This window comes from uncultured Methanobrevibacter sp. (assembly GCF_902788255.1).
GTDB lineage: Archaea > Methanobacteriota > Methanobacteria > Methanobacteriales > Methanobacteriaceae > Methanocatella.
Genome location: NZ_CADAJR010000015.1, coordinates 1 through 48,406 on the forward strand (window position 1 = coordinate 1; position 48,406 = coordinate 48,406).

A 48,406-nucleotide genomic window follows, 5' to 3' on the forward strand; every position below is an offset into this window, starting at 1 on the left:
TTTTTAAAACACATTTCATTTTTGTGTTTTCTAGTAATTTAAAAGATATCCTGTCAACTACATTGAATTTTTAAAATCAACAAAGTTTTTGAAAGAGTCTTAACATTAACATTTCAGGATTTGGAATCTGATTTTGAAATGGACTTGATATATATTCGAGGATTGAAATTAACTTTAACATTAACAATCCATTCCGTTAAAGTGAAAAGCTATTAATAATATTGAAGATGGAGATTTACTTTTGATTTAATTAACGTTAACATTAACATTAACGATAGCTAAGAGAGAACTGAAATTTACTTTAACATTAACGATTCCAATTCCAGAACTTATTTTCCCCTGCACATTGATATATATGTTGGAGTTAAAGTCAAATCAACTTCACAACCCCTCTGTTAAAGTAAACGAAGAACCTCACAAAACAAGACTAGACAGCACACATTCTTTAAATTAATGTAACATTAACGTTACGATACCAAAACCAAACCGAAATTTACTTTAACATCAGCATTTTGAGATTTGGAATTTGAATTAAGCTTGATATATAATTAGGTGAAAGTCAAAATAACTTCTCAACCAACAATAGTAAATCAAATATAGAGTCAAGAATATTAAAGCTACAAACTTATCGTCGATTTAATTAACTTTAACGTTAACAATAACAATTGCGAAATCAGAAAAAACTTTACTTCTGGGGGACATTACTGGTGGCGCTTTATTTCTGATTTTTTTCTGGCTATGGCTTCCTCATATTTTTTTATATTTTTTTCATAAACTTTATTTTTCCAGTTCTGATATTCAGTAGTTTGCAGAGTTATTGGATTCGGATTGTTAGGGAGTTTAATATCCACATAATAATCAAACTCATCCCCAATAATCCCTTTTATTTCATTATATAATTCATCACAATACCACTCACAAAAAGAAGTTATGGATATTAAGTCAAGTTTGTCATATTCAGACATTTTTTCCCAATCGAAATCTATTCCATTAACATCACAATAAACTTCAATATCTCCATATACAAAATCTTCAAAATTTTTTAATAAAAAAGATTGAAAATTAACTTCTTTAGAATAATCTTTAATGAATATAACCTGTGGAGAATATCCTCTATCAATTCCATCAAACTTCAAATCATGTTTATTTTCAACATTTTTAATTATATTTTTTATCCCAGGTTTCAAATTTTCAATAGACTTACATTTATCTTCATATTTATTTAATAGACTATTAAATGGAGTATTATCTGTGTGAAAATCATTTATAAAATTATCAAAAACTTGTGAATCTAAAAAATTAAATAAATTTAATATTTCGTAAAGTTGTTGTTCAGTATAATTTTCTAACAAATATCTTACTGATTTTTCATTATTCCATTGTGTGATTTTAAAGAATTTATTAAAAATATGCATATTTTCTGTTAGTAGAATATAAAATTCTTTATAATGTAATTCCTTTTGTTTTTGTTTTTTTTCTTCTTCTAATTTTTTTTCTTTTTCTATTTGAATTTTCTTTTCTAAAATATGCAGTTCATCATCCAAATCTCGAATCTTTTCATTAATTTTTATTAAATCGTATTTATATTCAATAATATCTTCTCTAGATTGAGGCAATTCCAATTTTCTTTCTAATTCGTTACGCTTATATTTTAAAGAAGATAATTCTTTAGAAACTTGTAGATACTCCTCTTCTAACATTTATATCACTCATTAATAAAATTAATTAAATCCCTTGATAAAAAAAATATACTTTAATTTTAGTATCTTTATAGAAGTTTATAATATTTTTTATATAAAACATAATTTTGAATCAAACACTAGATACATGTTATAAGTGAACCAATTCGCCAGGCCGGAACCACGCCGACCGCAAGGGAGGCGTGTGTGTAGGTCTGGTGTAAAGAATTGGTGAGCATATACTATAGGGAGGAACCGACCCTTGCCGGTCTGTTCCGTATAGATAGTGTATTCAAAATAAGCTATACATCTCTGATGGACAGGTTGCGACAAATGAAATGAGTCACAATAGATATATGAAGAATAATTAATTTTGTCAGATTTAAGAACCGACCCTTTAGCGGTCGGTTCGAGGTTAGTTTTGATAAACTTGATTTTATTTTGCATTGGCTTCTTGGGTAATTATATGGGGGCTTGTCCCCCATTAATTAGGCATTAAGGGTTACAATGCAAATAGGGGATGAGAAGTTAAACACCACAAACAATTCCCATCTAATTCAATAACGAGCGTTCATGAAAAAATCTAGCTCCGGTGAAAAAAGCAAAAGACCCTCATAGCTATATTCTAGTTCTATTGAAACCCATATCATTTAAAATTTTATTATATTCCTCACGAGTAGTAAATGAAGGAGCATTTTCATCATCACTACCTCCAGTTGATCCGTTCACCAGAGTTTGTTATAACAATGTAATCTGAATCAATACCCTCCCTTACTGACACTGTAGTACTTAATTATCATTATTATTTAACTAAAATTTTTTTAATCTAATAACCTTACTAATCATTTTAATTTTTACATATCTTATTGAGCTAATAAAAAAATAACCTTAAAATTATTCAATTGTATAAATTAATGAAGATATAATATTATAAAGTAAATTATATGGTTTATTTTCCTAAAAAGGTAATAAAATAAAGTCAAGGCATTATTTAAATCGATATCTATAAATAAATTTCAAGTATAGATATAATATTAAAATGTAATAAATCTGTGTTTAAAAAAAAACTTAATTAAACATATAAATTTAAGAAGAATAAAGGTGATTAAATGGGAGAGTTAGACGAATTAAAATCAAAAATTACATATGATAACAAAACTATTTTTGGAATAGTCGGTATTATTGTTGGCTTTTTGTTTTGGGGAATTGGCCATCCAGGTATTGGAATTGGAGACGTTTTAATATTAATTTTCCCCTGTATATTATTAATAATACCCAGCCCTACAATAAAAAACAGTAAAGTTCTATCGGTGATTTCAATAATAATTTTATTATTATTACTGCTTGTTGGCCTATCTTCATTATCCGAAATACTTATCTACTATTTACCTGATAGTTATATGTTCGCTGATGGCTATGTTGAATCAATGTTATTATCAGATATCCTTCAACTAATTTTATGCATTTACGGATTATTCTGTGCATTTTTATTATCCATTCAAAGTGAACCTAATCAAACAAAAAATGTAGTTTCATCTACCAATTATAATATGTCCAATAATGCTACAAAAAATTTTGATAAATATTGTACAGAATGTGGTCAGGGATTAATGAACGATGCAAAGTTCTGCCCAGGTTGTGGAAGAAATCTGAATGCAAATGATAATGAACCTGCTACCGAAGAAAACATGACTGTTGAGGAAGAGGATGAACTTAAGTGTAAAAAATGTGGTGCAGAATTAACTGAAGAAAGTATATTTTGCCCAGAATGTGGCGAAAAAATAAAAGATAATACTGAGTAAAATGTCACTTCATATTAACCATATGGAGAAATAAGAAAATACAAAATTGTGCAAATCTGAAAATGCATTTATAAGAGACCCCATATGTCTTATAAATTATTGAGGTGATAATTATGCCTAAAATTTGTGAAGAATGTGGAGAAGAAATAAAAAACAAAAATGCTAAATTCTGTGAAAAATGTGGAGCCAAAATAAAAGTTGCACCAAATGTAGAAAATAAAAAAAATGATTCAAATATACAATCAACAGGAAAGCAGAAATTAATGATAATTGGAGCAATAGCCATTATAGCCATTGTTGCAGTAGTAGGATTTACGCTATTAAGCCAGCCTACTCCAATAGAATGCAAAACAGTTGAAATTGTTGATGGAATTCCTATAGATGTTCCAATTAATTCAACAAAGGAAAAAAAGAATACCTTAACTTATTATAAATCCGATTTAGCAGAAGTGATATTGTTTACTCCTCCTGAAGGACCTGTTAATAAAAAAACAGTAGATGAACTATCAGGCATGAATGTTTGGACTAGAGAATATGAAGATTCATCCGTACAGGAAGATGCTGAACTCATAAGTGGAAAAATGCATGATTCAGTAGAGTATGATGATCACAAAAAAATAGATGATGCTTTGGTATTTTATGACGAGACCAGTGGAATGTATTCTATAGTTCGTGATGGAGGGGCTAGTGGATATTGTTTATATGCTGAATCTAAAGATCCACATGTTCTTGCCCAAATTTCGAACTCAATTGGCGGTAAAGATAATAAATAATTCATAAAATTAAAAAGGAGGAACTTTATGTCAAAAAAAATATTTTAATGTTTTTAACATTAACATTAGTTGTTTGTGTATGTTTATCTCCATTAATGGCTGCAGACAATACTTATTCCGTTGATATTAATGGAGTTACATTTAATATTCCAAATAACTACCATGAAGATGAAGAAATGACTATGGCTGAAGATGGTTCTGTTATTGATAATTATATGGAAGATCATCCCTGTTATTATATTGGAAAAGTTTATACTGATGGGAATAATTCTATTTCCATAAGTACAAGTTCCAGTTACGGAGACCCATTTGTTGCAGAAGATATTTTAGATTTCAGTAGTGGAGAAAAAACAATTGCCGGCAACAGAGGTGAGTTTTATGAATATTCTCCTAGTGAACTTCAAATGTCAAATGATAATTTTTATTATAAACATGATAGTCTAGTTTCTTTTCGGTATGTTGAAAATGGTGTTTGTGTAATGATTGAAGCAGAAGATGTAAAAACAATTGAAAAAGTTATTGGTACTTAAAAATATAATTAATTAGGTGTGATTCTATGGAAAAAAATCAAAAATTAATAATAGGAGCATTGATTGTGATAATTGCATTAATTGCCCTAATAGGAACAGTAATGCTCATGAATGTTGAAAAAACTGAAATTATAATCCCTGATGAATACACTCTTGAGAGTAATAAATCAGGAGTTTTAACATATAAAAATAATCTCAGTAATGGTTATAAATTAGAAATAAAAGAAGATACAAATTCTAAAGGAATCAAAAAAGAGAACATGTATGGCAGTATAATGAAATGTACAGTAAATGGCACAGATTATATTATAACATGTTATAATCCGGTTGATAAAACAAAAGAGGTAACTCCATATAATTATGGATTATATGATGTTTCAGATATTAAAGCTCATCCTGGTGTAAAACCTGTTGAATGCGTTGGCTCAGATTCAATTACATTCCCAAGCATTTTTACTCAAACTAACAATCCTTATGATTTAAAAACATTGAATAATATGAATAAAACAGGTAATCTGAATGCAACAAGCATACAGCAATATTTCCCACCGACATATATGGATGCTGCTGATTTACTTAATCAACGTGACCAAGAGTATGTAGTAAATAGATATTTAGGATAAATAAACTATGGGAGAAATAAAATGAAGTATTTTAATAAAATAGCCATCGTACTAATTTTATTAATTTTTACTATGAGTTTTGTAGCATCTGCAAATGTGCATGATTTTAAGTATCCAAACACTTTTAAAAAAATGGACGATGGAGACGGATATATCAATGATCTTGGCCAAGGCATGCTAGTTTATGAATATGATGATTCTTCAAAAGCACTTTTCTTATCAAATCACGATCAATATGCTTTTGAATATTATGAAAATAATTATTATGCCTTTGCGGATGGTGAAAACAATTTAGGTGGCCTTTTGGAAGTTGTTTCATATAAAGGAGACAAATACATTGTAATATCAACAATTTTGATGGATAATCTTGAATCTGAAAGTGGATATATCCAAGATAATCTAGAAGAATTTAATAAATTAAATAAGGTTGAACCTTTAACAATTTAAGGCGGTGAAATTATGCAAGAATCATATGTGACCAACAATCACTTAAGAACTGTATTTAATGACATTGGAGACTATTTGGAAAAAGGTCAGGAACCTCCAGAAGATTTATTCCTTGAATTTATCGGAGAATTGAGAGTATCCAATTTATTAATTCCAGGCATAATTGAAGGAGATGAATTAATATCAGAAAATTTAACAAATGATGCTGGTGAGACAGTTATTCCATTATACACTGATGATGAGGAATATGTTAAAGATAAAGGTTTAGATTCTGAATATGACCCCGTCCCTAATGACATCCGGTATTATGTTGATTTAATCAATGAAAATAATTTTAATGGAATTATAATCAATTTAGCCAGTGAGGGTTTCTTCATACCATCTGATTTATTAAATAATTTATCATTAGGCCCAACATTTTCAATCAACGATAATTTTAGAGGATACGAATCAGATCAATTAAAAAATATTGCTGAAAATACATCAAATGATTCTTTAGTCAATTTTATCAGAAATCCCAGCAATGACAATAACTTTGATGATTTAATGATGGAATTAACAAAATCCACATTACTCAATGTTATTGTTGATGAAGAAAATCTGGAAGATTATTCTAATAATGGAATAATATTCAGAGAAGATGTTGGAGGATTTGAAGTCTGTAATACCGGAAATGATGAAGAAAACTTTGGAATATTATTCACAAGCAAAAATGCTATTTTAAACACAATGGATTATAATTCAGAATTTTATTATTATTATCAAATTACCATACTTTCTGAATTCTTTGATTATGTGTTAAGAAGTGACATGGGAGGAGTTGTAATTAATCCGGGATTAGATGATTATTTCATCCCAAGAGGGTTCTTATTAACATTTTCAAATGTTATGGACAACCCTAGTTTCAAACAAGCCCTGGATTATGCATTTTTATTGAAATAACTATTATTTTTAATAGTTATTCTTTTTTTATTTATTATAATGGATTTTAACTGATAAGTGTGAACAAGACGGCACATACAAAAATTTAGATGAAAAAATTAAAGAAATCAAAAACAATACCTTGGGTTATGAGGAATAAATCGTAAACTACTTTTTATTCATACTCCTACATTGTTTTTTAATATTTTTAAAGACCATAATTGTATATTTCAGATAAGATTCTACCTCGAATTTCTCCCAACTCCATTATTTTCTTTCTGATATTGTTTTTATCGTCTTCGGATAATTCAGTATTATTTTTTAAAATCATTTCATATGCTTCAATGGTTGTTCGGATGCTGTGCAATTCAGCTTCTGCTCTTGTCATAATTTATCCTCCTTTTATTGCAATGTATTTTTCTATTATTCACACTATTTTTAACTTTTTTCATTAATCAGATTACATACCTCTGATAGATATTCCTTATTCATCATATAAACAAATTTAGGAGTGGGCTCAATAATGTTATCTTCCATTAAATCTTTATCCTTTTCATACCTGCGGATTTCCAGTATAAGTTCGTCCCGTTTTTTTATGAGTTCTTCAAGGTGTTGCATTTTCTAATGATTTTCTGAAAGTTACTGGATCAATCATCATCGTAGTTTACTCCGGAATTTCAAAAACAATCGGCATATGGTCACTTATCCCTATCCATTTATCGGCATCTCCAATTTGTAAATCTTTAACTTTATCTGGTGCTGCAAATACGTGATCCAAGTGAAAAGGACTGTTTAAATTTCTACGCCAATAAAATGTAGGTATTGATTCTTTTCCTTGTTGTTCTCCAGTAAAATAATGATATGTATCAACAAGCCCTTTTTCAGATAATTTTTCTATCATCTCATAAACATTCTTTCCATGCTGTTTGTTAACTAATCTTACATCGCAATTAAAATCTCCACAGATAATCATCTCTTCATTGAAAAACCCTGAATTTTTGTGTTCTTCATAATATCTGGTAATCTCTTTAGGATAATAAATTTCCTTGCGTCCTTCAATGTTAGGATTAGTCCAAACACCTAAAAGATTAAAATCATCATTAACCCTAACAGGAATGAAATATCTAAGTCCTTTATCATCCAAATCCACTAAATCTAATTTTATATTATCTTTGGCAAATATCCCTAGACCATAACTCTGATTATGACCCACCCAATAATAATTGGAAGCAAATTCATTATACTCTTGCGAATCTATTGTCAATGGATTTTCACATTCCTGTATTACATATATATCTGCATCCTCTTCAAGAATAGCTGGAAATCTTTCACTAAAGTAACCATTAGAATTCCAAGTAACTATTTTCATAACAATCCCATTTATTCAACTTTTGTTCCACATTCATCACAGAATTTAGAGTCTTTTGCCAATTCATTTCCACAGTTTTTGCACTGTTTTAAATCATTTACATCATCTTCAACAATTTCTTTCAATTTTAAAAATTTTTCTTCAGTAATTAATCCATTTTCACACATCTTTTCAAGACGTTGCAAATTATCTTTTTTTCTTTGAGCATCCAAATTTTTTACTTGATTAAAATCAATTTTCAATCCCCACCCCTCTTCTTCATAAAGTACACCGGAAATACGCTCATTTAAAATATCAATGCAATGATTTATAACATATTCTCCCCTATAACTTCCAAAAGTTGGGATAAAAAATATTTTTTTATTGCCCAATAATGTAAGTACTCCCATGGACCTCTTTTTATTATCTTCCATATATTCTGCAGAGACAATATCTTCATAAGGAATTCTTATATCACATCCATCAATAGCCCCATTTTTAAAAACAATACCTTTATCAACAACTTGCAAAATTGTTGTAATTATCCTGTTTTCTTCATTTTGACTTGTTCCACTTGTTGCAGCCCATCCTATTATACCAAAAGCTAGTGTAGCAACCCCTTTTTTCGCTCCACTACTCCCGGATGTTTTTAATTGTTTTTCAGGAAGAATTACTTCAACTTCAACTCCTTTAAATATATCATATTCTTCCAATATTCTTTTAATTTCCTGCCTTTCCCTTTCTTCCTTACTTAAGTCATTTTTATCAAAAAACCCCATAATTTCACCAGTTAAATAAAATCTCCTTTTGGTCTTGCTTCAATTCCCAATTTCTTATACATGCTTCTGGTTGCAGGATTTGATTCAATAGCCAAATATCTATCTCCATCATCTCCGTGTTGAGGCATTACCTCATTTTCCATCCAGTATTTCTTCAATACATGGGGTTGGCGATTTCCAAAATTCCAAAATGTTTCATCCGGCTCAAATCCGGTTTTCTCTTTAAGGTCCCTAAGAATTGCATAAGACCTTCTGTAAGGACTAGCTGTTATTAAAATAACATAATTATCTTTAATTAAACTGATTAAATCCGTTTCATATTTTTGGGATTTGATTTTTTCAACCATTGGCAACCATTTTATTTCCTTGGAGTTGGCTATTAAAGTATAATTTAAATCCAAAAGAATTATCTTGTCTTTAGGAATTTTTAATTTATCCTCACAAATTTCTTCCTCTTCATCTTCAGTTTCTATTAATTTAATTCCACAGTACCCGCAGAATTCATTTTCGCTATCGTTTACTATTCCACATACAGGACAGGAATTTAATTCCAATACGATTGGTGCATGGTCTGAACCCATTTGGTCTTTTAGGATGTATGAATCTGTCAATGTAGCCTCAAAAGTGTTGGATACAAGGAAGTAGTCAAATCTGTATCCCTTATTAGCTTCCCTGAAGCCTTTTCGGTTTGGCCACCATGTGAAATTGTCCCCATCTGTATTGAACTTTCTGAATGCATCAACATATTTTGTCAATATTTCCTTAAACCATTCCTGCTCTTCTGGAAGGAATCCTGATTTGCCTTTTATATTTTTAGGATTTTTAGCATCAATCTCAGCAGATATCCTATTGAAGTCTCCACAGATTATTGATGGCTTGTTTGATTTGTAAACGTATTCTGTGAACCCATCATAGAATCTGAATTTGCGATCCAGTCTTTCAGGTGAACTGGAACCTGATGGACAGTAAACATTATACAGATAAAAGTTTTCAAACTCCATTCTGATTACTCTTCCTTCAGCGTCAAACTCCTTATCGCCAAAACCTTTCCTGACGGAAAGTGTTTCGACCTTTGTATAAACCGCTGTTCCATATTTACCCGGTTCAGATGACGGATAACCATAAAGTGTGTAATTTTCAATTTCAGGAATATCAGAAGTCCTTACTTCCTGAATACATATTATATCAGGGTTTTGTTGTTCAATAAGTTCTTTAACATCATTTAATCGTTTATTAATGCCATTAACATTCCAGGAAATAATTTTCATTTTAATCCAAATCCTTTAAATTGATATTTATACCTATGTTAATAACATTATATAATTAATTCCATTCAAATTAAATCAGATAGTTATAGTGAAACGATAATGATGATGACAAATACCGTGGAAACCAGGAAATCCATTTCGTGATGAGGTTAACGGAAAGGATATGGGTTTTAGCCCAACATCCATGATGATTACGGGATAAATCAAGATGAACCTTCCCTGACACTGATAAGATTTAAATATCATGAATTTTAAAGAAGAGTCATGGATAAAAGAACGGTTTTTGCAATTACTTTTTTCTTGTTATCCCTTATTGTTCTTTTTATGGCTTATGAGGGAGCTCCCGAACATTATGGAGGATCCAAATATCAGACTCCGGCACCTAAAATCGTGGAAGTGGGAAAACTAAATTTCACAGTTCCCGCAGGATATTTTGAAGAGGACCATCACGAGAAAATCAATCTTTCAAAAAGCGTTTCCAAACATGTCATTAAGAGCCATCAAAAATCGTTTAAGCAAAATGATCTGCTGTTATTGGATATTGCAGTGTTTGAATTGGATGACAATATAGATTTAAATGTTTTGAATGACGGAACATTTGCAAACAAATCCATACATGGTGTTGAGGGCATTTTTAAAAGTTCCAAAGTAACCACGCAAACAGGTTTCGTTGAAAATTCCCATTCAAGATATTATTTCAATTATATTGAGGACAATAAACTGGTCATGATTCAATGTGATAATTTAAAAGTCATTGATGGCATGATTTCATGAATTTTTGTTATTGAAAAATCAATTCACATCCATTAGATGAAATACATGGTCTTGTAAAAACATACTTGACAAAAATAATCTAATAATATTAAAAAGAAAATTCATATTTTCTAAAATGCATTAAATTTACACAAAATGAAACTCCCATAGCCATATCAATGAATTAATAATCTCCACTTTCTAAAAAAAGTACTGAGTAATAGCTTGATTTTATCAAAACAAGAAAAAAATTTAAATTAAACTTTAAGTTATTACAGTGACTCCAAGTAAAGTATAACGTAGCTTATTCTAAAAGTATTTAATATGATAATAAACATATTATAAATTATGTTTAACAAAAAGGGAATAATATTACTATTATTGACAATATTTTGTATAGGACTGACTGTTAGTTCAGTTTCAGCAATGGACAATTCAGCTGACAATCTGACAATAGATGAAACAGAATCGGTCCTAAAATTAAGTCCTAACGAATTTAATGACAGAGAAGCAAAAGAATGGGAAGGTCCAGTTGAATTAGAGGAAATGGACATTCATGCAGACAAGGCATTGCCTGCAAGTGATATCCAGGAGTTAAGAGCGGCAAAAAATGCAAATATAGAATTGGTTAAAAAGTATTCATACAAAACATCTGACGGATATAAATTAGTTAAAGCCAAATCCAATACTTATAAAAACATTTATGTTGATGTATACGGATTAAAAGATCTCAAAAAATATAAATGTACAGATACAGTCTATAAAAAAATTCCTAAATCAATTCACAATATTGCATATAATACAAAATTAGGCAAATACATTTATAAAAACGAGTGGGAAATAAAGAAAATCAAAAAGATTAAAAAAACCTACAAATGGAAATCCACAAAGTGGATGGAAAAAAAGGTCGGCACCAAAAAGGTTTGGGTTACAAAAAAGATAAAAACATATGAATCCTGGATAGATTCAGACGGAAATCTGTACAAAAGCAAATACTGGAGCCCTTATAAGAAATATGGCTATAATATCAAATATGTTAAAAGCGTATGGAGATATTACAGTGACGGGGACATCTGTTATGATTACTATAAAGTTAAGGTAAACAAGCCAATATATAAATCATATTACAAAATCGTAACCCATAAGCAGAAACTAACTTTTTACAAAGTTAAACTAAAGAAAATCGTTTACAAAAAGGTCAGTGTTCCCCATAAATTAATTGTTTTTACAAGAGCCAACAAACAACCAGGTTTCATTCATGATTATTACTATGAGGGAGACCACATGATTGATCAGATGTACTGGAAGTAAATTAATCATTAAAACTTAAAAATAAGGAAAATAATCCTTATTCTTATTTTTTTATTATGTTAAAAGTTATTTATCACTCAAAACAAAAATATGTACAGAGGTTAAGAAAATGATTTCAAAAAACAAAATAATAATTTCACTGGTGATATGCCTGATTGCACTCAGCAGCATATCAGTTGTCTCAGCAATGGAAATCTATGGCGGGGCCTTTTCAACCAACGGAGGATTGGATGACTTGACCTATGCCTCCATGGATGTCGGTACCGCATACTCAGGAAAGAATGTCATTGTCCAGATCTGGTATTCACGTGACGGATCCATCCTGAATCACGGAAACATGGTTCCAATAACCGTAACATCCGACGGTTACATAAACATCAGAAGCGCAGATGCATACAGGTTCTTCCCGGATCATGCCGAAATTAACATCTACGACACATCAAGAAATCTGATATGCTCAAAAGAGGTTAGCATGTCTCCTGAAAGCGGAATTCAGACATACGGCGATGGATTCTATGACCACTCATATATCCGCTAGGAACTAAAAACCAGTTAAAATAAACCATCACCATTACAACACAATTAATCTAAAACTTAAAACAGGTTGATAATTATGGGATTTTTCAGAAACGATAATGACGATGAGGAATACAGGGGACAGACCGGCGACCCGTTTCGCGATGCTGTCAACGGATGGGACATGGGCTCCAACCCAACCTCCAATGACGATTACAGTATAGAACCGGATTAACCATTAATAGACACCAGTAAAAGGGATGAGTATTCAAAAAAGGCATGGGATTACTATATGGACTTTAGGGAGGAGGATGCTCTGCGCTATATCAATATGGCACTTGATTTGGACAGTGACAATGCAAGGAACTGGAACAAAAAGGCGATAATTCTTGAGGCCATGAAAAGATACCCTGAATCGGAGGAGTGCTATGACAAGTCACTGGAACTTGCATTCGACAATCTTGTAAGCGACAATGAGGCGAGAATGCTTTATGACTGGGCATATGTATTGATTGATGAGTCAAAAACACTGCCGAACGGATTGGACAAATTGGAAAAGGCAAAAGAGATAAACAAAAAAGCGCTTGAAACACGTCCGGGGATTAATAGTGAGGAGTCAATTGACAAGTACCTCAACCAGAGAGATGAAATCAACCGCCATATCAATGATGAAAGGGAATATCTGAAAAACCTTGAAACCCTAAAGTCAATTGACAAAGGTGAACTGTTTACAATAGCCGGAAGATTCTATTATGAAAACAGCACCGACCTTGCAGCGGGAATGCTCCTAAAGCTTTTAAGAGAACCGGAAAACGAGTTTGACCGGGATGCGATTGCAGTATATGCCGGAGATGTAAAAATTGGCTACGTTGCAAACAGTGCCTCAACAAAACATGAACTGACCTCATCATCTTCAGAGTTAAAGGATAATATTCATGACACAGCTCAGGCAATCTGTTTATTCAACCTGCAAAGACATTCAGACACACGGTTTCTAATTGGAAAAATAATTGAATAATGAAATTAATCCGTCAAATAATATAAAAAAAATCCCATTTAAAAAAAAATAGAAAGCAGATGAATTGAATTCATCTACATTTTCACTTTCGCAGCTACTTTAACTGTATCCTTCAGGTATGTTGCCTGATAGATGATCTTTTTACCGACCTTGAGCTTATTGAGAACCGGTTTTTTAACGGTTATCTTTGCAACACCCTTCTTGTCGGTTTTTGCACTGTATTTTTTACCGTTGAACTTGAATGTGACCTTTTTGCCTTTGAGGTATTTTCCGTTAAGCTTTGAGAGGGTTGCCTTGAGAACCAGTTTTTTCAGGGATTTCTTGACGGTCACCTTTTTCAGGCTCAAGAGATGCTTTACGGTCAATTTTTTTGTTGCGGTTTCGCCGAGGGCAGTGATTTTAACCTTGTATGTGCCCGGAGCCTGGGACACCTTGAACTTGACAATGCCCCTGGAATCTGTCCTTAATGTTTTGAACGCCCTGTTGTTTATCTTAACAACGACCTTGACACCGTTTTTAAGATTCTTGTCACTGTCATATATCCTGATTGAATAATAGGAACCTTTCCTGTAGACGGTTTTCAGGTTGGATGCTGAAATATAGCGGTCAGAAAACACACAGCCTGTTATCCTGGAGGTGGCTGTTCCGAAGCTTTCATCAGTATACACCGCACCGTTGCTTCTGGCGTTAGGGGAGTTCTTGATGAATTTTGAGTTGGTGACCTTCAGCTCACCGGAATAACCGTTATAAATAGCTCCCCCTTCAGGAGTATTGCTCTGCTCTGAAAGTGAAAACACTCCTGCAATGTTTTCCTTGAAGGTGACATGGTCCATATTCACCACAGCATTTGAGATATAGATTGCACCCCCATCATCGGATACAGCATTCTTATCAAACTCACAGTAGTTCACATTCAGGGTAGGTCTCTCACTGTTCCATATGCTAACAGAAATCGCTCCTCCAAACCTTGAGGCAAAATTGTCATAGAACAAGGTATTATCTATTTGGGAAACGCCTCCACCGATGGCATAGATTGCACCACCTTCAGAACCCGTATGCGGTCCGGCATTGCTTCTGAACTCGGAATTTGAAATCCTGAAGGTTCCCCTCCAGTTATAGATGGCACCTCCGCCATCCGCCTTGTTTGCTGTGAACCTGCTATTTTCGACAATCAGGTTTCCCCGGAAGTTATCGATGGCCCCGCCATAATACTCGGCCTCATTGTTTGTGAATGTTGAGGATTTGACTTTCAGGTTTCCATCGCTTAAAATTGTACCTGAAGCAACCGCATTGGGATACTTGCTCCAGTGGGAATCACCGCTTATCCAACCGTCATGTTCCGCTTTGTTAGTCTCAAAGACACACTTGTTTATCTCCAAATCCGCCTCACTTTTGATTGCTGAGCCGTAATTGGCAAAGGCATTGGTGAATCTGATGTTGTTCAATACCACGCTGACGCCCGGTCCGATTTCAAATATTCTTGATTTGGACTGTGCATCTAAAGTATGCCCGTTTCCGTTGATTGTCAGGTCCTTGGAGATATAGATACCCTTCGTATAGAATCCCTCATCATATTTGTAATCATTTACCAGGTTAAGGGTTGACCCTGCCTCGGCACTGTCAATCTTGCTTTTAAGTGTGGTGAATGTGCCGTCATCAGCTTTTAAAACATCACCCTCTGATACACTCAATTCATCTACTGAAATTTCTTCCTGCGCTATCGCATCATCTGTTGAGTTTGCATCACTTGCGCTTACAGCACCAATCGCCAGAATCGCCACTAGTATGCAAACAGATATTATATGTTTAAACTTCATAACATTACTCCCAATAATGCCCATTTAAGCACTATCTTATAAGTTATTATCTGTTGAAAAAAAGATATAAGTCATCCAAAGCAATTGCTTTAATCAAAGTCCGGATTATCTTCAATTTGAGATGCATGGAATATGATTTGCCAAATCATCCATCTTCAAAAGCTAAAAAAGGCCTGTTTCATCACACATGGAATTAGTCATCCAAATTTTTCAGGCATTTAATCAAATCATCAGTATTGCTGATTTGCTTTTCCAGATCAATATCCAAATAAAGTTTCTTTTCAGCTCCAAAACTTGAAGAGAGTATCATTTGCCTTCCAAAAATTTCATAGCCTTCACTGATGACATTATGACCGATCACCATAACATTGGACTCGACAATATCCAAAAATCGGGAAACATCCTCAATTGAATAATCCTTTTCAAATCTGGACCACAATACATAATACACTGACCTGTCGAGATATTCCTCACCTTCTATAATTGATTTGTAGTCGTCATATGTCTTTATTTTTGGTGAAGGTCCCGCATGGGATACAAAAACACCATTTTCACACTGTATAAAAAAGGGGATTGACTTGAAAAAATCGATATAATCTGATAAATATGGGTCCAAAGAGCCTTTTTTCTCGATAATCAGCCTTTCAAAGTCTATTTTCTGATTGATATTTGCCTTAAATACATTGGCGCCAACAATATGGGCCCATTCATGATTGCCTAAAATGGGATGAAAGTTATCATATTTCTTATACTTATCAATCATGTCCTCCAGCACTTCCAGGGAATAATCCTTTTTATAAATGCTGTGAATAAAATCTCCCGCTATGATAATATGACAATCGGGATCATTGAAATCCCATTTCTCCAAATACTTATTATAATCATCCAGATCGCCATGCAAATCTGTGAAGATTAAAGCTCTGCCTCTTTTAGGCAATTTCATCAAACGGCCATTTTTACACATGTTATCATCTAAAAAAAAGGGTAATATTTGAAATCGGTTTTCAAATACTACCTGAAGTTTCATTATCCTAAAATATTGCATTCAATGCGACTGCAAGCAGGCATGCCAATAAAAAGATAATGGCCACTGACACAATATTTATTTTATTGAAACTAAAAAAAGTCCTGATTTTTGAATTTTTCAATTCACGACATTTTTTTAATCCATAAAAGGCTTCGGCATTATTCTCATCAATTTCCAAAGCACGGATGAAATATATTTCAGCGGATTCAAAATCCCTGTTCTGCGCATATATTTTTGCCATAATGATTGAAACTTCAATGGCATGATGGGAATTAGCTAAGGGATGCAATAGGTTGAATGCGTCCCTGTACCTGCCGTCACCAGCCAATTTTTTAGCTATCTCGATAGTGACTCTTTCACTGCCAGAGTCCATATATCCATTCGCCATTTAAATCACTTCATGCTTATCTTAACCTGTTGTCTTTCTGGCCAGGGTCTTCTTTGACATCATCGGATGCCTGAGCGAACACTGAAGGCTTGGTGATTTTATACAATTGACTTACAATTGACCTTAATTCATCAATATTTCCATTTGATAGGGCGGAATTACCTCTTTGAATCAAATCATTTGCAGCATTTTGATCTATAAATTCGCCTGAAGATGCAAATTCTAAGAATGTGAACATTATAAGCTCAGTTTCATGTATTTGAGCGAAAATGAACTGCATTTTATCCTTGACATTTGCAAGCAACTGGTCATTTTTGGTTTCAACCGCATTATCATACATGCCTTTCATCTGTTCGTACAGCACTTTGGTTTGAGGTTCGGCCTTGTCAAGATTTGCCTCAATATCCGCAATTAACTGGTCAGTCTCGTCCTTAAGTTCATCCCAGGACAGGAGACTGTTGAGAATTATCTCGATATTGTCCAGAATATTGGCGAATTCATTAATCCTTTTACTTGCATTGTCCAATGCGTCAGGGTCGGTTTCACTGTTTCTCAGGAAAGTCTCAATGTTGTCGATCATGTTTTCAGATATTATCTGGTTGAGATAATTTTGAATTTGCATATTGGTTGTGCCTGCAGATTCAGTAAGAATCTTATTGTAACGTGACTTATGTTCCTCAAATCTTTCAATGAGAACGTCACGAGACTTTTTCTCGGATGTGATGACCATACCCTCATCAAATTCCTGGTCCAGATATTCAATGTATACGCTGCTTTCAATGTTCATTGATTCATTGATGGTTACGGACAATTCAATTTCACTGTCCGCCGGCAGGTCCCTTTTAACGTCATTACCTGTTATTTTCAAATGACCAATCAGGGTATTCCTGTCGGCCTTAATCATGTTTCCCTGATATAATGGAATATAAACTTCATCTGAGGCATTTCCCCTATGAACCGGGTTGGAAGACTTGTAGGTTTTCCTGAAGTGGAACGGCAGTTCAGTGGATTTTTCTGCAATGACATCCAGTTCATTTCCAAATTTACCCAATCCGATTGTATGGGACAGTTTTGGCCTGTCGGGAATGATGTCTATTTTATACTTGATGGAATTCACACAGTTAGGGGACAGATTGGCAATATTTCCTGAAGAGTCATAAATTTTAATCTGATATATGTTGTAATCGTTTTCGTTTTCAGCCAGAAGCTGTGTTGTGAAAAATCCGTTTTCGGCAACCGGGATTCTTCCTGATGAATAACCGGTGACGCCGTTTACAAATTCAATTGAGTATCCTTGAGATGATCCCTGCGGATTAATGATTTTTCCGCTCACATTGAATTCAATGTCATCCCCTAAAGTCTCATACATCAACTCAACGCTTACAAAGCCTTCATCAGGCTCTTCATCGGTGACGTGCATAAGTTTTGTTCCGGCATATATTGCAGCACCTCTTGCAACGACGGTTGTAGGGTCGATTGAATATTCCAGTGGAATGTTGAATTCCTCGGTCAGTCTTTCATGTATATATGGACTTAGGGTTGAGCCTCCAACAAGGATGATTTTGGTGACATCGGAAATGGACAGGTTCTCATCCTCCAAAGCTGTGTGACAATGGTTTATGGTACGGTCAACGTAAGGCCTCATTATTTCGTCCAGCTCCTGACGGGTCATGTCATATTCAAAATCGAACACGTCCCCATCATCGCTGATGAAGAAGTTTTCAATTTCAACTTCCGCAGTGTCATATGTGGACAAGTCGGTTTTGGCTATTTCGGCCGCCTTTTTCAATTTGGCGAAATGCTTCAAGTATTTTTCATTGTCACGGTTGAAATCGGTCAAGCCCAATTCATCATTCAGGGCAGGCACAAATACCTTATCCACAATATCCCAGTCGATAAGCTTACCTCCCAGGTATGCGTCACCCTGGTTGTTGACGTTGACGATTTCATCCTCGGTCTTTTTCATAATGGATACATCGAATGTACCTCCACCCAAATCGTAGATTAACCAGAGCTCATTATCTGTTGAATTTCCAAACCCGTATGCCATTGCGGCGGCAGTCGGTTCCTGCAATAATATGACTTCCTTAAAACCAGCCAGTTCAGCCGCTTCAGTGGTTGCCTGAGTTTGAGGAGCAGTGAAATCAGCAGGAACTGTAATTACAGCTGCACGAAGGTCCTTTTGATACATCTGTTTAACTGTGGCCCTCAGATTTTTAAGGATTTCCGCAGACAACTGCACAGGAGTCATTCTCATGCCGCTTTTTTCAAATTCATAAACATGATCGGAACCCATTCTTAATTTGAATTCGGCAAAACCGTTTTTAGGGTCGGTTGCAATCTTATTTTTTGCCTTATCCCCGACAAAAATGGTTCCATTCTTTTTAATGTAAACTGCTGATGCGACAAAATTCTTATTGTCTGTTTTATTTGGAACAACAATAGTGGTGTCCCCGTCAACCTTAGCAATAGAACTTGTGGTTGTACCTAAATCAATACCGTAATCTATTGTACCTGTATTTTCCTCTACCATATAATATCACCTTTTTTAATTATTCTCAAGAAGAAGGAGAAGTAACAACAACTTCACCGTTTAAGATCAGTTCGCCATTGTAGAATATGGACGGTTTAATTGTTTCCGTTATTGTACTTTCTTCGACATTATCATCCGTTTCAAAAACTAAAACATTCAAAGCCATACCATCATAATATTTGGAGTTGGTATGGTCCTTTATTACAAATCCGTTGTCTTCTAAAAATTTCAAAACAGCCTTCAGCTGATTTTCAACATATTTAAGGGGTTTCAGGGAATTGTTAACATTTTTTGTAATGTATGTAATTTCATTGTCCTCAAACTCCTCATTTGATTTTATCATTGATTCTACCCTTTTCAGGTTATTGTTTGCCTTATAAAATTCAATCCTGTTATTCGCCCTCCATACACGAAGTATAACCTCTTTCATCATGTCCATATCCAAAGAATTGTCCTGAGAATTTTTCAATTCCCCATTCAATTCAGCGATTTCATATTTAAGAACTTTTAACTCACGCTGCAACTTGGCAACTTCATCATTTTCCTCATTTAACCTATCAATAATATAATGATAGTCCCATTTGGAGGATATCCTAAATTCTTCGGGAAATTTTAGCTGACGATTATTGAAAAACATAAGCTCCTCCATATTAAATGAATCCAAGGAAGTACGCAATTATTGCAAAGATTATTATTATAATAATTATGCACCCGATGGCTCCACCTTTTCCTCCACCGGAACTTGATGAACTGCTTGAACTGGATCCGAGACTGCTTAAATCAACACCGGAATCCTGTAACTGTTTAATTATTTCTTTTTGTTTTTCTATTTCAGGCAATTGCTCTGTGAAGAATTCCATGTCCTTTTTAACTTTTTCCCTAACCTCATCGGAGGTGGCGTATATCTGTGCGGTTCTTAAAAAGCCCAGTAACGTAGTCTTATTTCTTATTACCCTATCAATATCGGATTCGGATTGGTTAACATATGTAATAACAAAATTGTCCAAGGATAGGGCAAAACCATCAGACAACACTTCCTTATTTGGAGAATCGGAATTATCCAATTCCCTCTGCATATCTTTAGAATATGTTTTCACATAGGGTAATGATCTATTTTCGACATTTTCAATAAATGAAGTGATCCTTTTATGGATTGCATCATCCTGGGCAGATGATTTAACGGATTTCATCACCTCTTCCAATTGTTCAAGGTTGTTTTCAATTTCCTGCTTCACTGAAATTGTATAAGCCATTTCAACTAAACCTTTAAATACCTGTTTAATTTTATCCAAATCAAATCCGTCGAATGAATCTGCTCTGTTTACAATTGAAACATAATATCCTTTAACTGATTTTGCTATATTATCACTTAACAATTGGAATTGAGCATCATCACCAAAGTACTGTTGTAGAATGGCGATTTCATCTTTAATACTGGCTAAAAAGCTTTCAATTTTTGGAATATCTGACTGTTTTTCATATTCATACTTTTCAAACGCTTCAAATTTCTCATTAACGGAGTCATATAGGGAATCAAAAATGCCTTTTAAAGCCTGTTTTTTGGTAAGCTCATCAAAATCAGAATTTCTAATCAATTCAATGTGTTTGCCAAAATTAGAGTTCTCATGTTTTTCATAATAATCATTAGCGAAGGATGCATTTATGGATAAAATTGCGACCGGGAATTGTCTGAAAATATCCTCAACATAATCCTGCTTGATTGTAGGGTCATTCAATTGCTGAACCCTCAATAATGTTAAATTTTTAAAGTTATCATTTGATAATGTTTTATGCCATTGTTTTAAAGATTCTCTCCAGTAACCCTGACTGGAAGACAAATCTCCCCTAATTTCAGCATCAATAGCCATTATGTGATTATATACGGCAAGATTATGTGAAGCATTAGCCGCAGTGGAGGAATTCCAAAGGGATACTGCACCATCAATATCAACTTTTTTCAAAGCCATTATTGTTTCGTCTCTTTTATTGCCCAAGTCTTCAGGCCAAAACCAAAACAATTCATCAATAAATCGGCTTCTAGGCTTAGACAATCTATTTTTAGCATTCTGATAATCTAAAAAATTTGGTTTGGGTTCAATGGGAAAAGCGAGATTATTGTAAACATCCAAACTTTCCGTATTGTCCAAACTATTAAGATTTTTCATAGCTTCTATTCTACTAAATTCATTGTTTATTTTATTCGGCTTTGCATTGATGGGCAAATTAAAAATTCTAAACCCATTCTGCAAGTATATATTTTTTCCATTTATTTCATTTGACAGATCCATAAATTACCCTCCATTAAATTGTAGTGCCGTTTTTTAATATTTTAAGCTTGTTTTTATACCTGTTTTTAATTGTCACATCAAGCAACATGGCCAACTCCAAAAATGTGCTGGCTTCTTTAGGCTTATTATAAGCATTACTGAACAGCGCTTCCTTTTCCAAAAGTTTAGCATCTTTTTTAGATAACAAATCAAATGCAAAAGCATAATCATTTTTTATTAGAGTGTTTTCATCAGCTAATTTTTTAAGGTTGAATATACCCTCATCAATGGTATCGGGATTTTGCATTAAGATAAAACATTTCCACAACTCCAATTTTGAACCGTATACCGATTTTAATTCAGGGTCCTGATTAAAGGCCTGATTTAAATAATCCACTCCACGTTCATAATCTAATGAATTAGAAACCGCCCATAATGCATCTCTAATCAATTCATCAGAGTTCACTTCCGGTTTTTCTTCAATTATTTCCGGCTGCTTTTGTGAAGGCACTTCACTTATCTCCCCTCCCCCGAAAATCTCCTCAAGATTTTCAGATACGAACGGATTGCTGAGAGAACCTAAATCCGCTTTAAAGGGAGAATCATCATTTTCAGACACGTCGGATTGATTTTGGTTTTCAAAAACACTCTCAGTACGCACTGATTTATTCGATTGATTGTTTTTTAAAGAAACAGAACCAATGCTACCAGATTCGTTAGAATGATCGGTTTTTAAAGAAACAGAACCTATGCTACCAGATTCGTTCGAACGGTCGGTTTTTAAAGAAACAGAACCTATGCTTCCGGAATCATTAGGCTGGTCGGATTCCTTTGCAGTTACAGAAACCCTTTCCGGTTCGGAAGCCTTAGAGTCTTTTTTAATGTCCTCAGATTTGGGAGCGGATGAATCTTTAGAATTTTCCCATTCGGTAATCGCATCCAAAAGTTCCTTTGCATCCCTATATCTTTTTTCAGGATCGGTTGAAATTGCAGTGAAAACGATTTCCTCCAATTTCTCATCACGAACAAGAGGATTATACTCACTAATCGGTTTTGGCTTATTTTTTAACCAACTGCCGGTCATTACATCAAACTCACTATCAATAGGATAAGGGAAGTTATCAGTTAAAAGCATGTAAAATGTAACGCCCACAGCAAAAATGTCAGTTGAAGTGTCATCTTTCTTTTCTAGAAATTCGGGTGCCTTAAAAGCCAGAGTTCCTTTTGCACTTGCATATAAACTTGATGGGTTAACCGCCTTTACCAATCCGAAATCGGTTAATTTTGCTATCGGACAACCATCATTATCAAAATCAACCATGATGTTTTGGGGTTTAATGTCTCTATGAATCATTGGAGGATTTTCCGAATGCAGGACATCCAAACCATAACAGATTTGTTTAATGAGAGTCACTACAATATCCACAGGCATAAATCTGGCGCCGAAGGATTTCCAATACTCATCCAAATCCTTTGAATAGAAATCCATTTCAAAAAATACATGACCGTCACCATCATCTGTTGTGAAAATTCCCGCATCATGGACCTTAACAATATTTTTATGGTCAAATTTCGTAAGCAATATTGCCTCTTCCAACAATTTTTCTATCGAAGAGGGATTTCCCTTAATGTCCGGTGAATTTTTAAAGATCTTGATTGCACGTCTGTTCTTTAAATACTTGTGTTTTACACGATAAACTTCACCAAACGCTCCCCCGCCCAGGTATTTTTCAACAATATATTTTCCGTTCAATATACTATTAATTTTTAACATTGTGTTCTGTTCAGACATCTTAAACCCACATTTCACCTTTTAACATTAAAACTTAATTTATTTTCATGTAAACTAACATTAACCTCATTGTCAAAGCTGATTTTCTTTTTAAGAATCAAATCCGCCAATGGGAACTCAACCATTTTTTCAATGAACTTATCAAGATATTTTACTCCATTTTCCTTATCAAATCCTTTTTTACCTAAAAATTCAAAAACATCATCATCAAAAGTTAACCTAATGTGTTTTTCCGAATAAAGCCTATTGGAGAGTTTTTCGATGGCTTTTTTAACCAGGATTTCAAAATCATTAACATCCAGCTGTTTAAATACGACAAAATCGTCTATCACATCCAACAGGTCTGTTCTGTAAAATCTGTTCAGATTCTTCAATTCCTGATTTTTATCACCGCTCGAGGAGGCTCCATAAATCACATGATAATCTCCGGATTCATGAACCAAAAATCCGGTTACTATAAAAATGCAGTTATTGGCTATAATCTCATTGTTCTTTGAATCGACAATAATTCCCCTGTCAAACAGCTGCAGCAGAACATCAACCACTTGAGGATGGGCCTTTTCGATGTTGTCAAACAATATGACTGAAGATGGATTGTTCTTAATGTAATTTGTCAGAAATCCGCCTTCATCATTATTTTTATATCCGGGAGGGGAACCTATCAGCCTTGTAATTGTTGAACTGTCGCTAAACTCAGAAAGGTCAACCCTAAGAAATGATCTTGTATTTTCAAATAGAAATTCGGATAAGACTGATGCCGTATACGATTTGCCGACACCTCTTGAACCTAAAAACATGAACACCGCAAGTGGCCTTTCAATGTCCTGAATGCCTAAAAGGGCTTTTTTAATCCTGTTTGAAATCGTGTTCATCGCCTTTTTCTGACCGATTATTTGGCCGTTGAGGAAATCCTCCATATGCTCCAGTTTATCTATTGCAAACGAATAGTCAATGACGGGAATGCCTCTCCAGTCTGAGATAACCGACTTGACATCCTGTTCGGTTACACAGTTGTCTGAAATGGAATCCTCAGAAGAGTTGATTTTTGGAATCACCTTTCTGGAGCATGCCTCATCAATAACATCCAATGCCTTATCTGGCAGGTTCCTATCGATTATGTACTTGACTGACAAGTGCACTGCGGAATTTATTGCCTCATCGGAAATTCTTACATTATGAAACTCCTCATATTTTCCCTTCAGGTGATGCAAAATGTTAATGACCTCATCGGAGGACGGTTCCTTAACCATGATCGGTTGAAATCTTCTCTCAAAAGCGGATTCCTTTTCAAAATATAACGTGAATTCTTCCAGAGTGGTTGCTCCGATAATTGATATGTCCCCATTGGCCAATGCGGATTTAAACATGTTTGATGCATCCAAGCTTCCGGAACTGCCGGTTCCGATAATGGTATGGGCCTCATCAATGAACAGAATCAGGTTGGGATCCTTTTTAGCCTCATCTATTAAATCGCTGATTTTCTCTTCAAATTCACCGCGATATTTGGTTCCCGCAATCAAAGAGCCCATATTCAATTCGACAATGGTTTTGCTGTTCATGTTTTTTCCAAGAGTGCCCTTGGATATTTCTATTGCCAATTTTCGAACCAATGTTGACTTACCGACTCCCGCTTCACCAACAATCAAGGCGTTATTCTTCCCACGCTTATTTAATGTCCTCACCAGTTTCAGCAGTTCTGCGTCCATTCCAATTACAGGGTCCAGCTTGGATTCCCTTGCAAGTTCAGTCAGGTCAATGCCGTATCTGCTCAGGATGGAATTGGGATCGGGCAATTCCGCAAAGGTCTTATTATCAATGGTCTCAAGAATTTCAGTGCGACTAATGCTGAAAAGTTCCAGGGTCTGATTGATGCATTCAATGTCCTCTTCCAAAATCGCTTTCAGCAGGTGAACCGCACGAAATTCTATCAAGCCTTCAGCAATGGCGATTTTTTGAGCTTTTTTAAACAGGTCTTTTGAATATTCACTTCTGTGAATGACATTACCGTGATCTGTGAAGGAACCCTGTTCAATATTCAGTCTCAACAGGTGGCGAAACGAGGTCAGTGAAATATCGAAATTGGAAAAGATTCCCTGAATTTCATTACATTCCTGTTTAATTGATTGGAATATGCTTGAATCTATTTGTTTCTCATTGGTTTTGAACAGGTTTACGACCTTATCCAAACTGAATATTCCAATCAACAAATGTTCGGGTTCGATGAATTCCCTATTTGACATTAAGACTTCTGCCAGGCTTACTTCCCAAATGACATGAACGGAATTAGAAAAGTTCATAATATCCCTCTCAAATAGCATCAAATACAATGAATGCTTTTTAACTAATTAAATTCTATTTTACCTCTGTTTAGTAGTATATTGGAATTATCTTTCGCTGATTTCTTGTTGAGTACGGTTTGCGAGTCAATAGTTAACAGACAATTTTTCTGATTGTAGATTGCATTGTTCTCAAGGATGCCTCCGATTCTAAAGTCACACCCCACGATTGTTAAGACCGATATGAACTGGGTCAGTTCAACGGTATTGTCATTTTTTAAAATGCCCTCGGGACCGTTGCTGATAAAATGAGAGAAACTGCTTGCGGTATTTTTTCCAAAAATGCACCTGTCGAATTTTGACTTGCTTAAATTGCAGATTACTCCACCCAGTTTTATGGCGCTATTGGAGGCGAAATTGCAGTCAACAACTTTAATGTATCCGTCATCGATGAGATTTGTGGAATGATTATTTGAATAATGAACCAGATTTTTGGCCATATTGAATATGGCTCCACCGAATGTTGAGGAATTCCCCTTAAAGGAGGTTGAGGATATCTCAGCATGACCGTAATTCATGACTGCACCTCCACCCTTTGAAAAATTGTTTGAGAAACTGCATTCCTCTGCCTTTAAATCTCCATAGTTATATATTGCACCTGCAAACATCTCTGAAGAATTATTTCTGAACTTTGAATCCCTTATGGATAGGGAGGATTCATGATAATTGTAAATCGCACCGCCATTATGGGATTTATTCTCTTTAAAAATTGACTTGAAAATGTTTAACTTGTTAAGATTGGCGATTGCGCCACCGGACAATTTGCTTGAATTGTTTTCAAAATTGCATTTTTTAGCACTTAACATGTTTCCTTTATTGAAAATAGCACCCCCATCACTTTCAGAATGATTGTTTAAGAATTTACAATCAAAAAAGGATACCGATGCATCCTTATCAATGAAAATGGCTCCTCCACCGGTCTCATGTTTTTCACTGCCAACGAAGCTGTTATGGCCATTTTTGAAAGTGCAGTTTTTGATTAGAATATTTTTCCCGGTAATGTTGAAAATACGATTTAAAAAATTCGCATCAATGAAATGCTTATTTCCATCAATTACGAGATTGTCCTCATCTAGAGAAATTCCCTCTCGATATCTGGATTTTTCATCCTCTTTTATTTTAATATCAAAGTCCAAATTAATTGATTTTCCACCATTTTGAATGAGATCATTGAGATAATCAAAATTTTGTGAACTTGGCGGTTTCTGCTGTTCGGGAGTAATGAATTTTTTAAAGGCCTTTTTCCATTGGAGGGAATATTCCTGAGGACTCATTGTGAATTTTAAAATGGACTGCCTGTTTCTGAGACGCAACTTAAGTCCTCCGGTCAATTGACTCTCATCAAGATAAATTAGAATAATGTCCTTGTTTTCATCATCTGCAAATTTAATTTCATTAATAACGTTGGAAGATGCAAGGGAATTTTTGCTGATGAAACATACGAATAGAGAACATGCTTCCAAAGCTTCGGCAATGGCATCATCCCAATCTATTCCAATGTCAATACCCTGGTCATACCAGATATTATATTTTTCATTTTTAAATTTCTTTAATTCGGAAAATACTATCTCAGCATCTTTGTGCGAATAGCTAATAAAGATATATTTTCCATCACCATCATAAGCAGGAAACGGTCTTTTTTTAATGAAATCATTCAATTTATCATCATTCATCCAAATCACTAATTGAAGTAAGTTATATTACTCCACATATTCAATTAAAATACATTGCCCGCTTCATTTTCTTAAATTAAATCCAAATTTGGAGTATGAAAATGATTTAAAGTTCAACGAGATAGCGCCAATATGTGAAAGTGTCTATTTTTATTGATAATATATATGTAAATTATTGTACATAAAAAACATAAAGCAAAAACTTTATGTTACATATATATTACAAAATCAAGACGGATTTTCGAAGCGCTATTCCCATATTTGGAACTGTCATCATGGCCGTTCCGGCATTCAACCGGACCGCAGTGATGCGCTATCCTGCATGTAAATCCGTTAGTTCTGGCGATAGTGTTCGTTGATGAAAAAAAGATTGAAAAACAATGAAAAAAAAGAAATTTGTGGATGATTGTCATCCACATCATATTTATTTAAATCCCAAACTGTGCACTTCACCGGTTCTGACATCCACAGTTCTCATATAACCGTCCGCATACTCCTGTTTGATATAGTTTTCATCAATATAATACCTGTTTGTTTCAGGATACGGATCATTAGTTGGAGGCAGGTTATTAATGTCATACGGAGTGCCTGATGATGATTGGGATTCACCGCTGGAAACTTCCGAAGTGGAGGCTTCCTCCTTAATGGTTAAATTTTGAGAGGAGTGATTTGCAGTGAAGTTTTCATTTCCGTCATAGGTAACATTGACACTATATTTGCCCTTCTTCAAGTTCAAATCAAGTTTGGCATTACCCTTGGAATTGGTTTTAACAACATCATCCGCAACAACCTTGCCTTTCTTATCGGTTATTGTAATATTCACTATTTCCTTTGAAAGTGCAGTTCCGTTCATATCAGTTAGTTTAATTGACAATTCGGCACTGTCCTCATACTGTGACTTGTCACTTGTAATCTTTATTTTAGTAGAATCCTTGGGATTTGTTTTATTTAAGAACATGAAGCCAAGAACTGCCGCAAGAATCACAACGACTATAAGCAATATTATGATTATATTCTTATTTTCCATTTGATATTCACCTTAATATTGTATATCTTGTTAATACATTATATTTATTTACTTTAAATGAAAAACCTTCACAAACTGTTTGTTAAGGTAGAATATTGCTTTATGGGAAAAATCTAAAAAAAAGTTGTGAATGGGGCAAATGTCCCCATTCAAATCTAAAAATAATATTCCCTAACGTTTAAGCATCAGGAATATCATTGCGTATAATTGGAGATTATATTTATTGAAAAAACTAAACGTAATACCTTAATTTTAATGTTGTAACTGGTTTCTTATGGCCTAGCATATTGCATGCCTTATGTGTTTTAAGGTTTTTTGCCTGAGTATTCCATCCATTATAAATTGGACTTTGTTTCGGTCCTTTCCAAACATCAACTATATATTTTCCCTTTTGACCATGATAACTGCCACCATATCCGCTTTTATATCTGCATTTTATTTTAATTGTCTTTTTACCGTCCTTAACCTTAACGGTTATTGACTTTTTCCCTTTATATTTGGCGGCTGATACCGGGTCTGCAAAAGCCATGCTAATCGTCATTCCAATCACGAAGATTGCAAGAAGGGCGATTGTAATTTTAGTTATTTTCTTCATAATTCCACCATGTTTTGTTAAATTATTTTCTAAATAACTATATATTTTTTAAAGTATATATAATTTTATATTTAAATTAATTTTACATTAAAAAAAAGTTATAAATTTTAAATAAAACTAAAAAATGTTCATCAAAAAATATGATATATAAAATTAGTCAAAATAATGATATACCAATCATTTGAAAAAAAAGCTGTAGATGCAATAGCATCTACATTGTTATTTTGATTTATTGACCCTGACCCGGAGCATAATAATTTCCGGCCATGTCATAATGTCCATTAGGATTATTTTTAATTTTTGATTCATATTCCTGATAAGACATCTTTGAAGAGTCATAATCAACTCCATCCCTCGGTGCATGGTCAAAGGAATTATCACTTGCACTTGAAGAGCTCTCAGCAGAAGATGTTACTGCAGGTTCAGGTTCAACGACCTCTTCCTTAATAGTCAATTTCTGATTGGTGTTGTTTCCAGTGTAGTTTTCATTACCGCCATATGTGACATTTACGGTATACTTTCCTTTCTTCAAATCCAAATCAAGACTGGCCTTACCCTTTGAGTTGGTCTTTACGACATCATCCACAACAACTTTACCCTTCTTGTCTGTGACTGTAATGTTTACAATCTCTTTGGAAATTCCTGTACCGTTCATGTCAGTCAGCTTGACTGACAGCTTACCACCTTCATACTGTGACTTGTCACTTGTGATCTTTATTTCAGTAGGATTCTTAGCATTTGAATGATTTAAAAGCATGAACCCGGCGGCTGCAAGAACAATAATTATAGCTATTAAAATTATGATAATTTGCTTATTTTCCATTTTATCACTCTTTAATTTCTTATGATAAATTAAATACTAAAATTATGTTTACTGGCGACATAATGAGTAAAATCATAGCCGAATATATTTCCTATAAAGAATAAATGGTTTCCTTTACTTAATTGACCATTATGAGCGGCATAACCAATTTCAGCTTTAACCTTTGTATAAACTGTTTTAAATTTGATTATTTTTGTTTGTTTTACTTTTTTTGTTACCTTGATTGTTGCATATTTAATAGTATTAGTTCCTTTATAATAATGAAACTTAACTTTCATATTATATTTATCAGAACTGTATTTGTTAAAATATCTACTATAATCCCTGGAATACTTCTGAGGATTGGTGTATTTCTTATTTACAATAGTTTTTTTAACGGTTTTAGATTTTAATACTGGTTTAAGTACTTTACACTTATAATTAGTATCAAATGTATAAAAATCACTGAATTTATTTTTTTTGGCAAATCTTAAATCCTTATATGTATCATGATCAATAATTAATTTATAAGTCTTTTTAGGAGCTTTTTTAACACTGTTTATTTGTTTTTTAGCCTTTTTAGATAATTTATATTTAGGATTATAATCTTTAATATAAACACTTTTTCCCTTTACTTTATAAGTATGGGTTGTTCCAGAGGATGTGTAAACATCATTATCCGCAGATGAAATGATATCATCATTATTTGATACAGTAAGTACTTCAGATGCATCACTATCAATTTGAGCAGCATTGACAGCGTTAATTGCTAATGCAATAATAAATATACTTACAATAATTATTAAAATTTGATTTAATTTCATTTTTATCCCTCCCGATTAAATTCGTGACCAACAAATGTTAGATGACAGTTGTATTTATCAAGGAGCGATGTCTTTTAATATAAATTACAGGCAAAACCTGAAAATAACATAAAATCTACAAACCCCAAAAAACCTGTTGACTGTCTTATATCAACATTTATTGATTTTTAACTATTAACTTGAATAATTTTCTTCATTTAAAGGCCCACAATAGTAGATTTTAATTCTACTTTTGTAACTGGTTTTTTAAGACCAAACATAGCATGCTTTAAATGTTTATTCATTATTTTCTCATTAATTATTATATAAATAACTATATAATTTTTAAAGTATATATAATTTTATATTTAAGTTATGTTTAAATTAGAAATAATTTGTAAATATTTAAATAAAATTAAAATATGTTCATTTTAAAAAAAAAGATTACGATGAAATAAAATCATCATTTGTTTAATATACGTTTGAAAAATCCTCTTGAAAGAACAGATTCACCAGAACCTTTACTTAATCCCATCCAGATTATCACCAGAAGATAGCAAACAAGCAGATTTGCATACAAATATCTATAATCCTGTATAGGTGTTGAAAAGAACACAATGACAATATTCAAAAGGTTCGGAACATACATCAGATAAACTTCCTTCGAACGGGTCAGCGCATGCATCAGTATCAGAAGGATTATTGAAATGTACATGTAGAGTGCCGGACTGTTCAGGAAGGTGTCGAACACGCTTGTCTCTATACCCAGCGCCAGATTATTCAAGGCGTCAAATGCCGGAGTTCCCCAGTTTGCATATGAAAGGTTTTCATATGGCTGTGTCACATTATACTTATGGGCCCCATAATAGTAGTTGAAATCGCTCTGAAGCCTGTCGTGGTCGGCGCTCATGTAATACGGCCTTCCGTTCCAGCCGTCCTTGAAGATGTTCCACACCATCGGTGAGGATTCAAAGAGATACTGCATGCAGTGGAGAGGGTCGCGAAGTGAATATTTCACGGCAAGGTCCACATAGGTGGACCTGTTGGCCTCAAACTCCTTGTAGTCCGTAATTGCAAAAATCGGGTCGGTATTCGTTTTTCTGTATGATTCGTTGATCTTGTCGGGATTGATGAGTGTGTGAATCTTCTGCCTGTCGCCATCCTCAATGTCAAGGTTCAGGTCATAGTCGGCAAGCATATGGGCAAGTTTGGTTGCAAATGCATCCTTTTCATTGTCTGAAACCTCATATGCAACATTCAGTGATGAAATCAAAAGAATGAATGTCACGGTTAAAATAGTTAAAGCAACACCCATCTTCACGTTCCTTTTCAAGATAAGATAGGCCATATAGACGACTATGCAAACCAGAACAACATAAAATCCGTTTCCCCTGAGCTGTGAGACAAAGGCCATAATCAAAGAAAGCAATACAATGAACTTCAAATCAACATTGCCTTTCCGGTCAATCATCACCATGATTAAAAAACACAGAAACATCATGCAGTAGCTGAAGAGTATGTCCTTCCACATGGTTATTGAATATAGTCCGTTTATCGGAATCACACAGACAATTAGAGAAAAGATCACCTGCCATTTAAAGACATTCCCGTCATCGTCCCTGAAGTATTTACAGATTACGGCCCACATCACAGAAAACACTGAAATCTGAAAGACACAAATTGAAATGGTGCTCGGATAAACGCTCAGACACATCATCTCAATGAACGTATGGAAAAACGGATGCCAGTTTGTAAATGCGCCGGATGCAATCTGGTGAAACTGGTTGAAGGTGTCTGTTGTTGCAATGCCCGGATTGAATATAAATAGATAAATGGAAAACACTATAACAGGTATCAAAAATATCGCCAGGTCACGATAGTTGAATTTCCTGAAGTATTCTACAGTTTCCATTTCCCTAAATTCCATATCTAATGATATGTACTACATGTTAATAATAATTTTCCAAAAGTTTAAAAAAAATCTATTTTAAGATGTCTGCGATTTCATCGCCCTCAGGAGTCAGTCTGTATAATCTTCCCTTTTTCTGGTCCTCATTGATGCATTCAACAACACCAGTGTCCTTAAGTTCACGAAGAACCTTTGAGATGTGGTTTGTCCTGATTCCGGTATCCCTTGCAATTTGAGACGGAATCTTGGTTTCATCCTTGAGTGCCTTTATTGTTTTTACCCTGTATGAGCTAATGATAATAAATCCATATTTCCTTAATGTTTCATCTTCCACACTAACACTACCCCTTTACTTTATTAACTTGATTAAAATATTTAAATTTAACTACATCTTTAGTGATTAGGCGCATTGCAATCAGTTAGAGATGAAAAAATACATTCTATAAAGGTAATTAAGTCATATATTTTTTCCAAATCATTTCATCTCATCTACATGAACTTATTGAAATATTACAGAAAGTGATTAATGATAAATCAGAATGAATCAATGATGTGTGAAAATAGTATTTAAGTTTCAAAGTACTGAAATGAATTAGGCAAAATTCAAAAAAATTGATAAAAGAATCACACTACATTTCATCCTTTATCTCATCAATTCTCTTTTTAAGGTTTTCAAAGGTGCCGTCATTCATACACCTTTCGGAGGATAAATTGTCACCTGAATGGTGGTCGGCCCTTTCAATGAATGAATATATGGTTATGACCTCGCTGAATGTGAGCTTTTGTTTCGAAAGCTCCAATAAATCCTTCGGGCTGCCGGATGAGTTATGGTAAACAATCAATAGTCAGTCATTAAAAATCTCCCTTTAGAAAAAATTTCACGGATTCCAATTCAAAAGTCTTATCTGTCAGTTCATATATCTATCGAAATAGGATAATATAAGTTGTGCATATATTTTCAAGACGAATACTAAACTTTACAAGAATAACACGAATGTCACCTAAATAATTCAAAATACTATTAAACTGTACACAAAGATGCACAAACAATTGATAAGTTATATACACAAATGTATTTAATGTTTTACAAAGAATAATTATGGATGAAAACGAACTTTTTAAAATGATAGGCTATATAATGGCATCTGAATATCGTCAAAACATCATCAGATGCCTTGGAAACTCAATGAAGACACCCTCAAAAATCGCAAAAGAAGTTGGTTTGCGAACAAATCATGTATCAAATGTCCTAAAGAGTTTAAAGGACAATAAAATTGTAGTCTGCTTAAATGAGGATGCGCGAAAGGGCAGATTATACAAAAACACAGAATTGGGATTGAAAATTCTGGAAAACATCTAACCACCCAACCAAAGCCATCACACTTCCACACTGTGATGACCTCACATCAACAAAAATTACCCTAATTTTTTTAAAAAAAAAGAAAAATGAATGGATGGTTATCCATTCACTAAACAACTTCACTAACAGCCGGAACGAACTCCTCTGCAGGTGTTTCAGCAATATAATAAATATAACTAAAAAAAGATATCAAGGGTGCAAAGCACCCCCTCTAAAAAAATCTAATAATAACCTACATAGTTTCCTTTGTCATCAAAACCAGGCTCATCAAGGTTGACATAACCGTTGTCCTGAAGGTGATAGTTGACTGAACCATATTTGTTGTACATATAACTGTCCACCTCAGCCTGACTGTACATAGGAGTACCGTCTGACTTGTATGCATATGCTGTACGCTGTGGCTCAGAGGAGGATTGGGTTTCAGCAGCTACCTCTTTTTCCTTGATTGTCAGTTCCTGTGTTGCATTGTCAGCAGCATACTTATCGTTTCCAGCGAAAGAGACAACAACATCATATTTGCCCTTTTTCAGGTCCATGTCAAGCTTTGCCTTACCGTTACCATCGGTTTTGACAACGTCATCAACAACGACCTTGCCCTTACTGTTGGTGACTTTAATGTTCACAATCTCTTTTGAAATCGGATTTTCACTTAAGTCTGTCAAAATCACTGAAATCTTTCCGCCTTCATTCTGTGACTGGCCACTGGTTACCTTTAATACTGAGGGATCCTTTTGAAAATGAGAACTAAAAAGAACCGCTCCAATTGCAATCGCAAGAATTGCAATTATTACAACCAATATTATAATTATATTCCTGTTTTCCATTCTAAAAACCTCACTAAATTTACCATCCATGAGTTATTATATTTCCATCCTTATCGACGACTCTCATATAGCCATCATCATAATTTACCCTTTCATATCCGTTATCAAGCTTTTCACGTGAAACCTCATGCTCTTTAGGGTCCCATCCATCGGGAGTTATCTTATATTCCTCCCTTTCAGAACTCTGTGACGGTGACTTTTCAGCTGCACTCACAACCTCGGTCTTGACGGTTTTGACCGTGACATTGGTTGAGATTTCACTTGGGGAATAATGACCGTCACCTTTAAAGCTGCAATTGAGGCAATATTTGCCCTCATCATCCATCTTCAGTTTGGCAACACCCTTCGAATTGGTAGTCACATCCTCATCAATGACTGTTCCGTCCTTGTCCGTAAATCTGACATTCACGGTTGCGTTGGAAATCGGGTTTCCCTTACTGTCAGTGAGCTTTACCGCCAGCGAATCACCGACATTAATTTCCTTATCCGGAACCTCAAGAGAGGTGTTCTCCTTTGCGGTTAGCGGAGAAAACATTATAAGGCCAACGGCAAGTATTGCCACGATTACACACAAAAGAGCAATGATTATTTTCTGATTTTCCACAATCTCACCTAGAGCTCATCGTAAAACGGCTGTTCGCCGCATCTCCAGACGGATGTAACCTCATCAATCTCCTCAACAAGTACGAACTCGCTTCCGGGAGCTACAACAGTATCATATTCATCCTTTCCAACACCACCTAAAGGAAGAACCTTTTTGCCCGCATCAAAAAGCAGAATATTCGTATACTTCAGGCCTTTCCTGAAATCCTTATCCCTTGAAACAAAAAGAGGCATGTTAACGACAAAGACACCATTCTGCGCATGGTCCTTTAACGTAATCTCGTCATCCCTCATCACAAAGGCCATATCCTCCTCAAGAGTGTATGAATTCTTTGCCAAGGCTTCCAGCATTTCACTCAGCGCTTCCTGAAACTGCTTTTCCTCTTCGGTAGGTTCAGCAAATATTCCGACAAACGCCTCGAAAGGAAGACCCATTTCATGTTCGGTAAGGGGATTGATTGTAACCGCCACATACCTGTCGGAGTCCTTGATCATATCCGCAATGCCTGACGGGTCCATCACCATAACGGATGAGGTGATACCGGCCTTCTTCATCATATCCTCGCTTGTAAAAAGGGGAACTGCCCTTCTTCCCTGAGCGTCACTTACATAATTAATGTTGAATCCTTCCTCGCCGGTTGTCTCGAATACGTCACCGGGTTTTGAATCCTCAATTCCCTCAAACATGGAATCGGAAAATGACACCGGCAAATAGAGATATGAGTCCTTCAATGCCTTTAGAAATTCAATCTGATTTTCTGGTGTCAATTCACCTTCAAGCATTTCCTCAAGTGCTGAATTGTCCACCTGCACTTGCTTTTTCAAATCATCTATGTTATCCAAAATATCACCACATATTATATTTTGTATTAACAATATGATAACAATTTCTATTTGAAAATGGGACAAGTAATATAAATTGAGAGTCTTCATCCAGTAATTCATTTAATCTTTCCATACCCATGTCTTGTTTGTCTTGAGAGTATAGTTTTAGGAATAACTCTGTTACTTTTTTTCATATTCTTCATAGGTTAATGGGTATTTTTTTGTCATTAATTATCTTCCTCTAATATTTATCCTATTTTCTAGAAATTTCCTCCCAACACCATATGCAATGTATTAACCGGTATGGATTCCAATAGCTGATCTTCAAATACTTTTTTACAGGTTTCACCATACAAATCCTGCCTATCATATCTGAAGCATGACTCCCCATACAATCCATCAATGAATTTGGGATCATCTTCCAGCAGTTTATTTAACCTGTCAACCATCATTTCCTGTTTATCTTCAGGATATACTTTTAGAAATAAGAATATCACCCTTTTTTCATATTCCTCATAGGTCATTGGATATTTTCCCATATTACCACCTTATCCGCATATTGGATAATAGTCCATTGCCAAATCGTATGCAGGATATCTGGCATCATACATCCTTTTAACCATATCCCTCTCAAATTTGACAAAATCCCTTGCTTCACCTTCACTGTATCTGCAGAATGTCTTCAAGCAGGCCACGATATCATCAACATATTCCTCGATTGAGGAATAATTCCCAAACCTGCTGCATTTATCCATAAGTTCCCTTTCAAATTGATCCATCATATCACATCCACGGCACATGCTTCAAATATTCTGTAAATTCCCAGTCGATTCTGTCAATGTTTTGGGTAAGCCTTCTTATCTCATCCCTAAGCTCCATAAGCGCCCTTCCAAAGAGGTTTTCGCAGTCATCTGAAACGTAAAGGAGAGGCTCATCACCAGTAGAAAGAAGCTTTTGGGTTAATTCCTCATCCTGCATGATTTTATAGTAGCTTGCATTCAAAAGGACTGTATATTCGAAGTCATCCCAGATTTTTTCCTCTTCCAGATTATATTCCAAATCCTCAAGTGCCTTCAAGTCCACTTTCTTGTCATGGTACCTTTCAAAGTAGAGTGCCTTTGAAAGACTAACTGCATGCTCGATTGAGGAAAAGCTGAAGGTGTCAGAAGTGAATTTCTTTTCATCCTCAAGTGTTATGAAATCATTCACCTCAGTTCCCCTGTCGATTTTTGGATATTTCGGCTTTCCGTCCTCACTCCAGAAAAATCCGAGTGGAGGATAAGGTCCCTTAACGGATCTTTTCCTGAAAAATTCCCAGTTTTTTGGCATTGGGAAGAGTCTTTTGAACTCTTCAGTGTGATACGGTTCGTTCATCACATAGTTTTCACCGTATCCCATTCTCCATCCTATGGTTCCCATTGAAAGCTGGGGATATACAAGCCATCTCGGAGCGGCGAATTTGTCCTCATCACAGTATTCCTTCGCCACCTTCAAATCCTCAAAACCTGAAAGGGCAACGTATCCCTCACGTGGTGATGTGAGATACCCAAGGTTAGTGAGCCGGTTGATGAATAAATAGAATTCTATATCATCAATACCCTTCAGGTCATCCTTAAGTTTATCAGCAGATCTTATGAACAGCATTGTATCGTTTCTTAAGCATCCTGTGAGCTCCTTGATTTTGTATTCAGTGTAGTCATGGAAATCACCAAATTCAATTTCCACACCATTGCATCCAAGGTCAAACTCATGACTACAGTCGATGCAGTGGTAATTGGCAGGATTTGGAGGAATAACACACCCTCCCAAAAAGATCTCTTCACGGTCTGCCTGTTCGAGCAGTTCTGTTGGAGGATATCCGTATACAATTGGAAGGAGTCTGCCTCCACAGTCGGGACATGATTCGATGCTTGTGAAGGACCTGATTGCATCAATCCATGAGATGTAAAACCCACCTGCCTTAAGGGGATTGATCTCCTTGACCTTGTCAATTATCTCATTGCACTCATCATAGTCCTCTTCAAAACAGTATTTCAATGCCTCCTCATATTTTTCAGCCTCAATGAGAAGGTCAGTGAAATCCTCATGCAAGATTGAATTTTGCCAGCACTCCTCTGCCTCCTCAATCCTGTCAAGCTTGAGCAGTGCCTTGATCTTGTTTTCATAAAGCCAGTCAAAACTTTTAATCTTCAACCCTTCTTCTGAGATTTCAAGGGACTTTTCATACTCCCCTATGTCATAGTAGGCCATTGAAAGGTTGTTTTTGATGTAATAGTTTTTGGGATAGAGTTCCATACCCTTCTCAAGTATCTCGATTGCCTTTTCAGGCTGGTTCAGGAATATGTATGCTACACCCTTGTATCCTATTGCACCAGGGTTTTTGGAATCAATAGCCAAAATTTCATCGCACACCTTTACAAGAGCCCTGTAGTCACCTGCATAATACACTTCGTCACATTTTTCAATTAAATCTTTCAAGTCCATGTTATCACCGAAACTGGTTATTTCGACAATCACTAAAACTGGTGTTTGGTGAAAGTTGAATTTCAAAGTTACACACAAATTAATAATAAACTTTGTTAATAAATTGTTTGTATTTGGATTATATAAATGTTATGGTTTACAGGAGAAATATCTCATAGATAATATTTGAAGACAGACTTCATTAAATTAAAAGAAAAAGCGTTGATGCTGACATTACTCGAGCAACATATAAAAAAACACCTGATGTTTCATTCTGACAGGGTGAAACATCAACTTATTATACAGAGCGATCATTTGTTGAAATGGCCTGTTCTGAATATTTTCCTCCCAAACTCATTTTGATATGATTATTTCCCCCATCTTTAATCACATTAGCCACACCATATATATACTATTAGTTATAACATTTACATATCCACTTGAAGGAGAATGAACATGATAGACTGGATTATTGCATTATTCTTTTTCATTGTTGTCATTGCATGCTGCTGTGCCAGCGACGGAGACTCTTCCAAAAGCACAACAACAAAAAGAAAAACAACCAACACAACCCAAAGAAACACCCATTACGCCAACCATGCATACAGCGAATGTCCATCATGCGGCGCACCATACTTTGACGGATACTGTGGGGAATGCGGATATCCCGACATCAATCAGGGATGGCTTGGAGAGGAATACTGAACAAAAAATACAACGCAGTTGACTGAATTCCAACCATGAGTTTAAAAAAAAGGTTATGATAAACATAACCTAATTAATCTAAAAGAGATTGTTGAAATCAAGAGTGTCTTCGACTTCAATTCCATTGTTGATTTTTTCGGCTGAATTGTACGCGTCATATATCGCATAACCCCAAACCAGAAGCCACAATATGAATCCGACAAATATCAGCATCAGAATTCCTGAAATAATTGCCAGAACAAAGAGTATGATTCCCTTTTTGGTCAAGCCCAGATACACCTGACCCAGACCGATTATAAGAAATGACAGCACCGCCGCAAGACCTGCACTCTTTTCGTACCTGACGACTACCTGAGTGTTGCTTGGCGGAGTCACACCTGATGTTGGAGTTCCGCATTCCGGACAGAACTTGAGACCTGCATCGATTTCATGGCCACACTTTGCACAGAACTTTGTCTTTGCCTCTCCGGATTCGTCCTTGTTGAGTTCACATCCGCAGTTTTGACAGAATTTCATTTTCTCTGCCACTTCACTGCCACATTCAGGACACACATTTGCCTTGTTTTCTTCAACTACTATTTCACTACCACATTGGGCACAGAATTGAGCCCCATCTACTACTTCACTGCCACAATTTTGACATTTCACCATGTTATCACCTAATTTTCTACATAATATGTCTTTCCACCAACATCAACGGTTCCATGAATATGTCCGTCACTGTCCATATGAGAATTTATTTCATAATCTCCATAATCAGTATGTCCGGTCTCATGAGCATCAACACTTCCATCATCATTCACTGTTCCCTCCAAGTCAGATGATCCGTACTCCCCCTCATAGTGTGAAGACACATCATGACCGTTGGATGATGATGAATAGCTGCTATCACCACTGCCGGAACTGGATGAAACGCTATTGCTATTCAAATTATCCTTTGAGGTATAATCATCATTTGTATAATCTGAAGTAGATGTTTTCGGAGAGAATGCTGACATTGAACCTGCTATTACTATCAAAAGAATTATCACTACTGCAACTACTGCACCAATCTTTTTGGATGAATCCCAAGTTTTAAAGTCTTCAATTAAATTGGGATTGCTTTCACCATTGGCTATTTTAACCTCATTGTATGTTGCATAAAGTCCATATGCCCAAATCAGAAATGCTATTACTGAAAAAATTCCCATTCCCAAAATGGCAAATATGATTCCTAAAACAAAAAGGATTATCCCTTTCTTCTTGTTTCCAGCATATGCAACACCCAAACCTGTGAAAATAAAGGATATGATTAATGCAAGAATCATGTCCTTATCCTTTTTAAGAAGACCAGAATTATTATTTGGAGACGCCTTTTCTTGATTTTCAACACCACAATGAGGACAGAATGTCGCACCATCAGGTATTTCCTTTCCACAATTTTTACAAAACATATTTTATAATATGTTATAAAAATATATATAAATAGTGATACCATGAAATGTCCAAAGTGCAACAAGACCTATAATAAAGGAAACAAATTTTGTATAGACTGTGGAACTGAACTGATTGAAGATAAAAATCTTGTTGAAGTCAACCCTTCCGTGATACCAACCGTTGAATCAGAAATCGGATCATTGGATGTTCAGCTTGTAAACAAAAAGATATCACAATACACACAGGAAGCAGAACTGGCCGACAGAGTATACAAGTCATATGTTACAATGGGAATATCAAGGCTGGATAAGATTAACGGAAGATTTCTTGCAAGCCAGACAATCAAACTGGACATCCTTATAGAACAGAACAAGCAACTAATCGAACAGAACAATACAATCATAAAGTTATTGGAAAAGATAAGTGAAAAATAGCTGTTTAACGTTATTCGATCAACCTTCCGATATGGAACTGTATTTCTGCATATCTGTCAAGATATATCAGATACTCCGCCTTTGCCTCTTTTTGAACCTTATCTTTGAGTTGTGAAGCCAAGGAGGTGCCCTCATATGCAGTGGAGATGTTGTTTGCAACATAACCTATTTTTTTATCGTCCATATATACTGCAATTGCATCATTGTCAAATTCATTTTCTGGTTCCCGGACAAGCTTTAATGGAGTATGGTAATATAAATCGGTTTTTCCATAATGTTTAATTCCAGTTATGGTAAAGAGCTTTTCAATGTCATTTTCACCGACGATCCTGACGCTTGCAAAGAATTTCTTTTGGTAATCCCTGTTGAAATTGATTGAATCCCTCAGCCCGAGATATTTTTTGATATCCTCTTCACTGCCCCGTTCCGGAAGTGCATCAATAGCCCTTGTTATGGTATCTGATGCCTCATCGAGTTTTGACAATCCGTTGCACATTTTCTTTGACTTTTCAAGCAGTTCACAAGCCCAGTCATATAGCATTCTTGCCTTGTTGTCCGACACCTTGCTGGAGCGTCTCAACTCCAATGAGCGATTGTAGCATCTTTCAGACTCACCAAACCTTTTGAGACTCTCCAGGATGATGGCCTTTCTGTTCCAGTTGTTCGGATGTCTGTCATCGTATTCCAAAGCTTCATTAATGACGCTGAGTGCTTCCGTGTCCCTGAAATCCATGTACAAATCCCAGGCCTCCTCTCCCAGCCTGTCTGCAGGAGTTTTCCTTGGCCTGTATGAGGGTTCATAACCTGAATCCCAGCCATCATTATCAGAACTGTAGCTTCCGCTGCCTCCACAGTTCATGCAGATGTCTCCTTCATCAACCCAGCTTCCGCAATTTGGACAGATTCCCATTTTTTTCACCTTGCCATTAACTCAAAACACTTTTAATAATTTAAATCTTAAATACAAGTGGCAAATGGTCACTAACAGTAACCCATCTGTAATGGTCTAGTATTTCAAAGTCTTTTACCACATTTTCAGCAGCATAAACAAAATCCAAGTGGAACGGATTGTTCAGATGTCTTGCCTGGAAAAATGTTTTTGATTTTTCACAACCTTGTTCATCATCGGTTATTTCATGATAAACACTCTTTAAACCTTTACTTACAAGTTTTTCATCCAATACAGTATGGTTTTTTGCTTTTGGGTGATGTCCATTGAACCTCACATTACTGTTAAAGTCACCACACATAACAAGATTTTCGTCAAATAACTCCTCATTTGCATCGAAGTAGTCGTGAATCATTTCAACATACTTTGACATTGCCCAAACCCCAAGCAAATTAAACTCATCATTTACACGGACAGGAATGAAATGTTGAAACTCACCATTATCCTCAATCCTTTCAAGTTTTACATCATCTTTTGCAAATATTCCAAGACCCTTATAGTGCAAGTTTCCTGTCCAGAAATAATTGTCCCCTGCAAATTCCTTGTATTCCTCTTCAGTTGATTGTGCAGGATCTTCACATTCCTGAATAACATAGATATCAGCTTCAAGATCAATTATTTCATTGAATTTTTCCCTGAATTTACCATTACAGTTCCATGAAACTATTTTCAATTGACTTTCATCAAGCCATTTGTTTATTAAATTTTCAAATTCTTTAATTGCTTCTTTATTATCACTATCGGCAAGATTTGAGTAAATTTCATAGATTTTTATTTGATCCTGTGTCCAACTTTTTGGCATTTCATCTATTTCAATCAAGTTAATCACCACTAATTTATACTATTTTCAAAACATTGTAATATAAGTTGTGTATAAATATCATCATTTACATAACTATCCTCATGAAAACCGAAATACCATTTAAAAGTGAATTTATTCTTCACACATTAACACAAGACTTCTTAGATGAATTGTTCAGTCTCGAATTTGTTGCATCAGAAATTCAGCTGAATGATTTGAGATTGGATAACCTGGCTTTTGACAATGATGCCAATTCATTTGTAATAATCGAATATAAAAATGAATTCAATGCGAATGTACTAAATCAGGCACAGGAATACTATGATTTGCTTCAGGAAAATCCCGAATACTTTTTAAATCGTCTGGACAATAAAAAGGATGTTGATTTTGATAATGTCAAGGTAATGATTATCGGACCAAAATTCAGTGATGAGCAAATAAAAGAGGCCAAAGACAATTTTGAATTGTGGAAAATAACATTGTTCAGCGATGGTGAAGTAAGCTATGAAAACCTTAAAACAAATGAGATTAAAAGTATAAATATCAATTTAGAAGACCTTAAACATTCAGAAGAACAATTATTACAAGATAAAACTGAATATATGAAGGAATTATACTTTAACCTGAAAGACAATATATTAAACGAGTTCAGCGATGTTGAACTTAATTTTCAGGTCGATCAATTCTCATTTAGGGCAAACGGCAAACTTGTCTGTGTAGTGAAATTCTTAAAATCAGGTTTCACCATATTCTTTTATGCCAATAATCTTGAAAATGCAGACAAGGCAACTGACATTACCGATAAACCTCACACTGGAAACGCTAATTATAACCTGAAATATGAATCTGATGATGATTACGAATATTTCCTGGATTTATTCAAGCAGTCATATAACCAAAAGGTGTAAAAATGACATATAATATATGTCCGGCATGTGAAACAAAAAACGATTCCGCAGAGGAATACTGTCTCAACTGCGGTCAAAAGTTAATCTACAGTGAAGAAAAGGATGAAATCATAAGCTCCAAAATTCCAATTCCAAAAGATAAAATCATTCTTCTGGACTTAAACTACACACTAATCAGCAATTCATGGTCAATTCGGTATGAGAAATATCCTGCCAAAATCAACAAGAGAAAATATGAAAAAGAACTGGTTGAATTAATCAAGGACAATTATGTCATTCTGATTACAGCAAGTCCTGATTACACTTCCGAGGATTCCCTAAAACACATCAGTGAAAACACCGATTTGAAAATCGCTGAATCCTACTGGAACTTCGGCAAGCGTCCTCATGAGCTTAAGGAATACTGGATGAAAAAGGAGGTTTTGCCTAAGCATGGAGAAGAACCCGACAAATACCTTGCAATAGAGTCAAACCCTAAAACAAGGGCAATGTATAAAAGACTTGGAATAGAAGCAAGGCCTAAGGGAGATTTCATAAGACAATAACAGAAAAAAATCCCCATGATTTGACAGAATTTAAAGCTCAGATCTGCTACATCAGACAAATAATATTTTAAGAGAATTTACAACTCTCTTACCATTCACCATTTAAATTTTGTTTAAATTTAAACCATTATACATTAGGATATTATTTAATGTTAATTTTACAAGTTAAGGCCAATATTGACTTGAACTTATAATTAAATAATTATTTAAGCTTAAAAAAGTTTATATAGAATGTAAATTTAATTATATAATTAATGAGAACTCTTGAATTAGGAGAAATCATATGAAAGTTAATTTTAACGTTTATTTTAGAAATAACTTAATGATTTGTGCCGATTCAATCCAACTAAATATTGGAGGAACAATTTATGGAATCTGAAGTTTCCATAACTATTACAGTAGATTTAACTCAAATAATTGATACAATCTGCTTAATAGTACTTTTATACATATTTATATAAAAGTAATGATTTCTCAATTATCACCCGCAAATAGATTGTAATCTAATTTTATCTAAGGTTTCTTTCGAAATATCCCAGTTTCGGTGTTCTCCCCTTGTTTAAAGCACACCCTATCTATTTGCAAATATTTATATACCATTAACAGTTAATAATTAAACAGAGGTTAAACCTCCACAATTAGGTGATAACTTAATTGACCAATGTTTAGTTGGATAATATCAATATCTTGGGAAATTGCAGGATTTTATTCTGCAATTGATATTGATTACACTTAACTATTTTTCAAACCTAAAACCATTTAAACTAATTTTAAAATCATGAAAAATTATTTTCGATTTGTTAATGTTAATAAATTGTATATATTCTATCTTACAAAATATAAACATAAGGTGACAATATGGAAAATAAGCAAAAAATTATAATTGTAGCCTTGATAGGCATAATAATTGTTTTAGGTGCAGCAATCATGGGCACCCTATTAAAAGAACCATCAAAAACAGTTGAATTATTTGAAAACGGAACCACAATTGAAGTATCAGCAGATACAAATCTCACAAGTCACGATAATTTCAGTTCAACTTACCAAACAGGTAAAAATACAACAATTATCGGCATAGACAACAACAATCTTGCTGGAGCATTGGCATCAAAAATTCTATCTGATCTCATCGTAAATAAAGGTGAAATGCAGGATAATGGTTTATACAAACTTGACAAGAAAAGCATTATGGAATTGGGCGATCAGTTAGGTCAGGGATATGATGAAAACAAAATTAAAGAAGTGTATGTGGGCATAAAACATAACACTACAGTAAATCAAACCATAATACTTATCGGAATTGATGAACAGGAAATGACCAATATCATTAAAAGTGTCAACTGGAAACTGGGAACAACCACTACCACCGCTGTTTCAGCAGACACCAGCACACCAACATCCAGTGAATCAAGCAATTCACAGCCAACCGCATATGCATACAAGTCAGATGGAACTCCAATGTACAGCCAGAGCGAAGTTGACGACTATATGCTTAACAAATATGGTATGGTTGACTACCATGTCGGAGAAAACGGATACATCGATATGGATGAAGCAGGCTATGATAATGCCGGAAATCCAATATAATTAAATTAAAAACAAAAAAGTGATATTTGGTTATTCACCACATATCACTAAAACTAATTTTTTAAGACTTAAATTATTTAACTTTAATATCACAACCTATTACCCATCTTTATATTTCCCTGTGAATCCTGTCCAAGATATTCGTAATGTCCATCCCCGGCAATTACAACATACTGACCGTTAGACAATTCAACAACACCACATTCATCCTGAGCAATTCCAGTTTTCCGATAATGACCTAATTGAGAACTATATTCCGGATATTTACTTAAATCAACCTCATCAACCTTTTCAGTTTTTTTCTCTTTAAGAGTCAGTTTCTGAGAAGTTGAGTTTCCTGTGTAGTTGTCATTTCCATCATATGTCGCGTTAACGGTATATGTGCCCTTCTTCAAATCCAAATCAAGCTTTGCCTTACCCTTCATGTCGGTTTTGACTGTCTCATTGACCACAACCTTGCCTTTCTTGTTGACAACTATGACTTTGACCTTCTCTTTAGAAAGTGCGGTCTTGTTCATGTCAGTTAGCTGAATTTTCAGAGTTCCTCCAACATCCTGTGACTTGTCACTTACAATCTTGATTTTACTGGCCTCCTTACCGTGACCTGATTGCATGAACATCACTCCTGCAATGACGGCCAGAATAACGGCAATTACGGCCAATATTATTATGATATTTTTGTTTTCCATATTCTACCTCCTATGTATGGTAACATCCCGCTTTAGGATCATATGCCACATATCCTCCTACGGTAACCATTTCACCCGGCCTGTCACCATCGACTTGCATTTCAATATAGTGCATATCCCTTGCAATTGCCTCTTCACGTGTGATTCCCTGCTGGTCTACTTCCGGACCATATTCAGGATAGATTGATCCGTCAGAAGCGTATTTGCTTGTGTGAACTGCAGTTGATGTCTGCTCCTTGCTGATGCTTTTGGTGGCTGCCTTTTTGACTGTGACATTGTCTGAAATGCTGCAGCCGTCATATTTGGAGTTTCCATTGAAACTGCATTCAAGAGAATACTTTCCCTTTTCATCAAGTTTCAGTTTTGCCTTTCCCTTGGAGTTTGTAGAGACATCCTCATCGATTGTTATTCCGTCCTTATCGGTGAGTTTGATCTTAACTGTCTCGTTTGCTATAGCAGTTCCATTGGAATCGGTCAACTTGACCACCAATGAATCTCCAGCAATGACATTCTTATCGGCAATTGAGAGCTTTGAATCCTCCTTTGCCATCAAAGGCGAAAACATTACAACACCAACAACAAGAATTGCAACGATTACGCATAGCAATATGATTATAGTCTTTTGGTCTTCCATATTTTTACCCCATTAATTATTATATTATGCACAATATTGTATTAATGTTTGGAAAAGCAAAAGTGAGATATTGGATTTAAAAAAAAATAGTATAAAATCACATCCTAATAGGATATGATTACACAATCATTCATGAAGCTTCATGATTCCTTTCTGACTGACGATTTGATCGATTCCGGAGTTTTTAATCATCCTGAAGCATATCGGGCACGGTTCGGCATCATCGATTTCAACCCAGTCACCCTCATCGAACTTCTCTCCGGCAAGATATATTGTTGATCCAAGCATCTCGTTACGGCTTGCACTAATCATTGCATTCTGTTCGGCGTGAACAGAAAAGCAATCATTGTACTGACCTGAATTTGACGGGAGATTCATCCTCTGACAGTCACCTCTGTCACAGCAGTTTTCCTCTCCCCTTGGATTTCCGTTATATCCTGTACTTACAATCTCATCATTGTTTACAATTACCGCACCGTATCTTCTTTTAAGACATGTGCTTCTTTTTGACACAGCAAGGGCAATAGCAAGATAATACTCGTTTTTGCTCATACGCTTTACATTTTCATCAGCCATAAGTTGTCTCCATTAAAAATAATTAATTATATTTTTGGATTTAATGTTAATTAAATTATATGCACAGTTTGAAAACTAATCTTATTTCAATATCCTCGGTGGAAATGAAACGCTCCATCACAAAAAATAACAGTTGAAAGATTTGCTTTGATTATATTGAAAGGATAATGAATTATATTTAATGCCTGTATTGAAAACAGGACATTTTCATGAATCTTATACTTATAGCTGAATTTGAGGTCATTGTCCATTGAACAACCTCGCCTTGAAGAAGGCGAGGATTCCTAGATTTTTCATGTTTATTTGCTCAATCGTTTATTGAGTGTTTTCTAGGCAATCTCCGGGGTCC

The 48,406-nt window shown here is 34.9% G+C and carries 52 protein-coding genes; 17 read left to right on the plus strand and 35 right to left on the minus strand.

What is annotated here, in order from left to right; translation table 11 throughout:
- Positions 1 to 701 precede the first annotated feature (701 nt).
- Complete coding sequence (locus QZV03_RS05165) at positions 702 to 1,700, minus strand: hypothetical protein (protein ID WP_296874635.1); 999 nt, start codon at positions 1,698 to 1,700, stop codon at positions 702 to 704.
- 1,088 nt (positions 1,701 to 2,788) lie between these two features.
- Here QZV03_RS05165 and QZV03_RS05170 point away from each other — a divergent pair.
- From QZV03_RS05170 to QZV03_RS05195, 6 genes are all read left to right on the plus strand, one after another.
- Positions 2,789 to 3,481, plus strand: a complete 693-nt coding sequence (locus QZV03_RS05170; protein ID WP_296874636.1) for a zinc ribbon domain-containing protein — start codon at positions 2,789 to 2,791, stop codon at positions 3,479 to 3,481.
- A gap of 113 nt (positions 3,482 to 3,594) precedes the next feature.
- Positions 3,595 to 4,254 carry a zinc ribbon domain-containing protein gene (locus QZV03_RS05175; RefSeq protein ID WP_296874637.1) on the plus strand — a complete coding sequence of 220 codons (660 nt, stop codon included), beginning with the start codon at positions 3,595 to 3,597 and terminating at the stop codon, positions 4,252 to 4,254.
- Positions 4,255 to 4,301: 47 nt separating this feature from the next.
- Positions 4,302 to 4,784 carry a hypothetical protein gene (locus QZV03_RS05180; protein WP_296874638.1) on the plus strand — a complete coding sequence of 161 codons (483 nt, stop codon included), beginning with the start codon at positions 4,302 to 4,304 and terminating at the stop codon, positions 4,782 to 4,784.
- 26 nt (positions 4,785 to 4,810) lie between these two features.
- Positions 4,811 to 5,407, plus strand: coding sequence for a hypothetical protein (locus tag QZV03_RS05185; RefSeq protein WP_296874639.1), 597 nt, complete (start codon positions 4,811 to 4,813; stop codon positions 5,405 to 5,407).
- 72 nt (positions 5,408 to 5,479) lie between these two features.
- On the plus strand, positions 5,480 to 5,854 hold the full coding sequence (locus tag QZV03_RS05190; protein WP_296874640.1) for a hypothetical protein: 375 nt from the start codon (positions 5,480 to 5,482) through the stop codon (positions 5,852 to 5,854).
- Positions 5,855 to 5,866: 12 nt separating this feature from the next.
- On the plus strand, positions 5,867 to 6,796 hold the full coding sequence (locus tag QZV03_RS05195; protein ID WP_296874641.1) for an SseB family protein: 930 nt from the start codon (positions 5,867 to 5,869) through the stop codon (positions 6,794 to 6,796).
- A 187-nt stretch (positions 6,797 to 6,983) separates the two neighbouring features.
- Here QZV03_RS05195 and QZV03_RS05200 read toward each other — a convergent pair whose 3' ends face one another.
- Genes QZV03_RS05200 through QZV03_RS05220 form a run of 5 tightly spaced genes read right to left on the minus strand, consistent with a single transcriptional unit; the run spans position 6,984 to position 10,170 of the window.
- Positions 6,984 to 7,163, minus strand: a complete 180-nt coding sequence (locus QZV03_RS05200; RefSeq protein ID WP_296874642.1) for a hypothetical protein — start codon at positions 7,161 to 7,163, stop codon at positions 6,984 to 6,986.
- 50 nt (positions 7,164 to 7,213) lie between these two features.
- Complete coding sequence (locus QZV03_RS05205; RefSeq protein WP_296874643.1) at positions 7,214 to 7,393, minus strand: hypothetical protein; 180 nt, start codon at positions 7,391 to 7,393, stop codon at positions 7,214 to 7,216.
- A 46-nt stretch (positions 7,394 to 7,439) separates the two neighbouring features.
- Entirely contained in the window at positions 7,440 to 8,144 is a 705-nt protein-coding gene (locus QZV03_RS05210) for an endonuclease/exonuclease/phosphatase family protein (RefSeq protein ID WP_296874644.1), read from the minus strand.
- Positions 8,145 to 8,155: 11 nt separating this feature from the next.
- Positions 8,156 to 8,902: a zinc ribbon domain-containing protein gene (locus tag QZV03_RS05215; RefSeq protein WP_296874645.1), complete on the minus strand. Its 747-nt coding sequence runs from the start codon at positions 8,900 to 8,902 to the stop codon at positions 8,156 to 8,158.
- 11 nt (positions 8,903 to 8,913) lie between these two features.
- Entirely contained in the window at positions 8,914 to 10,170 is a 1,257-nt protein-coding gene (locus QZV03_RS05220) for an exodeoxyribonuclease III (RefSeq protein ID WP_296874646.1), read from the minus strand.
- Between the two features lie 324 nt (positions 10,171 to 10,494).
- On the opposite strand from QZV03_RS05220, the gene QZV03_RS05225 reads away from it, so the two are divergent.
- The 5 genes from QZV03_RS05225 to QZV03_RS05245 all read left to right on the plus strand — a co-directional run bounded on the left by QZV03_RS05225 (position 10,495) and on the right by QZV03_RS05245 (position 13,768).
- The gene (locus tag QZV03_RS05225; RefSeq protein ID WP_296874647.1) at positions 10,495 to 10,944 is read left to right on the plus strand and encodes a hypothetical protein; all 450 of its coding nucleotides are present in this window, start codon (positions 10,495 to 10,497) and stop codon (positions 10,942 to 10,944) included.
- A 327-nt stretch (positions 10,945 to 11,271) separates the two neighbouring features.
- Positions 11,272 to 12,234: a hypothetical protein gene (locus QZV03_RS05230; RefSeq protein WP_296874648.1), complete on the plus strand. Its 963-nt coding sequence runs from the start codon at positions 11,272 to 11,274 to the stop codon at positions 12,232 to 12,234.
- 109 nt (positions 12,235 to 12,343) lie between these two features.
- Entirely contained in the window at positions 12,344 to 12,772 is a 429-nt protein-coding gene (locus QZV03_RS05235) for a hypothetical protein (protein ID WP_296874649.1), read from the plus strand.
- A gap of 75 nt (positions 12,773 to 12,847) precedes the next feature.
- Positions 12,848 to 12,985, plus strand: a complete 138-nt coding sequence (locus tag QZV03_RS05240; protein ID WP_296874650.1) for a hypothetical protein — start codon at positions 12,848 to 12,850, stop codon at positions 12,983 to 12,985.
- A gap of 57 nt (positions 12,986 to 13,042) precedes the next feature.
- Positions 13,043 to 13,768: an HIRAN domain-containing protein gene (locus tag QZV03_RS05245; RefSeq protein ID WP_296874651.1), complete on the plus strand. Its 726-nt coding sequence runs from the start codon at positions 13,043 to 13,045 to the stop codon at positions 13,766 to 13,768.
- A 74-nt stretch (positions 13,769 to 13,842) separates the two neighbouring features.
- Here the strand turns inward: QZV03_RS05245 and QZV03_RS05250 are convergent, their stop codons facing one another.
- From QZV03_RS05250 to QZV03_RS05325, 16 genes are all read right to left on the minus strand, one after another.
- Positions 13,843 to 15,585 carry a hypothetical protein gene (locus tag QZV03_RS05250; protein WP_296874652.1) on the minus strand — a complete coding sequence of 581 codons (1,743 nt, stop codon included), beginning with the start codon at positions 15,583 to 15,585 and terminating at the stop codon, positions 13,843 to 13,845.
- A gap of 193 nt (positions 15,586 to 15,778) precedes the next feature.
- Positions 15,779 to 16,549 (minus strand): metallophosphoesterase, encoded by a 771-nt coding sequence (locus QZV03_RS05255; protein ID WP_296874653.1) that lies wholly within the window; start codon positions 16,547 to 16,549, stop codon positions 15,779 to 15,781.
- Between the two features lie 67 nt (positions 16,550 to 16,616).
- Positions 16,617 to 17,000, minus strand: coding sequence for a tetratricopeptide repeat protein (locus QZV03_RS05260; protein ID WP_296874654.1), 384 nt, complete (start codon positions 16,998 to 17,000; stop codon positions 16,617 to 16,619).
- 16 nt (positions 17,001 to 17,016) lie between these two features.
- On the minus strand, positions 17,017 to 19,533 hold the full coding sequence (locus QZV03_RS05265) for an Hsp70 family protein (RefSeq protein WP_296874655.1): 2,517 nt from the start codon (positions 19,531 to 19,533) through the stop codon (positions 17,017 to 17,019).
- Between the two features lie 25 nt (positions 19,534 to 19,558).
- Positions 19,559 to 20,170, minus strand: coding sequence for a hypothetical protein (locus QZV03_RS05270; protein ID WP_296874656.1), 612 nt, complete (start codon positions 20,168 to 20,170; stop codon positions 19,559 to 19,561).
- 13 nt (positions 20,171 to 20,183) lie between these two features.
- Positions 20,184 to 21,821 (minus strand): hypothetical protein, encoded by a 1,638-nt coding sequence (locus tag QZV03_RS05275; protein WP_296874657.1) that lies wholly within the window; start codon positions 21,819 to 21,821, stop codon positions 20,184 to 20,186.
- A 13-nt stretch (positions 21,822 to 21,834) separates the two neighbouring features.
- Positions 21,835 to 23,592: a serine/threonine-protein kinase gene (locus tag QZV03_RS05280; RefSeq protein ID WP_296874658.1), complete on the minus strand. Its 1,758-nt coding sequence runs from the start codon at positions 23,590 to 23,592 to the stop codon at positions 21,835 to 21,837.
- A gap of 14 nt (positions 23,593 to 23,606) precedes the next feature.
- Positions 23,607 to 25,889, minus strand: coding sequence for an AAA family ATPase (locus QZV03_RS05285; RefSeq protein ID WP_296874659.1), 2,283 nt, complete (start codon positions 25,887 to 25,889; stop codon positions 23,607 to 23,609).
- 44 nt (positions 25,890 to 25,933) lie between these two features.
- The gene (locus QZV03_RS05290) at positions 25,934 to 27,601 is read right to left on the minus strand and encodes a toll/interleukin-1 receptor domain-containing protein (protein WP_296874660.1); all 1,668 of its coding nucleotides are present in this window, start codon (positions 27,599 to 27,601) and stop codon (positions 25,934 to 25,936) included.
- Between the two features lie 424 nt (positions 27,602 to 28,025).
- The gene (locus tag QZV03_RS05295; RefSeq protein ID WP_296874661.1) at positions 28,026 to 28,628 is read right to left on the minus strand and encodes an Ig-like domain repeat protein; all 603 of its coding nucleotides are present in this window, start codon (positions 28,626 to 28,628) and stop codon (positions 28,026 to 28,028) included.
- 232 nt (positions 28,629 to 28,860) lie between these two features.
- Complete coding sequence (locus tag QZV03_RS05300) at positions 28,861 to 29,223, minus strand: hypothetical protein (RefSeq protein WP_296874662.1); 363 nt, start codon at positions 29,221 to 29,223, stop codon at positions 28,861 to 28,863.
- Positions 29,224 to 29,452: 229 nt separating this feature from the next.
- Positions 29,453 to 30,046 (minus strand): hypothetical protein, encoded by a 594-nt coding sequence (locus QZV03_RS05305; RefSeq protein WP_296874663.1) that lies wholly within the window; start codon positions 30,044 to 30,046, stop codon positions 29,453 to 29,455.
- A 29-nt stretch (positions 30,047 to 30,075) separates the two neighbouring features.
- Positions 30,076 to 30,849 carry a hypothetical protein gene (locus tag QZV03_RS05310; RefSeq protein WP_296874664.1) on the minus strand — a complete coding sequence of 258 codons (774 nt, stop codon included), beginning with the start codon at positions 30,847 to 30,849 and terminating at the stop codon, positions 30,076 to 30,078.
- Positions 30,850 to 31,291: 442 nt separating this feature from the next.
- Positions 31,292 to 32,755, minus strand: a complete 1,464-nt coding sequence (locus QZV03_RS05315) for a DUF6020 family protein (protein ID WP_296874665.1) — start codon at positions 32,753 to 32,755, stop codon at positions 31,292 to 31,294.
- A 55-nt stretch (positions 32,756 to 32,810) separates the two neighbouring features.
- Positions 32,811 to 33,071 (minus strand): winged helix-turn-helix domain-containing protein, encoded by a 261-nt coding sequence (locus tag QZV03_RS05320; protein ID WP_296874666.1) that lies wholly within the window; start codon positions 33,069 to 33,071, stop codon positions 32,811 to 32,813.
- A 295-nt stretch (positions 33,072 to 33,366) separates the two neighbouring features.
- The gene (locus tag QZV03_RS05325) at positions 33,367 to 33,579 is read right to left on the minus strand and encodes a hypothetical protein (RefSeq protein ID WP_296874667.1); all 213 of its coding nucleotides are present in this window, start codon (positions 33,577 to 33,579) and stop codon (positions 33,367 to 33,369) included.
- Between the two features lie 257 nt (positions 33,580 to 33,836).
- Here QZV03_RS05325 and QZV03_RS05330 point away from each other — a divergent pair, with 257 nt between their 5' ends.
- Entirely contained in the window at positions 33,837 to 34,097 is a 261-nt protein-coding gene (locus QZV03_RS05330; protein ID WP_296874668.1) for a winged helix-turn-helix domain-containing protein, read from the plus strand.
- Positions 34,098 to 34,318: 221 nt separating this feature from the next.
- Here QZV03_RS05330 and QZV03_RS05335 read toward each other — a convergent pair whose 3' ends face one another.
- The 6 genes from QZV03_RS05335 to QZV03_RS05360 all read right to left on the minus strand — a co-directional run bounded on the left by QZV03_RS05335 (position 34,319) and on the right by QZV03_RS05360 (position 38,833).
- Positions 34,319 to 34,921, minus strand: coding sequence for a hypothetical protein (locus QZV03_RS05335; protein ID WP_296874669.1), 603 nt, complete (start codon positions 34,919 to 34,921; stop codon positions 34,319 to 34,321).
- Between the two features lie 19 nt (positions 34,922 to 34,940).
- Positions 34,941 to 35,525, minus strand: coding sequence for an Ig-like domain repeat protein (locus QZV03_RS05340; RefSeq protein ID WP_296874670.1), 585 nt, complete (start codon positions 35,523 to 35,525; stop codon positions 34,941 to 34,943).
- A gap of 8 nt (positions 35,526 to 35,533) precedes the next feature.
- The gene (locus QZV03_RS05345; protein ID WP_296874671.1) at positions 35,534 to 36,367 is read right to left on the minus strand and encodes an SseB family protein; all 834 of its coding nucleotides are present in this window, start codon (positions 36,365 to 36,367) and stop codon (positions 35,534 to 35,536) included.
- A gap of 242 nt (positions 36,368 to 36,609) precedes the next feature.
- Positions 36,610 to 36,888 (minus strand): hypothetical protein, encoded by a 279-nt coding sequence (locus tag QZV03_RS05350; protein WP_296874672.1) that lies wholly within the window; start codon positions 36,886 to 36,888, stop codon positions 36,610 to 36,612.
- Positions 36,889 to 36,897: 9 nt separating this feature from the next.
- Positions 36,898 to 37,131 (minus strand): hypothetical protein, encoded by a 234-nt coding sequence (locus QZV03_RS05355; RefSeq protein ID WP_296874673.1) that lies wholly within the window; start codon positions 37,129 to 37,131, stop codon positions 36,898 to 36,900.
- Between the two features lies 1 nt (position 37,132).
- Complete coding sequence (locus QZV03_RS05360; RefSeq protein WP_296874674.1) at positions 37,133 to 38,833, minus strand: hypothetical protein; 1,701 nt, start codon at positions 38,831 to 38,833, stop codon at positions 37,133 to 37,135.
- A 435-nt stretch (positions 38,834 to 39,268) separates the two neighbouring features.
- Here QZV03_RS05360 and QZV03_RS05365 point away from each other — a divergent pair, with 435 nt between their 5' ends.
- Complete coding sequence (locus QZV03_RS05365; RefSeq protein ID WP_296874675.1) at positions 39,269 to 39,517, plus strand: hypothetical protein; 249 nt, start codon at positions 39,269 to 39,271, stop codon at positions 39,515 to 39,517.
- A gap of 78 nt (positions 39,518 to 39,595) precedes the next feature.
- On the opposite strand, the gene QZV03_RS05370 is transcribed toward QZV03_RS05365, so the two are convergent.
- Together QZV03_RS05370 and QZV03_RS05375 are read right to left on the minus strand one after the other, a co-directional pair.
- Positions 39,596 to 40,168: a zinc-ribbon domain-containing protein gene (locus QZV03_RS05370; RefSeq protein WP_296874676.1), complete on the minus strand. Its 573-nt coding sequence runs from the start codon at positions 40,166 to 40,168 to the stop codon at positions 39,596 to 39,598.
- Positions 40,169 to 40,176: 8 nt separating this feature from the next.
- Positions 40,177 to 40,950, minus strand: coding sequence for a zinc-ribbon domain-containing protein (locus QZV03_RS05375; protein ID WP_296874677.1), 774 nt, complete (start codon positions 40,948 to 40,950; stop codon positions 40,177 to 40,179).
- A gap of 42 nt (positions 40,951 to 40,992) precedes the next feature.
- Between QZV03_RS05375 and QZV03_RS05380 the strand changes: the two genes are divergently transcribed.
- A complete protein-coding gene (locus tag QZV03_RS05380; RefSeq protein WP_296874678.1) occupies positions 40,993 to 41,367 on the plus strand; it encodes a zinc ribbon domain-containing protein in 375 nt (124 codons plus the stop codon).
- A gap of 10 nt (positions 41,368 to 41,377) precedes the next feature.
- On the opposite strand, the gene QZV03_RS05385 is transcribed toward QZV03_RS05380, so the two are convergent.
- Together QZV03_RS05385 and QZV03_RS05390 are read right to left on the minus strand one after the other, a co-directional pair.
- The gene (locus tag QZV03_RS05385; RefSeq protein WP_296874679.1) at positions 41,378 to 42,277 is read right to left on the minus strand and encodes an HIRAN domain-containing protein; all 900 of its coding nucleotides are present in this window, start codon (positions 42,275 to 42,277) and stop codon (positions 41,378 to 41,380) included.
- Between the two features lie 40 nt (positions 42,278 to 42,317).
- The gene (locus QZV03_RS05390; protein ID WP_296874680.1) at positions 42,318 to 43,136 is read right to left on the minus strand and encodes an endonuclease/exonuclease/phosphatase family protein; all 819 of its coding nucleotides are present in this window, start codon (positions 43,134 to 43,136) and stop codon (positions 42,318 to 42,320) included.
- Positions 43,137 to 43,219: 83 nt separating this feature from the next.
- On the opposite strand from QZV03_RS05390, the gene QZV03_RS05395 reads away from it, so the two are divergent.
- From QZV03_RS05395 to QZV03_RS05405, 3 genes are all read left to right on the plus strand, one after another.
- A complete protein-coding gene (locus QZV03_RS05395) occupies positions 43,220 to 44,026 on the plus strand; it encodes a DUF5655 domain-containing protein (protein WP_296874681.1) in 807 nt (268 codons plus the stop codon).
- Positions 44,027 to 44,028: 2 nt separating this feature from the next.
- Positions 44,029 to 44,571, plus strand: a complete 543-nt coding sequence (locus QZV03_RS05400) for an NIF family HAD-type phosphatase (protein WP_296874682.1) — start codon at positions 44,029 to 44,031, stop codon at positions 44,569 to 44,571.
- Between the two features lie 858 nt (positions 44,572 to 45,429).
- A complete protein-coding gene (locus tag QZV03_RS05405) occupies positions 45,430 to 46,158 on the plus strand; it encodes a hypothetical protein (protein ID WP_296874683.1) in 729 nt (242 codons plus the stop codon).
- Between the two features lie 89 nt (positions 46,159 to 46,247).
- Here QZV03_RS05405 and QZV03_RS05410 read toward each other — a convergent pair whose 3' ends face one another.
- From QZV03_RS05410 to QZV03_RS05420, 3 genes are all read right to left on the minus strand, one after another.
- A complete protein-coding gene (locus QZV03_RS05410; protein ID WP_296874684.1) occupies positions 46,248 to 46,847 on the minus strand; it encodes an Ig-like domain-containing protein in 600 nt (199 codons plus the stop codon).
- A gap of 10 nt (positions 46,848 to 46,857) precedes the next feature.
- Positions 46,858 to 47,481, minus strand: a complete 624-nt coding sequence (locus tag QZV03_RS05415) for a hypothetical protein (RefSeq protein WP_296874685.1) — start codon at positions 47,479 to 47,481, stop codon at positions 46,858 to 46,860.
- A 126-nt stretch (positions 47,482 to 47,607) separates the two neighbouring features.
- Complete coding sequence (locus QZV03_RS05420) at positions 47,608 to 48,057, minus strand: dCMP deaminase family protein (RefSeq protein WP_296874686.1); 450 nt, start codon at positions 48,055 to 48,057, stop codon at positions 47,608 to 47,610.
- Positions 48,058 to 48,406: the final 349 nt, after the last annotated feature.

What these genes read in the sequence shown, in the direction of transcription:
- QZV03_RS05250 (WP_296874652.1), bottom strand. Translation starts at nt 15,585, where the DNA reads ATGAAGTTTAAACATATAATATCTGTTTGCATACTAGTGGCGATTCTG.
- QZV03_RS05400 (WP_296874682.1), top strand. Translation starts at nt 44,029, where the DNA reads ATGACATATAATATATGTCCGGCATGTGAAACAAAAAACGATTCCGCA.
- QZV03_RS05185 (WP_296874639.1), top strand. Translation starts at nt 4,811, where the DNA reads ATGGAAAAAAATCAAAAATTAATAATAGGAGCATTGATTGTGATAATT.
- QZV03_RS05255 (WP_296874653.1), bottom strand. Translation starts at nt 16,549, where the DNA reads ATGTGTAAAAATGGCCGTTTGATGAAATTGCCTAAAAGAGGCAGAGCT.
- QZV03_RS05330 (WP_296874668.1), top strand. Translation starts at nt 33,837, where the DNA reads ATGGATGAAAACGAACTTTTTAAAATGATAGGCTATATAATGGCATCT.
- QZV03_RS05410 (WP_296874684.1), bottom strand. Translation starts at nt 46,847, where the DNA reads ATGGAAAACAAAAATATCATAATAATATTGGCCGTAATTGCCGTTATT.
- QZV03_RS05205 (WP_296874643.1), bottom strand. Translation starts at nt 7,393, where the DNA reads ATGCAACACCTTGAAGAACTCATAAAAAAACGGGACGAACTTATACTG.
- QZV03_RS05265 (WP_296874655.1), bottom strand. Translation starts at nt 19,533, where the DNA reads ATGGTAGAGGAAAATACAGGTACAATAGATTACGGTATTGATTTAGGT.
- QZV03_RS05350 (WP_296874672.1), bottom strand. Translation starts at nt 36,888, where the DNA reads ATGGGAAAATATCCAATGACCTATGAGGAATATGAAAAAAGGGTGATA.
- QZV03_RS05300 (WP_296874662.1), bottom strand. Translation starts at nt 29,223, where the DNA reads ATGAAGAAAATAACTAAAATTACAATCGCCCTTCTTGCAATCTTCGTG.
- QZV03_RS05355 (WP_296874673.1), bottom strand. Translation starts at nt 37,131, where the DNA reads ATGATGGATCAATTTGAAAGGGAACTTATGGATAAATGCAGCAGGTTT.
- QZV03_RS05200 (WP_296874642.1), bottom strand. Translation starts at nt 7,163, where the DNA reads ATGACAAGAGCAGAAGCTGAATTGCACAGCATCCGAACAACCATTGAA.
- QZV03_RS05295 (WP_296874661.1), bottom strand. Translation starts at nt 28,628, where the DNA reads ATGGAAAATAAGAATATAATCATAATATTGCTTATAGTCGTTGTGATT.
- QZV03_RS05285 (WP_296874659.1), bottom strand. Translation starts at nt 25,889, where the DNA reads ATGAACTTTTCTAATTCCGTTCATGTCATTTGGGAAGTAAGCCTGGCA.
- QZV03_RS05240 (WP_296874650.1), top strand. Translation starts at nt 12,848, where the DNA reads ATGGGATTTTTCAGAAACGATAATGACGATGAGGAATACAGGGGACAG.
- QZV03_RS05370 (WP_296874676.1), bottom strand. Translation starts at nt 40,168, where the DNA reads ATGGTGAAATGTCAAAATTGTGGCAGTGAAGTAGTAGATGGGGCTCAA.
- QZV03_RS05335 (WP_296874669.1), bottom strand. Translation starts at nt 34,921, where the DNA reads ATGGAAAACAGGAATATAATTATAATATTGGTTGTAATAATTGCAATT.
- QZV03_RS05225 (WP_296874647.1), top strand. Translation starts at nt 10,495, where the DNA reads ATGGCTTATGAGGGAGCTCCCGAACATTATGGAGGATCCAAATATCAG.
- QZV03_RS05315 (WP_296874665.1), bottom strand. Translation starts at nt 32,755, where the DNA reads ATGGAATTTAGGGAAATGGAAACTGTAGAATACTTCAGGAAATTCAAC.
- QZV03_RS05180 (WP_296874638.1), top strand. Translation starts at nt 4,302, where the DNA reads ATGTTTTTAACATTAACATTAGTTGTTTGTGTATGTTTATCTCCATTA.
- QZV03_RS05280 (WP_296874658.1), bottom strand. Translation starts at nt 23,592, where the DNA reads ATGTCTGAACAGAACACAATGTTAAAAATTAATAGTATATTGAACGGA.
- QZV03_RS05270 (WP_296874656.1), bottom strand. Translation starts at nt 20,170, where the DNA reads ATGTTTTTCAATAATCGTCAGCTAAAATTTCCCGAAGAATTTAGGATA.
- QZV03_RS05245 (WP_296874651.1), top strand. Translation starts at nt 13,043, where the DNA reads ATGGACTTTAGGGAGGAGGATGCTCTGCGCTATATCAATATGGCACTT.
- QZV03_RS05380 (WP_296874678.1), top strand. Translation starts at nt 40,993, where the DNA reads ATGAAATGTCCAAAGTGCAACAAGACCTATAATAAAGGAAACAAATTT.
- QZV03_RS05395 (WP_296874681.1), top strand. Translation starts at nt 43,220, where the DNA reads ATGAAAACCGAAATACCATTTAAAAGTGAATTTATTCTTCACACATTA.
- QZV03_RS05375 (WP_296874677.1), bottom strand. Translation starts at nt 40,950, where the DNA reads ATGTTTTGTAAAAATTGTGGAAAGGAAATACCTGATGGTGCGACATTC.
- QZV03_RS05235 (WP_296874649.1), top strand. Translation starts at nt 12,344, where the DNA reads ATGATTTCAAAAAACAAAATAATAATTTCACTGGTGATATGCCTGATT.
- QZV03_RS05420 (WP_296874686.1), bottom strand. Translation starts at nt 48,057, where the DNA reads ATGGCTGATGAAAATGTAAAGCGTATGAGCAAAAACGAGTATTATCTT.
- QZV03_RS05165 (WP_296874635.1), bottom strand. Translation starts at nt 1,700, where the DNA reads ATGTTAGAAGAGGAGTATCTACAAGTTTCTAAAGAATTATCTTCTTTA.
- QZV03_RS05190 (WP_296874640.1), top strand. Translation starts at nt 5,480, where the DNA reads ATGAGTTTTGTAGCATCTGCAAATGTGCATGATTTTAAGTATCCAAAC.
- QZV03_RS05215 (WP_296874645.1), bottom strand. Translation starts at nt 8,902, where the DNA reads ATGGGGTTTTTTGATAAAAATGACTTAAGTAAGGAAGAAAGGGAAAGG.
- QZV03_RS05195 (WP_296874641.1), top strand. Translation starts at nt 5,867, where the DNA reads ATGCAAGAATCATATGTGACCAACAATCACTTAAGAACTGTATTTAAT.
- QZV03_RS05220 (WP_296874646.1), bottom strand. Translation starts at nt 10,170, where the DNA reads ATGAAAATTATTTCCTGGAATGTTAATGGCATTAATAAACGATTAAAT.
- QZV03_RS05305 (WP_296874663.1), bottom strand. Translation starts at nt 30,046, where the DNA reads ATGGAAAATAAGCAAATTATCATAATTTTAATAGCTATAATTATTGTT.
- QZV03_RS05365 (WP_296874675.1), top strand. Translation starts at nt 39,269, where the DNA reads ATGATAGACTGGATTATTGCATTATTCTTTTTCATTGTTGTCATTGCA.
- QZV03_RS05175 (WP_296874637.1), top strand. Translation starts at nt 3,595, where the DNA reads ATGCCTAAAATTTGTGAAGAATGTGGAGAAGAAATAAAAAACAAAAAT.
- QZV03_RS05415 (WP_296874685.1), bottom strand. Translation starts at nt 47,481, where the DNA reads ATGGAAGACCAAAAGACTATAATCATATTGCTATGCGTAATCGTTGCA.
- QZV03_RS05170 (WP_296874636.1), top strand. Translation starts at nt 2,789, where the DNA reads ATGGGAGAGTTAGACGAATTAAAATCAAAAATTACATATGATAACAAA.
- QZV03_RS05210 (WP_296874644.1), bottom strand. Translation starts at nt 8,144, where the DNA reads ATGAAAATAGTTACTTGGAATTCTAATGGTTACTTTAGTGAAAGATTT.
- QZV03_RS05310 (WP_296874664.1), bottom strand. Translation starts at nt 30,849, where the DNA reads ATGAAATTAAATCAAATTTTAATAATTATTGTAAGTATATTTATTATT.
- QZV03_RS05275 (WP_296874657.1), bottom strand. Translation starts at nt 21,821, where the DNA reads ATGGATCTGTCAAATGAAATAAATGGAAAAAATATATACTTGCAGAAT.
- QZV03_RS05360 (WP_296874674.1), bottom strand. Translation starts at nt 38,833, where the DNA reads ATGGACTTGAAAGATTTAATTGAAAAATGTGACGAAGTGTATTATGCA.
- QZV03_RS05230 (WP_296874648.1), top strand. Translation starts at nt 11,272, where the DNA reads ATGTTTAACAAAAAGGGAATAATATTACTATTATTGACAATATTTTGT.
- QZV03_RS05290 (WP_296874660.1), bottom strand. Translation starts at nt 27,601, where the DNA reads ATGAATGATGATAAATTGAATGATTTCATTAAAAAAAGACCGTTTCCT.
- QZV03_RS05405 (WP_296874683.1), top strand. Translation starts at nt 45,430, where the DNA reads ATGGAAAATAAGCAAAAAATTATAATTGTAGCCTTGATAGGCATAATA.
- QZV03_RS05385 (WP_296874679.1), bottom strand. Translation starts at nt 42,277, where the DNA reads ATGGGAATCTGTCCAAATTGCGGAAGCTGGGTTGATGAAGGAGACATC.
- QZV03_RS05260 (WP_296874654.1), bottom strand. Translation starts at nt 17,000, where the DNA reads ATGGCGAATGGATATATGGACTCTGGCAGTGAAAGAGTCACTATCGAG.